Source organism: Allobosea sp. 2RAB26, assembly GCF_052115465.1.
In the GTDB taxonomy this organism is placed as follows: Bacteria; Pseudomonadota; Alphaproteobacteria; order Rhizobiales; family Beijerinckiaceae; genus Allobosea.
Map to the genome: position 1 here is coordinate 450,195 of NZ_JBFRGS010000002.1, position 55,741 is coordinate 505,935.

Annotated in this window: 51 protein-coding genes (2 of these 51 only partly in view); 28 read left to right on the top strand and 23 right to left on the bottom strand. The window is 66.4% G+C overall.

The window, feature by feature from the left end; translation table 11 throughout:
* The 3 genes from AB4118_RS05260 to AB4118_RS05270 all read right to left on the bottom strand — a co-directional run.
* Positions 1 to 4,039, bottom strand: the 5' portion of a protein-coding gene (locus AB4118_RS05260) for a translocation/assembly module TamB domain-containing protein (protein ID WP_441488737.1). 281 nt of this gene lie to the left of the window's left edge; the window shows 4,039 of its 4,320 coding nt (coding positions 1-4,039); the start codon lies at positions 4,037 to 4,039; the stop codon falls past the left edge of the window.
* Entirely contained in the window at positions 4,039 to 5,988 is a 1,950-nt protein-coding gene (locus AB4118_RS05265; protein WP_441488738.1) for an autotransporter assembly complex protein TamA, read from the bottom strand. The genes AB4118_RS05260 and AB4118_RS05265 overlap by 1 nt, the downstream gene beginning before the upstream one ends.
* A gap of 252 nt (positions 5,989 to 6,240) precedes the next feature.
* Positions 6,241 to 6,996, bottom strand: a complete 756-nt coding sequence (locus AB4118_RS05270; protein WP_441488739.1) for a fumarylacetoacetate hydrolase family protein — start codon at positions 6,994 to 6,996, stop codon at positions 6,241 to 6,243.
* 197 nt (positions 6,997 to 7,193) lie between these two features.
* Between AB4118_RS05270 and AB4118_RS05275 the strand changes: the two genes are divergently transcribed.
* Complete coding sequence (locus AB4118_RS05275; protein ID WP_441488740.1) at positions 7,194 to 7,547, top strand: VOC family protein; 354 nt, start codon at positions 7,194 to 7,196, stop codon at positions 7,545 to 7,547.
* A gap of 75 nt (positions 7,548 to 7,622) precedes the next feature.
* Positions 7,623 to 7,757, top strand: coding sequence for a hypothetical protein (locus tag AB4118_RS05280; protein ID WP_441478378.1), 135 nt, complete (start codon positions 7,623 to 7,625; stop codon positions 7,755 to 7,757).
* Between the two features lie 47 nt (positions 7,758 to 7,804).
* Here AB4118_RS05280 and AB4118_RS05285 read toward each other — a convergent pair whose 3' ends face one another.
* From AB4118_RS05285 to AB4118_RS05305, 5 genes are all read right to left on the bottom strand, one after another.
* Entirely contained in the window at positions 7,805 to 8,722 is a 918-nt protein-coding gene (locus tag AB4118_RS05285; RefSeq protein WP_441488741.1) for a dihydrodipicolinate synthase family protein, read from the bottom strand.
* Positions 8,723 to 8,767: 45 nt separating this feature from the next.
* Entirely contained in the window at positions 8,768 to 10,279 is a 1,512-nt protein-coding gene (locus AB4118_RS05290) for a tripartite tricarboxylate transporter permease (RefSeq protein ID WP_441488742.1), read from the bottom strand.
* Positions 10,280 to 10,309: 30 nt separating this feature from the next.
* Positions 10,310 to 10,798 (bottom strand): tripartite tricarboxylate transporter TctB family protein, encoded by a 489-nt coding sequence (locus AB4118_RS05295; RefSeq protein WP_441488743.1) that lies wholly within the window; start codon positions 10,796 to 10,798, stop codon positions 10,310 to 10,312.
* A gap of 137 nt (positions 10,799 to 10,935) precedes the next feature.
* Positions 10,936 to 11,931 carry a Bug family tripartite tricarboxylate transporter substrate binding protein gene (locus tag AB4118_RS05300; protein WP_441488744.1) on the bottom strand — a complete coding sequence of 332 codons (996 nt, stop codon included), beginning with the start codon at positions 11,929 to 11,931 and terminating at the stop codon, positions 10,936 to 10,938.
* A gap of 64 nt (positions 11,932 to 11,995) precedes the next feature.
* Complete coding sequence (locus tag AB4118_RS05305; RefSeq protein ID WP_441488745.1) at positions 11,996 to 13,024, bottom strand: 4-hydroxythreonine-4-phosphate dehydrogenase PdxA; 1,029 nt, start codon at positions 13,022 to 13,024, stop codon at positions 11,996 to 11,998.
* 181 nt (positions 13,025 to 13,205) lie between these two features.
* On the opposite strand from AB4118_RS05305, the gene AB4118_RS05310 reads away from it, so the two are divergent.
* The 3 genes from AB4118_RS05310 (at position 13,206) to AB4118_RS05320 (ending at position 15,927) form a co-directional block, all read left to right on the top strand.
* Positions 13,206 to 14,624: an SAF domain-containing protein gene (locus AB4118_RS05310; RefSeq protein WP_441488746.1), complete on the top strand. Its 1,419-nt coding sequence runs from the start codon at positions 13,206 to 13,208 to the stop codon at positions 14,622 to 14,624.
* Between the two features lie 45 nt (positions 14,625 to 14,669).
* On the top strand, positions 14,670 to 15,356 hold the full coding sequence (locus tag AB4118_RS05315) for a GntR family transcriptional regulator (protein ID WP_441488747.1): 687 nt from the start codon (positions 14,670 to 14,672) through the stop codon (positions 15,354 to 15,356).
* A 73-nt stretch (positions 15,357 to 15,429) separates the two neighbouring features.
* Positions 15,430 to 15,927 carry a DUF4142 domain-containing protein gene (locus tag AB4118_RS05320; protein ID WP_441488748.1) on the top strand — a complete coding sequence of 166 codons (498 nt, stop codon included), beginning with the start codon at positions 15,430 to 15,432 and terminating at the stop codon, positions 15,925 to 15,927.
* A 103-nt stretch (positions 15,928 to 16,030) separates the two neighbouring features.
* On the opposite strand, the gene AB4118_RS05325 is transcribed toward AB4118_RS05320, so the two are convergent.
* The gene (locus AB4118_RS05325; RefSeq protein WP_441488749.1) at positions 16,031 to 16,564 is read right to left on the bottom strand and encodes a putative immunity protein; all 534 of its coding nucleotides are present in this window, start codon (positions 16,562 to 16,564) and stop codon (positions 16,031 to 16,033) included.
* A 74-nt stretch (positions 16,565 to 16,638) separates the two neighbouring features.
* Complete coding sequence (locus AB4118_RS05330) at positions 16,639 to 17,058, bottom strand: GNAT family N-acetyltransferase (protein WP_441488750.1); 420 nt, start codon at positions 17,056 to 17,058, stop codon at positions 16,639 to 16,641.
* An 87-nt stretch (positions 17,059 to 17,145) separates the two neighbouring features.
* On the opposite strand from AB4118_RS05330, the gene AB4118_RS05335 reads away from it, so the two are divergent.
* The 9 genes from AB4118_RS05335 (at position 17,146) to AB4118_RS05375 (ending at position 26,154) form a co-directional block, all read left to right on the top strand.
* Positions 17,146 to 18,087, top strand: a complete 942-nt coding sequence (locus AB4118_RS05335) for a LysR family transcriptional regulator (RefSeq protein ID WP_441488751.1) — start codon at positions 17,146 to 17,148, stop codon at positions 18,085 to 18,087.
* A gap of 101 nt (positions 18,088 to 18,188) precedes the next feature.
* Entirely contained in the window at positions 18,189 to 18,413 is a 225-nt protein-coding gene (locus tag AB4118_RS05340) for a hypothetical protein (protein ID WP_441488752.1), read from the top strand.
* 57 nt (positions 18,414 to 18,470) lie between these two features.
* A complete protein-coding gene (locus tag AB4118_RS05345) occupies positions 18,471 to 19,607 on the top strand; it encodes an ABC transporter substrate-binding protein (RefSeq protein ID WP_441488753.1) in 1,137 nt (378 codons plus the stop codon).
* Between the two features lie 185 nt (positions 19,608 to 19,792).
* A complete protein-coding gene (locus AB4118_RS05350) occupies positions 19,793 to 20,671 on the top strand; it encodes a branched-chain amino acid ABC transporter permease (protein WP_441488754.1) in 879 nt (292 codons plus the stop codon).
* Complete coding sequence (locus tag AB4118_RS05355) at positions 20,668 to 21,726, top strand: branched-chain amino acid ABC transporter permease (RefSeq protein ID WP_441488755.1); 1,059 nt, start codon at positions 20,668 to 20,670, stop codon at positions 21,724 to 21,726. The genes AB4118_RS05350 and AB4118_RS05355 overlap by 4 nt, the downstream gene beginning before the upstream one ends.
* A complete protein-coding gene (locus AB4118_RS05360; protein WP_441488756.1) occupies positions 21,723 to 22,466 on the top strand; it encodes an ABC transporter ATP-binding protein in 744 nt (247 codons plus the stop codon). The genes AB4118_RS05355 and AB4118_RS05360 overlap by 4 nt, the downstream gene beginning before the upstream one ends.
* A 12-nt stretch (positions 22,467 to 22,478) precedes the next feature.
* Positions 22,479 to 23,216, top strand: coding sequence for an ABC transporter ATP-binding protein (locus AB4118_RS05365; protein ID WP_441488757.1), 738 nt, complete (start codon positions 22,479 to 22,481; stop codon positions 23,214 to 23,216).
* A complete protein-coding gene (locus AB4118_RS05370; protein ID WP_441488758.1) occupies positions 23,213 to 24,283 on the top strand; it encodes a Gfo/Idh/MocA family protein in 1,071 nt (356 codons plus the stop codon). Before AB4118_RS05365 ends, AB4118_RS05370 begins: the two co-directional genes overlap by 4 nt.
* A complete protein-coding gene (locus AB4118_RS05375) occupies positions 24,280 to 26,154 on the top strand; it encodes a bifunctional sugar phosphate isomerase/epimerase/4-hydroxyphenylpyruvate dioxygenase family protein (protein WP_441488759.1) in 1,875 nt (624 codons plus the stop codon). The genes AB4118_RS05370 and AB4118_RS05375 overlap by 4 nt, the downstream gene beginning before the upstream one ends.
* Before the next feature lie 107 nt (positions 26,155 to 26,261).
* Here AB4118_RS05375 and AB4118_RS05380 read toward each other — a convergent pair whose 3' ends face one another.
* Positions 26,262 to 27,260 (bottom strand): MBL fold metallo-hydrolase, encoded by a 999-nt coding sequence (locus tag AB4118_RS05380; RefSeq protein ID WP_441488760.1) that lies wholly within the window; start codon positions 27,258 to 27,260, stop codon positions 26,262 to 26,264.
* Positions 27,261 to 27,625: 365 nt separating this feature from the next.
* On the opposite strand from AB4118_RS05380, the gene AB4118_RS05385 reads away from it, so the two are divergent.
* Positions 27,626 to 28,588: a LysR family transcriptional regulator gene (locus AB4118_RS05385; RefSeq protein ID WP_441488761.1), complete on the top strand. Its 963-nt coding sequence runs from the start codon at positions 27,626 to 27,628 to the stop codon at positions 28,586 to 28,588.
* Positions 28,589 to 28,671: 83 nt separating this feature from the next.
* Positions 28,672 to 29,796, top strand: a complete 1,125-nt coding sequence (locus tag AB4118_RS05390) for a zinc-dependent alcohol dehydrogenase family protein (protein WP_441488762.1) — start codon at positions 28,672 to 28,674, stop codon at positions 29,794 to 29,796.
* A 395-nt stretch (positions 29,797 to 30,191) separates the two neighbouring features.
* On the opposite strand, the gene AB4118_RS05395 is transcribed toward AB4118_RS05390, so the two are convergent.
* The 6 genes from AB4118_RS05395 to AB4118_RS05420 all read right to left on the bottom strand — a co-directional run bounded on the left by AB4118_RS05395 (position 30,192) and on the right by AB4118_RS05420 (position 36,427).
* Complete coding sequence (locus AB4118_RS05395; protein WP_441488763.1) at positions 30,192 to 31,625, bottom strand: aldehyde dehydrogenase family protein; 1,434 nt, start codon at positions 31,623 to 31,625, stop codon at positions 30,192 to 30,194.
* Between the two features lie 17 nt (positions 31,626 to 31,642).
* On the bottom strand, positions 31,643 to 32,344 hold the full coding sequence (locus AB4118_RS05400; RefSeq protein WP_441488764.1) for an ABC transporter ATP-binding protein: 702 nt from the start codon (positions 32,342 to 32,344) through the stop codon (positions 31,643 to 31,645).
* A gap of 2 nt (positions 32,345 to 32,346) precedes the next feature.
* Positions 32,347 to 33,096 (bottom strand): ABC transporter ATP-binding protein, encoded by a 750-nt coding sequence (locus AB4118_RS05405; RefSeq protein WP_441488765.1) that lies wholly within the window; start codon positions 33,094 to 33,096, stop codon positions 32,347 to 32,349.
* Positions 33,093 to 34,034, bottom strand: coding sequence for a branched-chain amino acid ABC transporter permease (locus AB4118_RS05410; protein ID WP_441488766.1), 942 nt, complete (start codon positions 34,032 to 34,034; stop codon positions 33,093 to 33,095). The genes AB4118_RS05405 and AB4118_RS05410 overlap by 4 nt, the downstream gene beginning before the upstream one ends.
* A complete protein-coding gene (locus AB4118_RS05415; RefSeq protein WP_441488767.1) occupies positions 34,034 to 34,927 on the bottom strand; it encodes a branched-chain amino acid ABC transporter permease in 894 nt (297 codons plus the stop codon). The genes AB4118_RS05410 and AB4118_RS05415 overlap by 1 nt, the downstream gene beginning before the upstream one ends.
* A 198-nt stretch (positions 34,928 to 35,125) precedes the next feature.
* On the bottom strand, positions 35,126 to 36,427 hold the full coding sequence (locus AB4118_RS05420; RefSeq protein WP_441488768.1) for an ABC transporter substrate-binding protein: 1,302 nt from the start codon (positions 36,425 to 36,427) through the stop codon (positions 35,126 to 35,128).
* 248 nt (positions 36,428 to 36,675) lie between these two features.
* On the opposite strand from AB4118_RS05420, the gene AB4118_RS05425 reads away from it, so the two are divergent.
* Genes AB4118_RS05425 through AB4118_RS05435 form a run of 3 tightly spaced genes read left to right on the top strand, consistent with a single transcriptional unit; the run spans position 36,676 to position 39,844 of the window.
* Entirely contained in the window at positions 36,676 to 37,821 is a 1,146-nt protein-coding gene (locus AB4118_RS05425) for a CaiB/BaiF CoA transferase family protein (protein WP_441488769.1), read from the top strand.
* A gap of 15 nt (positions 37,822 to 37,836) precedes the next feature.
* Complete coding sequence (locus AB4118_RS05430) at positions 37,837 to 38,991, top strand: acyl-CoA dehydrogenase family protein (protein WP_441488770.1); 1,155 nt, start codon at positions 37,837 to 37,839, stop codon at positions 38,989 to 38,991.
* A gap of 1 nt (position 38,992) precedes the next feature.
* A complete protein-coding gene (locus AB4118_RS05435) occupies positions 38,993 to 39,844 on the top strand; it encodes an HTD2 family dehydratase (RefSeq protein ID WP_441488771.1) in 852 nt (283 codons plus the stop codon).
* Between the two features lie 105 nt (positions 39,845 to 39,949).
* Here the strand turns inward: AB4118_RS05435 and AB4118_RS05440 are convergent, their stop codons facing one another.
* Entirely contained in the window at positions 39,950 to 40,576 is a 627-nt protein-coding gene (locus tag AB4118_RS05440; protein ID WP_441488772.1) for a glutathione S-transferase family protein, read from the bottom strand.
* A 267-nt stretch (positions 40,577 to 40,843) separates the two neighbouring features.
* On the opposite strand from AB4118_RS05440, the gene AB4118_RS05445 reads away from it, so the two are divergent.
* The 4 genes from AB4118_RS05445 to AB4118_RS05460 all read left to right on the top strand — a co-directional run bounded on the left by AB4118_RS05445 (position 40,844) and on the right by AB4118_RS05460 (position 46,756).
* The gene (locus AB4118_RS05445; protein WP_441488773.1) at positions 40,844 to 42,796 is read left to right on the top strand and encodes a bifunctional 2',3'-cyclic-nucleotide 2'-phosphodiesterase/3'-nucleotidase; all 1,953 of its coding nucleotides are present in this window, start codon (positions 40,844 to 40,846) and stop codon (positions 42,794 to 42,796) included.
* A 236-nt stretch (positions 42,797 to 43,032) separates the two neighbouring features.
* Positions 43,033 to 44,028, top strand: coding sequence for an iron ABC transporter substrate-binding protein (locus AB4118_RS05450; RefSeq protein ID WP_441488845.1), 996 nt, complete (start codon positions 43,033 to 43,035; stop codon positions 44,026 to 44,028).
* 56 nt (positions 44,029 to 44,084) lie between these two features.
* Entirely contained in the window at positions 44,085 to 45,674 is a 1,590-nt protein-coding gene (locus tag AB4118_RS05455; protein ID WP_441488774.1) for an ABC transporter permease, read from the top strand.
* Positions 45,671 to 46,756, top strand: coding sequence for an ABC transporter ATP-binding protein (locus AB4118_RS05460; RefSeq protein WP_441488775.1), 1,086 nt, complete (start codon positions 45,671 to 45,673; stop codon positions 46,754 to 46,756). Before AB4118_RS05455 ends, AB4118_RS05460 begins: the two co-directional genes overlap by 4 nt.
* 76 nt (positions 46,757 to 46,832) lie before the next feature.
* On the opposite strand, the gene AB4118_RS05465 is transcribed toward AB4118_RS05460, so the two are convergent.
* Together AB4118_RS05465 and AB4118_RS05470 are read right to left on the bottom strand one after the other, a co-directional pair.
* Positions 46,833 to 48,509: an acyl-CoA dehydrogenase family protein gene (locus AB4118_RS05465; RefSeq protein WP_441488776.1), complete on the bottom strand. Its 1,677-nt coding sequence runs from the start codon at positions 48,507 to 48,509 to the stop codon at positions 46,833 to 46,835.
* Between the two features lie 79 nt (positions 48,510 to 48,588).
* Complete coding sequence (locus tag AB4118_RS05470; protein WP_441478411.1) at positions 48,589 to 49,473, bottom strand: DMT family transporter; 885 nt, start codon at positions 49,471 to 49,473, stop codon at positions 48,589 to 48,591.
* 204 nt (positions 49,474 to 49,677) lie between these two features.
* Between AB4118_RS05470 and AB4118_RS05475 the strand changes: the two genes are divergently transcribed.
* From AB4118_RS05475 to aac(6'), 3 genes are all read left to right on the top strand, one after another.
* Entirely contained in the window at positions 49,678 to 50,535 is an 858-nt protein-coding gene (locus tag AB4118_RS05475; RefSeq protein WP_441488777.1) for a YihY/virulence factor BrkB family protein, read from the top strand.
* 58 nt (positions 50,536 to 50,593) lie between these two features.
* Positions 50,594 to 51,106: a GNAT family N-acetyltransferase gene (locus AB4118_RS05480; RefSeq protein WP_441488778.1), complete on the top strand. Its 513-nt coding sequence runs from the start codon at positions 50,594 to 50,596 to the stop codon at positions 51,104 to 51,106.
* 62 nt (positions 51,107 to 51,168) lie between these two features.
* Positions 51,169 to 51,615, top strand: coding sequence for an aminoglycoside 6'-N-acetyltransferase (gene aac(6'), locus AB4118_RS05485; RefSeq protein ID WP_441488846.1), 447 nt, complete (start codon positions 51,169 to 51,171; stop codon positions 51,613 to 51,615).
* A gap of 57 nt (positions 51,616 to 51,672) precedes the next feature.
* Here the strand turns inward: aac(6') and AB4118_RS05490 are convergent, their stop codons facing one another.
* Complete coding sequence (locus AB4118_RS05490) at positions 51,673 to 52,602, bottom strand: acetamidase/formamidase family protein (protein WP_441488779.1); 930 nt, start codon at positions 52,600 to 52,602, stop codon at positions 51,673 to 51,675.
* Between the two features lie 237 nt (positions 52,603 to 52,839).
* Positions 52,840 to 54,114 carry a crotonyl-CoA carboxylase/reductase gene (gene ccrA / locus AB4118_RS05495; RefSeq protein WP_441488780.1) on the bottom strand — a complete coding sequence of 425 codons (1,275 nt, stop codon included), beginning with the start codon at positions 54,112 to 54,114 and terminating at the stop codon, positions 52,840 to 52,842.
* Between the two features lie 381 nt (positions 54,115 to 54,495).
* Here ccrA and AB4118_RS05500 point away from each other — a divergent pair, with 381 nt between their 5' ends.
* Together AB4118_RS05500 and AB4118_RS05505 are read left to right on the top strand one after the other, a co-directional pair.
* Complete coding sequence (locus AB4118_RS05500; RefSeq protein ID WP_441488781.1) at positions 54,496 to 54,804, top strand: hypothetical protein; 309 nt, start codon at positions 54,496 to 54,498, stop codon at positions 54,802 to 54,804.
* A 42-nt stretch (positions 54,805 to 54,846) separates the two neighbouring features.
* The gene (locus AB4118_RS05505) at positions 54,847 to 55,218 is read left to right on the top strand and encodes a DUF4180 domain-containing protein (RefSeq protein ID WP_441488782.1); all 372 of its coding nucleotides are present in this window, start codon (positions 54,847 to 54,849) and stop codon (positions 55,216 to 55,218) included.
* 12 nt (positions 55,219 to 55,230) lie between these two features.
* Here the strand turns inward: AB4118_RS05505 and ubiG are convergent, their stop codons facing one another.
* Positions 55,231 to 55,741, bottom strand: the 3' portion of a protein-coding gene (ubiG, locus tag AB4118_RS05510) for a bifunctional 2-polyprenyl-6-hydroxyphenol methylase/3-demethylubiquinol 3-O-methyltransferase UbiG (protein WP_441488783.1). 245 nt of this gene lie beyond the right edge of the window; only the last 511 of its 756 coding nucleotides appear in the window; the start codon falls outside the window, past its right edge; the stop codon is at positions 55,231 to 55,233.

Consider the following 55,741-nt stretch of genomic DNA (forward strand, 5'->3'; position numbering starts at 1 on the left):
CCGTCTGCGCCAGCTGCAGGGCCTGGAACGGCGAGAGCGAGCCGGAGGCACGGGCAAAGAGCAGACGCGACAGCACCTCGTCCTGCGGCAGCTCGGGCTGGGAGGTGAAGGCGAAGGCGGGCTGGTCCGCCGGCCCGGTGACGAGGATTCGCGCGGTCACGTCCGAGGCGCGGGTCTCGGCGACGAAATCGAGCTCCGGAATCACGCCACCCGTGAAGGTCAGGCGGCCGCGACTGAAATCGAGCCGCTGGCTCGCGACCGACAAGCGGCCGCGCCTGAGATCGAAGCCGCCATCGAGCACGGGGGCCGAAAGCGTGCCGCCGACGCGCAGCTCGCCGCCAAGCTCAGCGTCGATCCCGCGTCCACGGATGAAGACGCGGTTCGGCGCGGAGATGGTGACGGCGAGTGCGGCATCGAAGGCAGGTGCCGCTCGTCCGCCTTTGCCGGCGCTACGCGCCGCCTTGCGTTGCGCGGCAATCCGCACCGCCGCAGCGCCCTTCGCATTGACGTGACGAATTCCGTCGACGGGACGCAAGGAAGCCGGCAACCGATCCGGCACCGCGACGTCAAGCGAGATGATATCGACACGCCCATCGACGCGCGGGCGCTGCGCCAGGGGACCGCCGATCGCGAGATTGAGGTCGGCGACCGATGTCACGATGCCGTTCGAGACAAGCTGGGCACGGCGTCCCTCGATTTTGATCTCTCCCGGGAAACCGGCGGCGGGGTCGACGCGGACCTGGCCTGACGCCGACAACGTGCCGCCATTGGCCGCGCGGGCAACCGCGCGTTCAATCCGCAGATTGTCGCCATTGGCAGCAATGCGCGCCTCGATCCCGGTCAACCGCACGCCCTGGAGAGCGTCGGTGAAACTGCCATTGGCGAGGGTCGCAACGCCGTTCAGTTCGGGCGCTGCCGCCGTGCCACCGGCCCGCAGGTCGAGCGTCACTGTGCCGGTCAGCCGCTGCCCCTGCGCCGCGAGCAGCGCATTGGCGAGAGCAGCGTCGAGCTTGCCCTGAATGGTGAGAGCGAGCGCGCCGCTTGCGCTCAGGGGCGCCGTGCCGCGAACCGCGAGATTCGCGCCGCGGCCGGCCGTCAGCGTCGCTTCGACGCTGGTCTGCCGGCCGGCGAATTGACCGTTGCCGCTGATCTCGACCGGAGGCAGGCCGGCGCTCCGGGTTTCGGGCGTCACCAGCCGCGCGATCCGGATCTGCCAGGGACCGGCGAGATCATCCGGCTTGCCGGAAATCTGCGCCTCGGCGTTCAAGGTGCCGGACAGATCGAGCTTCGGGGCCACCAGCTTGACCGCCGAAAGCGGGATGTCCTTCGCATTCACGCGCAGATCGAGCGTCTCGCCCGCCCGGCCATCAAGGCTGAGCCGGCCGGCGTCGATGGCGAGCACCAGCTTCGAGATCTCGACACCGCCAGTGGGGAAACTCAGCGAAGCGGGGTTGGCCAGCGTGATGCGTTTGCCCTCGCGCCGGGCATCGAAGGAGGCGATGTCGAGCCGCAGCGGATCGCCGGGAACAAGCTGGCCAGCGCCATTGAGCGTGAAGCCCCGGGCATTGGCGCTGAGGGTGAAGGCGCTCGCATCCGGCCCGCCCTTCGAATCGAAGCGGATCGCGTTGATCGCCTCGCCAGAGATCACCGCGCGATCGATGGCGATCGCAGCGTCGATCGCCGGGCGGCCATGGAGATCCGTAGCACCGACGCTGGCATCGAGCTTGTCGAGCGAAACCCCGGCGGCATTGATGCGCGTGCCCTTGGCTTTCAGGTCCAGGTTCTGCCGCCCCTCGACAAGAGCGAGCGTGAGGTCCGCATCGAGCTGTCCGCCGAGCCTGGTGAGGGCCAGAGCCGAGAGATCGTCGAGATTGCGCGCGGCGAGCGTCAGCCGGCCGGCTGCGCGCCTGGCCTGGTCGAGCGTGACCGCGCCGGTCAGCTTCACCGAGCCGATGGCGAGATCGAGCTTCGACAGGTCCCAGGCATCGTCGGGCAGGCGTGCAAATTGCAGCGTGCCGGTCGCGGGCTTGCCCTCGATCTCACCCGCGAGCGTCGCCCGCGTCTCGAGCGCGCCCTGCAGGTCGCGGATCACGGCATCGATCGACAGCCGCGGGATCGGACGACCGAGCGCGCTCGCATTCGTCACCGCGATCCGTGCCGAGGCATCGAGCTTGTCCTGCGGTCCGGTAAGCTGTGCCGTGACCTCGCCCTTGCCGGAGAGGCGTGGATCGGCTCGCTTCAGGTCAGGCAGGGTGATGGCAGCCCGCAGATCCGAGCGTTCGCGGCCGATGCCGCCATCGGCCGTGAGGGCGACATGCTGCCCGGCGAGACGAAGACCACTGACATTCACGCCGCCGTCAGCGAGTGTGCCGACGCGCCCGGCCAGCGTCAGATTGCCGGCGAGCAGCCGGTCGAGCGCCGCCTCTCCGGTCCCGATCTGATCGCCACGGCCATCGAGGCTCGCGGAATAGATGTTCTGGCGCGGCACCGCATCGAGATCGGCGCCGAGCTGTGCCTTGCCTGAAAGCTTGCGGCCGGCAAGCCCGCTGAGGCGCGAGAGATCGGGCAGGACTGCGCGCGCCTGCCCCAGGATGCGGGCCTTGCCGAGCTGTCCCTTGTAGTCGAGTTCCACGCCGGACATCGCGAGCCGCAACGTCTCGAAATCGGCACTCCCCTCGCCCCGCCCTGTTCCGCGCAGCGTGAAGACGATGCGGTCGCCGACGACGCGGGCGAACCTGGGATCGGCCAGCGCCACGCCCGTCGCCTCGCCGTCCGAGACTAGCGCGATGCGCGTGTCGGCATTGCCGATCGATCCGTTCGGCGTCGCGGTGAACCGCGCCACGAGCTTGCCAAGACGACCGGTCGGCAGGCGCAGATCCTGCGCCTCAAGCGAGGCGACGACGCGCGGCCCGTTCACCGGGCCATTGACGGTGGCATCCAGGGCGAGCTTGCCGATCTCGGTGCCGGCGGCAACGGTGCGGCCATTGGCATTGGGCACGGCTGCGGCCGTGACGCGAATATCGAGATTCTTGTCGGCCCCGTAGCGGCCGACGACATCGAGGCGCGCCAGCGCCGAAACGAGCGCAATGTTGCGCAGGTCGACGGCACCGTCATCGACGAAGCCGACCGTGCCCTCGAGACGGGTCGAGCCGGCAAAGACCGGTGCGGCCGGCGCCGGCATCAGCCCTTCGATACGGGCATCGAGGGCCAGGGCCAGGTCACGGCCAGTACCGACGCGCGAGAGATTGGCCGAGCCCTGCGCCCCAATGGTCGGGCCGGCCGTGAAGGTCAGGGTCGAGCGGAAGGCGTCGAGCGGGCCATCGCCATTGAGGTCGAGCTTGACCGGCGGCTGGTCCGGGAGATTGGCGACACGCGCGATCAGGCCGCCCTGCGGCTCGTCGACCTTGGCGGCGATCTGCAGGCGCGTAGTCTGCGGCACGAAACCGAGCCTGAGCGTGAACTCGCCCGGCGCGTCGAGCCGGCGCGCCTCGAGACGCAGCGAAAGCCCTTCGGATGGAGCGCCAAGCGATGCTGCTCCGGTTGCGCCCAGGCGGGCCGGAACGCCGACGATCGGGGCGCCCAGCGACAACTCATTGAGCTGGAAGGCGGTGATGTTCACCTTGACCGGCAGCTCCGGCAGAAGCGGCTGGTCGCTGGTCGGCGCTGCCGCCGGGTCGGCAATCGGCTTGCGCAAGATCTCGAGCGTGCCGATCTCGAGCCGGTCGACCTCGAGCCTGCCGAGCAGCAGGGCCGTGCGGGTCCAGATCAGCCGTACGCGGTCGACCCTCAGCCAGGCGCCGTCGCGATCGGAGAGAACCACATCACGGATCGTCGCGTCGGAGGACAGCGCGCCATCGACCGCCCCAATCGAGACCTGGCTGTTCGGTGTCGACAGGGCGCGCGAGATCAGGTCGGCCAGAACCCCGCGATCATTCTGCGCGTTCTGAGCGAAACCGCCGAAGCGGGCCGAGACGACCAGCCCCACCACCAGCAGCAGGGCCAGAAGCGCCAGGCGCGAAAGGGTGAGCCGGTTGCCCATCAGAAGGCCTGCCCGATGCTGATATAGACCGCGACCGGCTTGTCGCCCTTGCGCGGATTCAGCGGCGCAGCGACGTCGAAGCGGATCGGGCCGATCGGCGTATAATAGCGCAACCCGAGACCAGCCGACATCCGCAGCGTCTGATTGAAGGCCGGGAAACTCTCTTCGAAGGCCGTGCCGACATCGAAGAACGGCACGATGCCGATGGTGTTGGTGATCTTGATCCGCGCCTCGACCGAGGCTTCGAACAGGCTGCGTCCGCCGATCAGCTGGTTGTAGGGGCCAAGGGGCGACAGCGTACGATAGGCGTAGCCGCGCACCGAACCGCCGCCGCCTGCGTAGAAGCGCCGCGTCGACGGGATCTCGTCGAGCGCCGCGCCGGCCACGGAGCCGAAGCCGATGCGCCCAGCCAGCACATAACGGGCCTCCTCATCGAGCGCGTAATAGCCGGAGATCGCGCCCTTGGTCTGGACGATGCCGACCGTCGATCCCATGAAGGTCGGATATGCCGCCACGGAGGCGGTGAGGCGGACACCGCGCGTCGGATCGAGCAGGCTGTCGGTCGTGTCGTATCGGACAGAAAGCGGGATTCCGACAAGGGTGTAGGTGATCTGACCAAGCACATCGCTGGTCTGGCCGCGCTCGACCTCCAGGCCGGCCTGGACCGAGAAGGTGTCGCTGAAACGCCGGCGAATGCTGCTGGTGACATTGGCGTAGCGGGCGGTATAGCCGCCATAGCGATTGGTGCCGACGCGCTCGCGCGTCGCGACGCCGTCGACCAGCAGGTCGTAGCGGGTTCCGTTCAGCGCCGGCTTCATGAAGCTGAACGCAAAGCGCCCGCCAAGGTCGGACTGCTCGAAATCGCCAAATCTCTGGATCGTGGTGCCGTTGATCCGCGGGGCGAGAAAGAGATCGCCCTCGAGCCTGAGCCGCTCGGCACCGCCGAGCAGGTTGCGGTGCTCCCAATAGGTCCTGACCGCCGGACCATCGATGGTGGAAAAGCGGCTGGAAAAGCCGATCAGCCGCTTCGGCCGCTCCGTGATGTCGACGAAGATCGGCAGGTTGCCATTGGCGTCGAGCCGGTCGGCCTCGCGGATACGGGCGGAGCCGATGGCAGGAATCGAGGTGATCGATTTGCGCGTGTCGGCCAGCGCCTTGGGCGAATAGGGGTCGCCCGGCTCCAGATAGATGAAGGAGCGAACGACATGCGGCGGGACATCGACCGTGCCCTCGATCCCGACATCGCCGAAACCGGCGACCGGCCCGGGCTCGACGACATAGGTCACATCCATGATCTTCGCCGCATGATCGACGACCGGGCGTAGCGCGACCACCCTGGCGAGCGGGCGCGACTGGTTGCGCAGGTGATCGACCAGGGATGACTGCGCCGAACGCAAGGCGGCCGAAGTCGCGGGGTCGCCCGATTTCAGGCGCGCGACCTTGTGGGGATCGGCAATGGCACCGCCCCCGCCCTTGCCCTGCTCGACGACCTCGACATTGCGCAGGCTGAAGAGCGGGCCGGTCACAACCCGCACGGTGACCGGCGCCGGGGCCCGGTTGCGATAGGCTTCAAGCGCGCGCACCAGCGCCGGGCCAGGCTCGTTGCCGAGGCGCAGACCGTTACCGTCGACCGCGATCGTCACATCCGCATTGAAATAGCCCTGCGACCAGAGGGCATCGATCAGCGGGTTGAGATCGGCGACCATGCGCCGGGCCAGGGTCTCGCCATCGGGCGGCGCATCCTGCCTGAGCCGGTAAAGCAGCGAGGCGTCGCGCAGCGTCTGCGTCAGGGCCTTGGCATCGGTGGCCCCGCTGACGTCGAACTCGAGTTGATAGGGCAGCGTCGCGTTGCTGACCGCAGGCGGCTTATCCGAGGAGCCGAACAAGCCGAATATGTCGAGCGAGGAGAGGTCGAAAGCCTCGGCGGGCACCGGCTGGATGGCAAGCATAGCGGCGAAAGCGTAACCGCCTCCGCCTGCAACCCCGCGCACCCTACGCCGCAAACCTCGCATCATTCCTCCAACGCAACACTATCAAGACCAATAGAATGAGATGATTTTGTGGTCATGCCTCGTCATGACCACAATTCTGCTCGTCAAAGCTGTCCCTGGCACGCCTGCAGCCCGCGATAATTGCCTCGGGCCGCGCGGCGAAAGCGGGCTGGATTGCAAGCTGCCTCGTCCTGCCCGCCGGTCCCGACGTCAGGCGAGCGCGAAGGAAATCGCAGCCAGCGGATCGAGCCTGACGATGACCGGCCCGAGATTGGGCGCCAGAACACCGCCGCAAAGGCTGCCGGTGGTGATGATCTGGCCGGCCACGAGGCCGCCAAGCGCACTCTCGGTCTCACGATTGGCCCAGGCCAGCACCGGGGTCAGCGGGTCGCCATTGGCGTGGTGGGCAGGCTTGTCATAGAGCACGTCACCGTCGAGCTCGACCGTGCACGTGAGATCGGCGACCTCGTCGAAGACCTCGAAGGGAACGTCCTGGCCGATCAGATAGCCGCCATGGCCCATCGCATCGGCCAACCAGAGCGGGAACGGCACATGGGTCCAGTCGGCGATACGGCTTTCGATGATCTCGATGCCGACGAAGGCGCTGTGGCAATGCTCCAGAAGTTCGGCCCGGCTATAGGGGTTGCCAGGACGGCGCGGCATGTCGCGCCCGAGTCGGATGGCGAGCTCGACCTCGAGCCTCAGCTCGGCTCCGGGCACCGAGCGATAGGTATCGCCAGGCTTCAGGAACGGCCCGGGCATCAGTCCGACGAGCCCGCGCCCATCCGTGATCGAGACCTTCCAGCCGAGATGCGCATAGCCCATGTCGCTGCTGACATCGGCCTGGACCGCCAGAGCCGCTTCGAGATCGGCCGGAACGGGAAGCGTCTCGATGTCGACAAGGCTGCGGCTGCGGCGCGCCCGGACGAAGGCTTCACGCAAGGAGGTTTCGGTCGTCGTCGGCATGCGTCTCGCCCCTGTCGGTCTGAGCCTGTGGATGTGCATGGTGCACAGGAGGCCCGGTGATTGCCAAGCTGCTACAGCAGCACGGCGCCCTTGAACAAGATGCGCCTCAGCAGCGCCCCTGATCCTTCACCTCCTGCCGGATCATGACCGGAGGCTGCTCCATCAGATCAGACGAACATGAATCGAAGGAGAACGTCATGAGCCCATCGTCCAATGACCGGCGCATCGACTATGTCGAGTTCGTCGTTTCCGATCTCGGCCGGGCGCGCGCCTTCTACGAGAAGGCCTTCGGCTGGACGATGACCGATTACGGGCCGGAATACTGCGCCTTCACTGACGGCCGTCTCGAAGGCGGGTTCACCACCCAGGGCACGCCGCAACCGGGCGGCCCGCTGGTCATCCTCTATGCCGATGATCTTCCCGCGTCACAGGCGCAGGTCGAAGCCGCAGGCGGGCGCATCGTCAAGCCGGCCTTCGATTTCCCCGGCGGGCGGCGTTTTCACTTCGCCGATCCGGACGGCTACGAGCTCGCGGTCTGGACGAAGGCATAGGCGCCTTCGTCCGAAATCCCGGGCAAGACGCTGCGTTTCATGCTAGGGTTGCTCCTGCAAATGTGGAGGCAACCCATGCGTGCCATCGAGCAGTTGCTGTCGGCCTATATCACCTGGCTGTCCCGGGCGTTCCAGGTGACACCGGAATTCATCACGAGAGACCGTCGCGGCAACCTGCCGCCGCCGTCCGGCGGCATCGGGTCCTATTGACCCGACGCTGATCCTCTCCCGGCGGGCGCCAGCCGCGGCGCGCCGCCTCATTTCCCCCAGCGCAGCGCCAGCGGGTCGAGTTCGCGCGCCAACTCGATCAGGCCCTCGCGGGTCTTCGGGTGCAGCGGGGTCAGCGGGTGGCGGACGGCTTCGCTCCTGATCACGCCGCCCTCCTTCATCACCGCCTTGGCCGAGCGCAGGCCGCATTGGCGGTTCTCGTAATTGATGATCGGCAGCACGTCGCGATAGAGCGCCGCCGCCGTCTTACGATCGCCCGAGGCATGCGCGGTCAGGATCGGCTTGATCAGGTCGGGGATCATGGCACTGGTCATCGTGCCGGTCGCGCCGGCATCGAGATCGGCCATCAGCGTGATCGCCTCCTCGCCATCGAACGGGCCGACGACCGCCTCGCCGCCCGCCTCGATCAGGGCGCGCAGCTTGTTCGCCGTGCCGGGAACCTCGATCTTGAAATAGCGGACGAGCGGGACCTCCTTCGCCAGCCGCACCATGAAGGGAACCGTCATGGTGACGCCGGAGAGCGGCGCGTCCTGCAGGATGACCGGAAGGCCGCAGGCATCGGTGACATGCTTGAAATGCTCGATCATGCCCTGCTCGTCAGCCTTGAGCAGCGCACCGTGATAGGGCGGCATCATCATCAGCATCTTCGCGCCGGCATCCGCCGCGGCCTTGGCGCGCTGCGCCGCGATCCGGGTCGAGAAATGCGAGGTCGTGACGATCACCGGCACGCGGCCGGCGACCTGCTCGATCGAGAGGCGCATGACCTGGTCGCGCTCCTCGTCGGTGAGCAGGAACTGCTCGGAGAAATTGGCCAGGATACAGATGCCGTCGACGCCCTGATCGACCATCAGGTCCATGACGCGCCTGTTGCCCTCGATGTCGAGGTCGCCATTGTCGTGGAAGATCGTCGGAGCGATCGGCAGAATGCCCTTATAGGGTTCGGTCATGGTCGGACTCTGTTTTCGCTGGGAGATGGAGGATCGAGGCAACGGTCAGGCCGGGCGCGTGGCGCGGCCGCCCCTGAGACGACGCAGGCCTGAGCCGAGCAGCGGCATGACCAGGAGCAGGACACCGATCGACATCAGGGTCGAGACCAGCGGGTTCGACCAGAAGATCGAGAGCGACCCTTGCGAGAAGATCATCGATTGCCGGAAGGCATCCTCGGCCTTGTCGCCGATGACCATGGCGAGCACCAGCGGCGCGATCGGATAATCGAGCTTCTTGAAGAGGTAGCCGACGATCCCGAAGATCAGCGCCAGCCAGATGTCGAATTCCTTGCTGGCAACGGTGAAGGCACCGATGAAGCAGATGATCACGATCAGCGGCCCGACGATCGAGAACGGGATGCGCAGGATCGAGGCGAAGAGCGGCACGGTCGCCAGCACGACGATGACCGCGACGACATTGCCGAGATACATCGAGGCGATCAGGCCCCAGACGAAATCCGGGCGCTCGACGAAGAGCATCGGGCCGGGATTGAGCCCCCAGATCATCAAGCCGCCCATCATCACGGCGGCCGTCGCCGAGCCGGGAATGCCAAGCGCCAGCATCGGCAGCATCGCGGCCGAACCGGCCGCGTGGTCGGCGGTCTCGGGCGCGATCACGCCCTCGGGCTCGCCCTTGCCGAACTTCTCGGGATTGCGCGAGGAGCGCTTGGCCATGGCATAGCTCATGAAGGAGGCCGCGGTCGGGCCTCCAGGCGTGATCCCCATCCAGATGCCGATGACGCTGGAGCGCAGCAGCGCCAGCCAGTAGCGCGGCAGCTTGGCTGCGGTCTTCAGAACGTCGGTCATCCTGACCTTGGCGTGGACACCGTCGAACTTCAGGCCCTCCTCCATGGTCAGCAGCAATTCGCCGATGCCGAACAGCCCGATGACGGCGATGAGAAAGCTGACGCCGGCGAGCAGCACGTCGAGATCATAGGTCAGCCGGACGCTGCCGGAGACCGAGTCCATACCAACCGAGGCGAGCGCAAAGCCGACACCCATCGAGACGATGGCCTTCAAGGGGGTGGCGCCACCAAGGCCGATGAAGCTCGCAAAGGTCATGAAATAGACCGCGAAATACTCGGGCGAGGAGAATTTCAGCGCGAATTTGGCAACCCAGCCGGAGAGCAGCGTGATCAGGATGACGCCCGCCATCGCGCCGAAGCCGGCGGAGAGGAACGCGAATGACAAGGCTTCGGTCGCCCTGCCCTGCTTGGCCATCGGGTGACCGTCGAATGTGGTTGCGACGGAGGATGGTTCGCCCGGGATGTTGAACAGGATCGAGGTGGTCGAGCCACCGAAAAGCGCGCCCCAGTAGAGCGAGGTCAGCAGGATGATCGCGGAGACCGGATCCATGGAGAAGGTCAGCGGCAGCATCAGCGACACGCCGTTGGGCGCGCCGAGGCCGGGCAGGACACCAACCAGGATGCCGAGCAGGACGCCCGCCATCATCAGCAGGATGTGGTGAGTGGTGAGCGCGACCGAGAAGCCGTGCATCAGGGAGGCGACATTATCCATGAGGCGGCACCGATCCGGAAAGGGAGATGATCACAGGCCGAGGAAAGACTCGAGCGGCCCCTTGAGCAGGCCGATCTGGAAGAACTTTTCGAGCGCGAGATAGAACAGCACGGCCGTCACGAAGGCGGTGCCGAGCGAGGCGAACCAGCTGTAGCGACCCTGGAAGCGCATGGTGAAGACGAGATAGAGGATGGTCGCGACATACATGCCGAGCGTGACGCTCAGCACGGCGAAGGCCAGCATCGGCAGGAAGAAGGCGGCAACGCGCTTGCCCTGCTCGCGATCGAGAAAGACGTCCTGCAGATTGCCGCATCCGGTAAAGCGCTTGCTCAGCGTCAGCACCAAGGTGCCGAGGCTCGCGGCGGCAACAAGCAGACCGGTATAGAAGGGGAAGGCGCCCGGCTGTGGCCCGGACGAATCCCAGCCGACGCCGAAGTCCAGTGCACCATAGACGATGCCGAGCCCGAAGATCATCGTGACCACGGCCATCGCGGATTCAGCCCAGAAGCGGGTGATCATCGCAGCCTCCTCCAGCGAACGGCTTCAGGCCGTCTCTTCACATTCAACGCGCCTGTCCCGGTCCTGTCGAAGGCGCCGGGTCAGGAAACGACCTGCCGCCGGCCGGCCCGTGGGCCGGCCGGCGGCAGGGAACCGTCTTACTTGACGACCCAGCCTTCGGCTTCGAAGGTCTTCTTGTTCGCGGCTTCGTCCTTGGCGACGAAATCGGCGAATTCCTTGCCCTTCATGAAGCGGCCGGTCTGCGAGGTGCGGGTGATGAATTCCTGCCACTCCGGCGTCTTGCTGACCTTTTCCATGATGTCGGCGTAGTAAGCGACCGCATCGGCGGGAACTTCGGCCGGCAGCCAGACGGTGCGCGGCATCTGGAATGTCTCGAGCGGGAGGCCAGCCTCCTTGCAGGTCGGGATATCGCCCCAGCCCTTGCCCTCGAAGACCGCCTCGCCCTTGGCGAGACGCACCGGGCTGAACACGCAGAGCGGCTTCACCTGGCCGGCCTTCCACTGGCCGATATTCTCGTTGGGGTTGTTGACGTTGGAGTCGATGTGACCACCGGCGAGCTGCACGGCGGCTGCGCTGCCGCCCTGGAACGGCACGTAGATCCACTTCACGCCAGCGGCTTCCTGGATCATCGAGGTCAGCGTCTGGTCGGTGTCCTTCGACTGGCTGCCGCCCATCTTGAGCGAGCCGGGCTTGGCCTTGACCGCATCGATATAGCTCTTGGCATCGGCATAGGGAGCCTGGCCGTTGACCCAGAGGATGAACTCGTCCAGCGCCAGCGCCGAGACCGGCGTCAGATCCGAGAGCTTGTAGCCGAGCTTGGCGACGTAAGGCAGCAGATAGGCGTTATTGGTGCCGAAGATGACGCGATGGGGGTCGCCCTTGCCGGCGCGGCCATGGATGTAGCCTTCAGCGCCGCTGCCGCCACCCTTGTTCACCACCACGATCGGCTGGTCGAAGAGCTTGTGCTTGGTGATGATCGACTGGATGACGCGGGCAAAATTGTCGGTGCCGCCGCCGGCGCCCGAGGTGACCACGAATTCCACCGGCTTGGTGGGCTGCCAGGCCTGCGCGGCGGTTGCACCGGCCAGGCTGAACGCGACCGCAATACCAACCGCAATGCTCGTCTTTTTCATTCGTTTCTCCCTTCGTGATTAGATGCCGGGCGGCTCATGAAACGGCTGCCCGGCCGCGGTGAACTCAAGCCGCCTTGCGTGCGGCCCTTCCTTCATTCGCCATCTTGATGGCGAGGCTGAGCGCCGCACGGGTCGCGCCGAGATTGGCGATGCCCTTGCCTGCGATCTCATAGGCGGTGCCGTGCGCCGGCGTGCAGATCGGGAACGGGAAGCCGCCGATCAGCGTGACGCCACGGTCGAAGCCGATCAACTTCATCGCGATCTGGCCCTGGTCGTGATACATCGTCAGCACGGCATCGAAATCACCGTTCCTGGCGCGCAGGAAGACGGTGTCGGAGGGGAAAGGCCCCTCGACGGTGAAGCCCCGGGCCTTGGCCTGCTTCACGGCAGGCTCGATCGTCTCGATCTCGTCACGGCCGAAATTGCCGCCATCGCCGGCATGCGGATTGATGCCGGCCACGGCAATGCGCGGCGGGTTGAAGCCGGCAGCGCGCAGATTGCCGTCGGCCAGCGTCAGCGCCTTGAGGATGCGCTCCTGGCTGATCGCAGCCGCGACCTCGGACAGCGGGATATGCGAGGTGACACGGGCGTTCCACAGCCCGTCGAGAATGTTGAACTCGCTGGCATCGCCCTCATAGCCGATGGCATCGCGCACGAAGCGGATCTCGTCGTCATAGCCGGGATAGGCGAAGCGCATCGCAGCCTTGTTGAAGGGCGTGAAGAACACGGCATCGGCCTTGCCTTCCCCAGCGAAGCGGAGCGCCCGACGGAAATTATCGGTCGCCGCCTGGCCGCCGGCGAGCGTCGCTTTGCCACGCTCGAGGGCGGCCGGATCGTGATTGGCGAGATCGATGAAGACCGGCTTCGCCGACTGGGCCGGAATCTCTTCGCCCTCGCGAATGACCAGCACGTCCGGATCGACCTTGGCGTCCGCAGCGCCGAGATCGAGCAGGCGCTTGTCGCCGAAGACGACATAGCGGGCAGACGAGCGCAGATCGGGCTCGAGCAGGATGCGCGCCAGCAATTCGGGGCTGATGCCGGACGGATCCCCCATCGCGACGGCTATCGTCGGCAGTGATCCGTTTGCGCGCATGTCCATCGCTCTCATTCTCCCACATGGCCGGATGTGATCAGGGCCAGACTTGGCCATCGACCTAGCATAGCCCTCTAAACGCTACAAGTATGCTGTATGCAGCATATCCATCTTGCTATAGGCTGAGCGCAAAGTGGCGGCCGGTTCAGAGTCGCGACGCGGCGCCCCGGAGGATCTGCCCATGAATTTTCATTCGCTCTACAACGGCATCAAGACCCCGATCGAGACCTGCCTGGTCGGCAGCGGCGGCTTCGGCCAGAGCTTCCTGGGCCAGGCAAGGCGGATCAGGCTGGTCAATGCGCGCATCGCTGTGGACATGACCGCGGAAGGCGCGGCCCGTGCCATGGCGGCCGCCGGCATTCCCGCCTCCGAAATCGTCGCCTGCGAAACACCGGCGGAAGCCAAGGCGGCCTGGGCGGCCGGTCGCCATATTGCCGCCGGGCGTCTGGAGACCGTCATCGACCTGCCCTTCCACCTGCTGATCGAGGCGACCGGCAGCCCGGAAGCCGCAACCCGCCACAGCCTGGCGGCGATCGAAGCCGGGCGCCATGTCGCGCTTGTCTCGAAGGAAGCTGACAGCGTCGTCGGCCCCGGTCTCGCCCGCATGGCGCAGGACAAGGGCGTCGTCGTCACGCCGGTGGACGGCGACCAGCCGAGCCTGCTGATCGCCCTCGTCACCTGGGCCGAGTTGCTCGGGCTGGAGATCATCGCCGCCGGCAAGTCGAGCGAATATGATTTCGTTCTCGATGCCGGGACCGGTGCGGTGACCTGCAACGGGGTGACGCATTCGCTCCCTGAGTTGCGCGAGCATTGGCTGCCCGGTTCGCGTTCGATCGTCGGCAATGCCGCCGAGCGTGCCCGCATCCTGGGCAGCGCCTTCCCGCTCAGGGCCGTTCCCGATCTCTGCGAAATGACGCTTGTCGCCAATGCGACCGGGCTTGGCCCCGATACGCCCGGCTTCCATGCCCCGCCGGCCCGCATTCCCGAAATCGCCGACCTCTTCGCCGAACGCCGCCAGGGTGGCCTGAGCGCGGGCACACGCCGAGTCGATGTCTTCCATCATCTCCGTCTGGCGGAGGAAGCGAGCTTCGCCGGCGGCGTCTTCATCGTCGTGCGCTGCGAGGACGATGCCACCTGGGACATGCTTGCCGGCAAGGGCCATGTGGTCAGCCGCACTGCCAAGACCGCGATGCTGTACCTGCCGCGACACCTGCTCGGCATCGAGGCCGCGACCAGCATTCTCGATGCGGCCGGGCTCGGCCGGTCCGGCTATGGCGAGGATTATCGTCCGCGCTGGGACCTGGTTGCCGTTGCGGAGCGGGACCTGCCGGCCGGTACCGTGCTCACCATGGGCGGCCATCACCACAGCATCGACAGCGTCGGCGCCGAAATGCGTCCGGCCGCGGCGCTCGCCGATGACCGCCCTGCCCCGTTCTACCTGGTTGCCAACCGCAAGCTGGTTCGCCCCGTGGCGGCCGGAGCCGCGATCAAACTCGGCGATGTCGAGATCGATCAGGGCTCGGTCCTGCTCCAGACCCGGCGCAGGCAGGACGAGATCTTCGCCGAAAGCCCGGTGGAGCGCGCAGCTGCGGCGCGTTGACAGGCTGACGACCCCATGCCGTAACGATGAAAACGAGGGACGGCGATGACAAACGAAGCCGACATCACCCGGGCCACGCCGGATATCTATCCGCGCATCACCCGGCGCACCTTGCATGACGAGGTCCTGGAGCGCCTGCGTGACATGATCATCGAAGGCCGGCTCGCCCCCGGCCAGCGGATCAACGAAGGGCAGGTCGGGGCCCAGCTCGGCGTCTCGCGCACCCCCTTGCGCGAGGCGATCAAGACGCTGGCAAGCGAGGGGCTGGTCGAGATCCTGCCCGCCAAGGGCGCGATCGTGCGCCGCTTCACCGACAAGGATCTCGCCCAGATCCTGCAGGTGCTGAAGACGCTCGAGCAACTCGGAGGCCGGATGGCCTGTCAGCTGGCCAGCGACGAGACGATCGAGGCGATCCACGCACTGCACAGGCAGATGCTGGAGCTATATGAGACCAAGAACCGGCTCGAATATTTCAAGCTCAACCAGGCGATCCACAGCGCCATCGTGGCCGCTTCCGGCAATGCCGTGCTGATGGAGATGCACGAGACCCTGCAGGCGCGGATCAAACGGCTGCGCTTCATCGGCAATGAGGGCCCGGTGAAATGGGCCGGGGCCGTGGCGGAGCATGAGGAGATGATCGTCGCGCTGAAGAAGCGCGACGCGGACGCACTGGCGGACGTCATCGGCCGGCACATGGACTCGACACGGCTGCGTGTCAGCGACGTCCTCTAACCCCGATATCCGGAACCTCGGCGCGGATTGCAGGTTATCCCTCATTGGGGGGCCGCACAGCTGCGAGGAATTGATGAGAGCAGTCCTGCTTGCCCTGGTGGCACTGGCGTTTTGCGTTTCCCGTGCTCCTGCACAGGAAGCGCTCCAGGCCGATGAATTCGTCAGACGAGCCGCAGTCTCGAACATGATGGCCGTCGAGCTCGGCACGCTCGCCTTGCAGAAGAGTTCCTCGCCCGAGATCAAGGCCTTTGCGCATCAGGCCGTGAACGACCGCACGATCGCAGGCACCGGCTTGCGCCAGATCGTGGCGAAGCGCTCTGGCATCGCCCTGCCGGAACGGCCCGACCAGGCCCATCAGGACATCCTGCGCGAGCTCGGCGACAAGCAGGGGCCTGAGTTCGACCGCGCCTATGTCGCCGCGCAGAAGCAAGCCCAGGACGAGGCGATGGCGCTGTTTTCCGGCTACGCCCAGGCTGGCACGGATACCGAACTGAAGGGTTTTGCCACCAAGACCTTGCCGCTCCTGCAAACCCAGGCCGAACTGACCCGAAAGCTGCCGGGCGCGGACTGAAGCGCGCTCCCCGGCACGGCGTCGTCTCGAGCGCCCCGGCCCGGGTTCCGGTCTCTGAAGACGGGGGTGCGACCCTTGCGCGAACTCGCAGAAGAGCCGGCCACTAGCCCCGAAGTCCGGTGTCGAGCTGACGGAGGAAATCTCCCATGCGGCTTCGACCGGTAGGCACGTTGGGCATGCGCCGCAAGACGTCGCGAACGGCCGGAGGCGCGTGTTTCAGAGCCCAGCGAAGCTGCTCATTGCCGACGGTCTCGTCATCTCCCGCTGCGATTTCGAGGGCCCGTGCCTGATGAGCCGCCGAGCCGAGGATGTGCCTGACCTGGTGCGGAGTGGCCTTGGGGTGCAGATACGCGGCCGCGGCCGCGAGACTGGCGGCCCGGGCGGCATCGGCAGCGGGAGGGTCCTGCGCCTCGCGAGCGGCGGCATGCGCCGCCCAGGCCTGCGAGCGCAACAAAGCGGTCCGCCTGCCTCCATGACCGAATGCCTCCGCACCCTCGATCGCGTCTCGCGGACGATGATCGGCAGGGTATCTCGCTTCGAAGAGCGACAGAGCCTGCCTGGCACAGCTTGCGGCATAGAGCGCGATCTCGCGCAGTTCGTCCTCGCCGAGTTTCATCGCGGTCTTGTCGTCGGCCATCGTCGTCCCCTTGGCGAGACACCGAAAACCCGATTGCGGTGCCAGAGCGATAGCGCGAGTGACAGGCGCCAAGCCTAGAGCACGCAGGCATACATGACGAAGACGCCGCCCGATCCGAACGGCCGTTCGTAAAGCGCGCGCGCCGGCTCGTTGTCCAGCTCGGTTCCGACCCAGACCTCCTCGCAACCGAGTTCGCGGCCCCAGGCGAACATGTCGTCAAGCATCCGCCGCGCCAGTCCCTGGCGCTGCAGCGCGGGGGCAACGGCGACCTCGTCGATATAGAGTTCCGTCTTCTTGTCGGGATGGCGATGGATCACGGCAGCGACCTGCGCCACCACCACGTCCTGGCGAAGCCCGACAAGCATGAGATGGCCCGGCGAGGCGAGATAGGCGCTGAGCCTTGCCGGATCGACCGGCTCGTCGAAAACATCCTCGTCGACGCGGTCGAACAGGGCCATATCCGCCGCGGTTACCCGCCTGATCTCGACTTCCACGATCTGCTCCCCTTTCGGCCCGCTTGACAGTCATCCGGCCCTCGCCTCCGCTTGTCGCAAAACAGGATGGGGAAGGATACGCTGGTCATGCTGACCTTGCGCCAGATCGAGGTGATCCGCGCCATCATGATCACCGGCACGATTGCCGGGGCGGCCAAGCTGCTCAGCGTCTCGGCGCCGGGCATCAGCCGCCTGATGAAGCATACCGAACGCACGCTGCGGTTGAAACTGTTCGAGCGCCGGCATGGGCGCTACATTCCGACCCCTGAGGCCAACGATATCTTCGAGCAGATCAACGGGGTCTACAAGAAGGTCGACGACCTGCATTACACGCTCGCCCGCATCGAGCGCGGCGGCGAGATCGAGCTCAAGCTCGGCTCCGTGCCGAGCATCTGCCATGTCATGGTGCCTCGTGCGATCGAGCGGCTGCGGCGCAAGCATCCGGACCTGCGCATCGACATCAACATCCTGAAGATCGAGGAGGCGCTCGACTATCTGCTGCTCGGCAAGGGCGAGATCGCGGCGATGAGCTACAAGCTCGACCATCCCGGTATCGATTTCGTCCCCCTGGCGGTGGGCGAACTGCTCTGCATCGTCCCCGACAGCCATGAGCTTGCCGGCCGCGCCTGCCTGTCGGCGCGCGAGATCGTGCAGCACGAACTGATCGGCATCGATCCCAACGATCCCTATGGCCGGGTCATGAGCGAGATCTTCAGCCGGCAGGGCCTGGCCTATGACATGCGGATCAAGGCCCGCTTCGGCACCACCGTCTGCTCGCTCGTGCGGGCCGGGCTCGGCATCGCCATCATCGACCAGTTCACCGTCGCGCATGGCTCGATGCAGGGCATCACCGCGATCCCGATCGAGGAGCCGACCCGCTTCCAGACCTATGTTGCGATCAAGAACGACAAGGCGCCTTCGCTCTATGCCGAAACCTTCGTCACCCTGCTGCGCGAGGAGATGAACGCGGTGGTCTCATCCCGCCTGCGCGCCTCAGTCAAGGCAGTGGAAAAGATAACATCAGGTTAGGTAATGCGATTGAATTGGTTATCGCGTTACTAGCCTAAATCGGTTTATGTGACGTATGGCAACGCCTGCGACCATGACGGGCGAGCCAAGAGGGATCGGACATGCCGGCAATCGCCGTCGCCAACAGGACCACGCGTGTGCTGCTCGGCTCGCCGATCGCGCATTCTGTGTCACTGGCGATGCACGCGGTGGCCGCACGGGCCGCCCGTTTCGAAGCGCGGTGCCACCTGATCGAGATCATCGGCGCAGAGCCTTCGGATAACGCGAAGGCCGAGGCCTTCGACAGGGTCATGGCGGCGCGCGCGACGATCGATCGCGCTGCCTGAGCGACGCCCCGGCGAGACCGGGCGGAGACAAGAAACCGGACAACTGGAGGAAACATCATGACATTCAAATGGATCATCGCCGCGGCCCTCGGCGCAGGGCTCGCAACCCCGGCGCTGGCGCAGGACAAGGTCAAGCTCGTCGACGTCGTCGAGCTCTCGGGTGCGGGCGCGACCGCCGGCACCAACTGGAAGAACGGCATCGATCTCGCCGTCGCCGACATCAATGCCAAGGGCGGCATCCTCGGCAAGCAGATCGAGATCGTCCATTACGACACGCAGACCAACCCGGGGAACACCCGCGCCGCGGTGCAGCGCGCCATCGACGAGGGCACCTATGCCGTGCTCGGCCCGGTCTTCTCCGGCCCGATCGGCGCCTCGATGCAGATTTCCCAGCGTGCAGAGATCGCCCAGTTCGTCGGCGGCGAGGCTGCCGGCCTGACCAAGCAGGGCAACCAGTACCTGTTCCGCACCTCGCTCAGCCAGGCTGCGGCGATGCCGAAGATCGCGAACTACCTGAAGAACACGGTCAAGGCGGGTTCGGTCGCCGTCGTCTGGGTCAATAACGACTTCGGCAAGGGCGGGCGCGACGCCATCCTACCCGAGCTCGAGAAGGCCGGCATCAAGGTGGCGGCCGATGTCGCGACCGAACAGGGCCAGGCCGATTTCGCCGCCGACGCCATCAAGATCAAGAACTCGAATGCCGACGCGATCTTCGTCTATCTCAACGAGGAAGAGAGCGCCCGCTTCCTGCGCGCCGCCAAGCAGCAGGGCATCAGCAAGCCGATGGTCGGCGAGACGACGCTGCTCGGCGCCAAGGTCATCGAGCTCGCGGGCGACGCTGCCAACGGCGTCAAGGGCCATGTCGGCCTCTCGATCGACGCGCCGATCCCGGCCTTCCAGGAATTCGGCAAGAAGTACCAGGCCAAGTACAACTATGCCTCCGACCATAACGGCCTGAAGGGCTACATGGCCGTCTACATGATCAAGTGGGCGACCGAGAAGCAGAACAAGTTCGACAAGAAGGGCCTCGCCGATACGCTGCGCGGCGCGACGATCAAGCCTTCGGACGAGCCGGGAATCCTGATGGAAACCACCATTGAGAGCAATGGCGACCTCGACCGCGAGAGCTTCCTCGCTGAGGTGATCAACGGCAAGCAGGTGATCAACGCGACCCTGCCCAAGATCAAGCCGTAAGACCAGGCCTTACGACGAAAACACCTCGCCACGTCATCCCGGGCGACCGAACGGACGCCCGGGATCCAGAAGCGGACGCAACGCGCCGGAACTGGCTTGCGGCTCCATGCGGCCTGCGGCCGCCAGCGCCAGGGGGACGACGGCAGGTCGCAACACAGGCAGCGCCAACAGGACGAGGACGCGCCATGGCTGAATTCATCGCCTATCTCATCGCCGGCATCGCCACAGGCGCGATCTACGCGCTGGCCGCGATCGGCTTCACGCTGGTCTGGCAGACCTCGCAGACGATCAATTTCGCCCAGGGGGAGTTCGTCATGCTGCCGGCGGTGCTGGTCCTGCTCGCCATCAAGCTGTTCGGCGCGCCGATCTGGCTGGGCGCACTGATCGGCATCGCCGCCTTCATCCTGATCTTCGGCGTCGGGTTCAAGGTCGCGGTGGTCGATCCGATGATCCGGCACGGCGTGCTGCCGCTTGCCATCGCCACGATGGCGCTCTCGATCATCATGAAGGAAGGCGCCAAGGACGGCTTCTCGGCGGAGGCTCAGAACTTCCCCTCCTTCGTGCCGACCCAGACGATCTCGGTCTTCGGCGCCTCGATCTCGCTGCAGCATGTCGCCATCATCGTCGTCGCCTTCGCCGTGATCGGCCTGCTGCAATGGTTCGTCGGCGGCACGCGGCTTGGCCGACAGATGCAGGCCACGGCCCAGAACCCGACCGTCGCGCGCATTCTCGGCATCCCGGTCGAGCGCATGGTGCTGCTGACCTTCGTGATCAACGCCGCGCTTGCCGTCGTCGCCTCGGTGCTGATCTCACCGATCTATCTGGCAAAATTCTCGAACGGCGAGGTCATCGGCCTGTTCGCCTTCATCGCCGCCATCGTCGGAGGCTTCAACCAGGTGCGCGGCGCGCTGGTCGGCGGACTCGTGGTCGGCATCGTCGACAGCATGGCGGCGGCCTATATCTCATCCTCCTATCGCCTGGCCGTGCCGCTCGTTCTTCTCGTCGTCATCATCCTGCTCAAGCCGGAAGGCCTGATGGGCCGCAAAGAGGAGCGCCGCGTATGACCGCGCCCGCGACCGAGGCAAGCCTGCCGCAGCAGCGCGGCCGCCTTTCAAGAGTGCCGTCCCTTGCCGCCTTCGCCGACGGCACCCTGATCACGCTGATGCTCGGCGCCGTCATCCTCTGGTTCGCCCCGGCCGGCATGGGCCGCTATGGTACCTATGTGCTCTCGCTCTGGCTGGTGATGAGCATTGCCGTGATGGGCCTCAACCTGACGCTCGGCTATGCCGGCCTGAAGTCTTTGGCACAGGCCGCCTTCATGGGGCTCGGCGCCTATGCGACGGCGCTGCTGACCACCAAGGTCGGGCTGAACTGGTACGCCTCCTTTGCGACCTCGGGCCTGCTGACCTTCGCGGTCGGGCTAGTGCTCGGTTTCCCGGCGCTGCGGGTCAAGGCGCATTACCTCGCCTTCGTCACGCTCGCCTTCTCCACGCTGATCTGGCTGATCCTGCGCAACGAGCAATGGCTGACCGGCGGCGTCTTCGGGCTCTCGAACATCCCGCGCCCCAGCTTTTTCGGGCTCAAGCTCGACGGCGCGCTCGCCTTCCACCGTTTCGTCGTCATCGTCACCCTGATCCTGGCGATCGCGCTATGGTGGATGATCCGCTCGCCCTGGGGCCGCGCCTTCACGGCGCTGCGCGAGAACCCGATCCGGGCCGCCAGCCTCGGCATCGACACGCGCATGTACACGCTGCTCGCCTTCGCCATCGGCTCGGCCTATGCCGGCTTTGCCGGCGCGCTCTACGCTCCGCTGGTCGAATTCATCGACCCCTCGCCCTTCTCGCTGTCGCAGAGCTTCTTCTTGCTGCTGATGGTGGTCGCGGGCGGCGCCGGCTACCTGCTCGGCCCGTTCATCGGCGCGCTGCTCGGCGTGGTGCTGCCGGAATGGCTGCGCGTCGTCGGGTCGCTCTACCTGATCATCTTCGCGACCATCGTCATGCTGCTGCTGATCGCCTGCCCGCAGGGCGTGAGCGGCCTGCTCGAACGCGGCTGGGCGAAGCTCACCGGCAAGGGCAAGATCGGCAAGAGCGTGGCCGCCAACACCGGAGGCCGCTCATGAGCCCGGTCCTCGAAGTCTCGAACATCCACAAGGCCTTCGGCGGCATCAAGGCGGTGAACGGTGTCTCCTTCTCCGTCAAGGAGGGCGAGATCCTCGGCATCATCGGGCCGAATGGCTGCGGCAAGTCGACCCTGTTCAACTGCATCCTGGGCCAGCTCGACCCGACCGAGGGCACGGTGAAACTCGACGGCAAGGAGGTCACCGGCATGCGCCCCTCCGACCTCAACCGCCTCGGCGTCAGCCGCACATTCCAACTGCTCCAGGTCTTCCCCGAGCTCTCGGTGCGCGAGAACCTGATCCTCGCCGGCCAGGAACATGAGGGCACGATGCTCACGCGCTTCTTCGGGCGGCGCGATGCCGGGCTGACGGAGAAGGCCGACCGGATGATCGGTTTCTTCAAACTCGGCCATCTCGTCGACGCCAAGGCGGGCGGGCTCTCCTATGGCCAGCAGAAGCTGCTCGATGCCGCGATGGCCTTCATGGCGGGGCCCCGCCTCGTGCTGCTCGATGAGCCGGCGGGCGGCGTCAACCTGACCATGCTCGGCGACCTCAAGGAGCGCCTGCGCGCCATCAATGCCGAGCAGGGCGCGACCTTCGTGGTGATCGAGCACAACATGGACTTCGTCATGTCGCTCTGCACCCGCGTGCTCGTGCTGGCGGAAGGCAAGGTCCTGGCCGAGGGAACGCCTGCCGAAGTCAGGGCCAATCCACAGGTCATCGAAGCCTATCTCGGCCATTGAGGAGCGACTGGAATGGACGCCCATATCCTCGAACTCGACGGCGTGGTCGGCGGCTATGGCGCCATGACCATCCTGAACGGCACGAGCTTCAAGGTCCGGCGCGCCGCCATCACCACGGTGATCGGCCCCAACGGCGCCGGCAAGTCGACCGTCTTCAAGGCGATCTTCGGCCTGCTCAAGGTCCGCGAGGGCCATATCCGGCTGGACGGCACCGAAATCACCCACTGGAACCAGCGCAAGCTCCTGGAGGCCGGCATCTGCTATGTGCCGCAGGGGCGCAACATCTTCCCCGAGCTCTCCGTGCGCCATAATATCGAGCTCGGCGCAGTCGCGGCGGGCTCGCGCATCACCGATATGCCGAAGCGGCTGGAAGCCGCGCTCGATCGCTTTCCGGCGCTGCGCCGCAAGGCCGACCAGCAGGCGTCCACCCTCTCGGGCGGCGAGCAGAAACAGCTCGAGATCGTGCGCGGATTGCTGCTCGACCCCAAGCTCGTGCTGATCGACGAGCCCTCGATCGGGCTGTCGCCGATGATGGTGCAGGAGACTTTCGGCATTCTGCAGAATCTGCGCACGGGCGGCGTCACCATCCTGATGGTCGAGCAGAATGCCCGCTCGGCGCTGGAGATCTCCGATGAGGGGCTTGTGCTGGAGCTGGGCCAGACCAGGATGCAGGGACCGGCTGCCGATATCCTCGCCGATCCGCGCGTCGGCCAGCTCTTCCTCGGCGGCGCAATGACGGAGGCCGCATGAGCAAACCTCTCCAGATCGCGCTCGTCGGCGCCGGCCTGATCGGCCGCGCCCATCTCCTGCGCATCGAGGCCTCGCCGGATTGCGCACTGGCCGCCATCTGCGACCCGACCGAGGCGGCAAAGGCCATCGCGGCCGAGCGGAATCTGCGCTGGTTCCCGTCGCAGCAGGAGATGCTGGCAGCGATGAAGCCGGACGGCGCCATCATCGCGACGCCCAATGCGCTGCATGTCCCGGGCGCGATCGACTGCCTCGAGGCCGGCGTGCCGGTGCTGGTCGAGAAGCCGCTCGCCGAGAGCGTCGCTGCGGCGCAACAGCTCGTCGATGCCCAGGCGCGCACGGGCGTCGCCGTGCTTGCCGGCCATCACCGCCGCCACAACCCGATCGTCAAGGCGGCGCGAAGGATCGTCGGCGAAGGCGGCATCGGCCGGCTGGTCGCCGTCAATGCGCTGTTCCTGATCAAGAAGCCGGACGACTATTTCGACGTCGCCTGGCGGCGCGAACCGGGCGGCGGGCCGGTGCTGATCAACCTGATCCACGATATCGACAATCTCCGCTTCATCTGCGGCGAGATCGACAGCGTGCAGGCCATCACCTCCAACGCGACACGCGGCTTTGCCGTCGAGGACAGCGCCGCCCTGATCTTCCGCTTCAGCAATGGTGCACTCGGGACCGCGACCGTCTCGGACGTAACGCCCTCGCCCTGGAGCTGGGAGCTCAGTTCGGGCGAGAACAAGGCCTATCCGCAGCGCGAGGGCCATTGTTACCTGATCGCCGGCAGCGAAGGCTCGCTGGCCTTGCCGAAGCTCGATTTCTGGCACTACCGGGACAAGGCCGGCTGGTGGGAGCCGCTCCAGCACGAGAGCCGTGGCGTCGAGCCTGTCGAACCGCTGGCCGAACAACTCAGGCACTTCTGCGCCGTCATCCGCGGCAGCGAAGCGCCGCTGACCGGCGCAGCCGATGCCGCCCGCACGCTGGCGGTCGTCGAGGCCGTTGCAGAGGCAGCCCGAACCGGGGCAACCGTCAAGCCCGCTCCGCTGCGGGTCTTGTCCGGGACAGGTGCAGCATGAAACCGACCTCGATCGCCACCGTCTCGCTCAGCGGCGATCTTGCCGAGAAGCTGCAAGCCATCGCCGGCGCCGGGTTCGATGCGGTTGAGGTCTTCGAGAATGACTTCCTGACCTTCGACGGCAGCCCGCGCGATGTCGGCCGGATGATCGCCGATCTCGGCCTGGGCATCGCCGCCTTCCAGCCCTTCCGCGATTTCGAGGGCATGCCGGAGCCGCAGCGCGCCCGCGCCTTCGCCCGGGCCGAGCGCAAATTCGCGATCATGAACGAGCTCGGCGCCGAGCTGATGCTGATCTGCTCCAATGTCTCGCCGCAGGCCGAGGCCGGCATCGACCGTGCAGCGGCCGATCTGCGAGAGCTCGGAGCCCTGGCGGAGAAACATGGCGTCAAGGTCGGGTTCGAGGCGCTGGCCTGGGGCCGGCATATCAACGACTACCGCGACGCCTGGGAGATCGTGCGCCGGGCCGACCATCCGCGCATCGGCCTGATCCTCGACTCGTTCCACACGCTTGCGCGGCGCTCGCCCCTGGGGCCGATCACGACGATCCCCGGAGACCGCATCTTCCTCGTCCAGCTCGCCGATGCGCCCGCGCTGGACATGGATGTGCTGAGCTGGAGCCGGCATTTCCGCTGCTTCCCCGGACAGGGCGATCTGCCGGTGGCGAATTTCGTCAGGGCCGTCGAGGCGACGGGCTATTCCGGGCCGCTCTCACTCGAGGTCTTCAACGACCAGTTTCGCGCCGGCTCGGCCCGGCGGCTCGCGACCGACGGCGTGCGCTCGCTGATCCAGCTCGCCGACCAGGTCGCGCCGGAGCTGCCACCGCGCGCGCCCTGCCTTGCCGTCGAGTTCATCGAGTTCGCGCTCGACGAGGAGACGGCCCACAGCCTGGCGGAACTCTTCACCGCGCTCGGCTTCCGGCAGACCGGGCACCATGTCAGCAAAGCGGTAACGCGCTGGAGCCAGGGCGGCATCAATCTCGTGCTCAACACCGAGAAGGACGGCTTTGCCCAGTCGCATGCGATCATGCACGGGCCCGGCGTCTGTGCGATCGGCCTGCGGGTGGCGGATGTGGCGCAGGCCATGGCGCGGGCGAAGCAGCTCAAAATCGCAGCCTTCGAGCAGCCGATCGCGCCGGGCGAGATGCATATTCCGGCGATCCGTGGAGTCGGCGGCGCGCTGATCTACTTCACCGAGCCCAAGGGCGAGCTCGGCCATGTCTGGGAGAAGGAGTTCATCGCAACGGCAGATGAGCGCGCGCCCTCACCTGCCCTCCTGGACAGCGTCGACCATATCTCGCAGTCGATGGACTACGAGGAGATGCTGTCCTGGCTGCTGTTCTATACCTCGCTCTTCGAACTGGAGCGCATCCAGCAAACCGATGTCGCGGATCCCGCCGGACTGGTCGCGAGCCGGCCGATCATCAGCAGAGACGGTGCCGTCCGCTTCGTGCTCAACGGTTCGCAGGCGACACGGACGCTCTCCTCGCGCTTCGTCTCCGAGCATTTCGGCTCTGGCGTGCAACATATCGCCTTCAGCGCACCCGACATCTTTGCCGCCGTCACGGCGATGCGCGCGGCAGGGCTGTCCTTCCTCGACATCCCCGCGAACTATTACGACGACCTGGAGGCCCGGCACGGACTGGAGCCCGACGTCATCGACCGGCTGCGCGAGCACCACATCCTCTACGACCGCGACGGCGAGGCCGAGTTCCTGCAGGTCTACAGTCACGTCTTCGCCCAGCGCTTCTTCTTCGAGATCGTCGAGCGTCGCGGCGGCTATTCCGGTTTTGGCGCGGTCAATGCACCGATGCGCCTTGCCGCCCAGGCCCGCGAGGCACGCCCGGTGACGGTGCCCCGCCCCCTGCGAGACTGAAAGGCCCGGCAAGGGAAGGCCGGAGCCTGCGCGAAGGCCGAAGCATTCGTGCAGACCCCGGCCCCGGTGAGGCGCCGCAGGGGGAGGAGCACCGCAGCGCAGCTCACTCACCCACGCAGCATGTCCATAGGTGCGGCAAAATAACAGTAGCCATCGCCCGCCTTGGCCAGATTACCGAAACCCGGCCAGGCAAAGTGATAGGACATTACGGGTGTCTTGTTGGCCGCCAGCATGCCGAGCAGCTTCACGCGCGACTGTGCGGCCTGTTTGGGGTCGCTGTCATAGGCGAATTCCATCAGCGGCTTCTCGAGCAGCAGCACCGCGTGGTGGGTCAGATCGCCAAGGAATGCGAAGGTCTTTCCGCCCGAGGACACCATGAAGATGTGATGGCCGGCGGTGTGGCCCGGCGCCGCGATCGCCTGGATGCCCGGCAGGAATTCCTGACCATCCCGGAAGAAGACGATGCGGTCGCGCACCGGCAGAAGATTGGCGCGCGCGTGTTCGACGAAGGCCTTGAGAGGCGAGCCGAGCTTGCTTTCATCCGTCCAGAAATCGAAATCGATCTGGCTGATATAGATCTGCGCATTGGGGAAATTGGCCTTGCCGTCCGCCGTGCAGATGCCGCCGATATGGTCGATATGGGCATGGCTGCAGACGATGGCGTCGATATCCCCGGGCTTGATGCCGGCCTCCTGCAGGCTCTTCTGCAGGCGCCCGGTCGTCGGGCCGAAGGCCTTCGAAAAGCCCATGCCGGTGTCGAACATCACCAGCCGATCGCCAAAATTCACCACCGGAACGTTCTGCTCGAGGACGACATTGTCCTTCGGCAGGAAGTTCGTCTCCAGCATCCTGTAGACCTCGTCCTTGGCGACGCCGACGAAATTCGTGCCGGGGTCCCCGAGCGGCAGCGGCCCGTCGGAGATGACCGTCACCTCGGAAGGGCCGAGCATGAAGCGGTAGAAATAGGGCGCCTGATTGTTGGAGAGCGGCGCCTTGGCGAAGGACGTGGCGCCGATCGGCATGGTCGCCCCCGCCGCAAGCGCGACAGCGCCGCTGAGGAAGCCGCGACGGCTGGCACGGCTCGGCAAGATCAGATCCCTGGACATGGCATTCCTCCTGAACGTGACCATCCGGCGTCTTGCGCCGGTTGCTGCTGCTGGGCGTTCCGGATGAGGCGCTCCTTGAAGAGGGCCTCCCGTCCTCACGCCACCTGCGAGGATGCACGTGCCGTTGCGTGACGGCCAATAAGCCTTCGCTCTGGCGCGCATAACCGAAAGCTTGGGCGCCCCCGGCAAGAGTGCTTCAGAGAGGGTGCGACAAGACGCTGATTTCACGGCGTTTCGCTGCGCCCCGCGGCGCGTTGCCGTTCAGCCGTTGCATGGCCGTGCCGGGGGTCTCTGGCCTTCGCACGCCGCGGACGCTACCACCATGCGGCGATCATTCATGGGCCGCCGGGAGAGATGAAGCCGCGATGGATCTGCGCCAGCTCCGCTATTTCACCGCGATCGTCGAGCAGGGCTCGTTCTCGAAGGCTGCGACCAAGCTGCGCGTCGCCCAGCCGGCACTCAGCCAGCATCTGCGCCATATGGAGGATGAGCTCGGCGTGCCGCTCCTGCATCGCGGCACGCGCGGCGTCATCCCGACCGAAGCAGGCGAGCGCCTGCTCGCGCGGGCTCGCTCCATCCTCGCCGAATTCGCCGAGCTGCGCGACTCCGTGCGCGGCGTATCGGCCGCGCCCGGCGGCGAGGTCCGCATCGGCCTGCCAGGCACCGTCAGCGAACAGTTCAGCGTGCCGCTGATCGAGGCGGCGCGGGACCGCTACCCCGCCGTGCGCATCCGCATCGCCGAGGCGATGAGCGGCTTCGTACTCGACTGGCTGCGCCGCGGCGAGGTCGACCTCGCGGTGATTTACTCAACCTCCGACCCCAAGGGCCTCGGCATCCACCATGTCCTGACGGAGGAGCTCTGCCTGTTCGGAGCGCCTTCGCTGAATGCCGTCGCGGCGCCGGCCGGGGGCACCGTCAGCCTGACCGAGGCGGCCAAACTCGATCTGATCCTGCCGGGCCAGGGGCACGGGTTGCGCGACCAGATCGACGAGGCCGCGCTTGGCGTCCACGCCGCCATCAACCCGGCGATCGAGATCGAATCCTATTCGCAGATCAAGCGGCTGGCGGAGCGTGGGCTGGGCTACGGCATCCTGCCCCGCATGGCCGTCAGCCCGCAGGCCAGGGCCGGCATCTTCCAGACCTGGAGGATCGACAGGCCGGCGCTGCACCGCAAGGTCTATCTCGCCTACTCGACCGAGCGCCCGATGCCGGCTGCGGCGCGCGCCATCGGCCAGCTGTCCTGGGAGATCCTGCGCGGGCTGGTGGCCGACGAAACCTGGACGGCGACGCTCGGTGAGGACGGCGATCGCCCGGCCTTATACGGCTGATCGCGATTTCCTCTTTGACAGGGGTCGCATCGCGCCCGACCTTCACACCGGCCATAGAACTCAGCCTGCCCGAGGAAACGCCCGTGAAGATCCGCGCCGCCGTCCTGAATGCCAGCCCCGTCGCCGCGCCCTATGCGCGCTCCAGGCCGCTTGCGATCGAAGAGGTCGAGCTCGCTCCGCCCGGTCCGGGCGAGGTCCTGGTCCGCGTGCGGGCCGCCGGACTCTGCCATTCCGACCTCTCGGTGATCGACGGCAACCGGCCCCGCCCGGTGCCGATGGTGCTCGGCCATGAGGCGGCCGGCGAGGTCGTCGAGCCCGGCCCCGGCGTGAACGACCTCAAGAAGGGCGACCGCGTCATCATGGTCTTCGTCCCCTCCTGCGGCCATTGCGCGCCGTGCAGCGAGGGTCGCCCTGCCCTGTGCGAGCCCGGCAACGCGGCCAATGGCGCAGGCGAGCTGCTCGGCGGCGGGCGCAGGCTCTCGGCCCATGGCCGGGCGGTGAACCACCATGTCGGCGTCTCGGCCTTTGCCGAGCATGCGGTGATCTCGCGCTACTCGCTGGTGAAGATCGAGGCCGATATCCCGCACGAGATCGCGGCGCTGTTCGGTTGCGCGGTGCTGACCGGGGTTGGCGCCGCGGTGAACACGGCAAAGGTCCGCGCCGGCGAGAGCGTCGCCGTCGTCGGCCTTGGCGGCGTCGGGCTGAGCGCGCTGCTCGGCGCTGTCGCCTGCGGCGCCGCCCGCGTGATCGCGGTCGATCTCTCCGAGGACAAGCTCCGGATCGCCCGCGAGTTGGGCGCTACCGACACCTTCAATGCCGGCGATACCGGCGTCGTCGAGGCGATCCGCGCGGCGACCAAGGGCGGCGTCGACCACGGGCTGGAGATGGCCGGCTCGGTCAAGGCGCTCGACCTCGCCTACCAGATCACCCGGCGCGGCGGCACGACGACCACGGCCGGCCTTGCCAACCCGGCGCACACGCTCGCGCTCGCTCCGGTCAAGCTGGTCGGCGAGGAGCGGACCCTGAAGGGCTCCTATGTCGGGAGCTGCATCCCCGGCCGCGACATCCCGCGCTTCATCGACCTCTACCTGCGCGGCAAGCTGCCGGTCGACAAGCTGCTGACCAGCACGAGCGGGCTCGACGAGATCAACGAGGGTTTTGACGCGCTGGCCGAAGGCCGCACGATCCGCCATGTGATCCTGATGTAGGCATCCGCCTCGAGGCTCATGCCTTGGGGGGCGTCGGCGCGCGCCGCGCCAGCGCAGCCGCAAGCGTGGCCGCGAGCATCAAGGCGGCAGCGACCACTGCCAGCGCCGCGAACCCGGCATGATCGTAGAGCGGCCCGAATGCGGCCGTGCCGACCGACGCGGGATTCAGCGCGACGTGCCCCCTCTCCCCTTGCGGGAGAGGGTTGGGGTGAGGGGTCGCGCGACGTTGGAAGGTTTGAGGCTTGCGGGGCGATAACCGGCAAGGGCACCGCGCCCCCCTCATCCGACCCTTCGGGCCACCTTCTCCCGCAAGGGGAGAAGGTGGGGCGCGATTCCCTCCCGATAACTATCGGAGAGGGTTTTCGGCGAGGTTCCCGCGCTTCACCGTGAAAGAGTCAGCCGTGCTTGTGGACGATCGTCTTGGTCACCGCGAACTCTTCCAGCGCCATGAAGCCCTTCTCGCGGCCATGGCCGCTCTTGCCGGTGCCGCCGAAGGGCAGCTCGATGCCGCCTCCGGCGCCATAACCATTGATGAAGACCTGCCCGGCGCGGACGCTCTTGGCGACACGCTGCTGGCGCCCGCCATTGCCGGTCCAGATGCCGGCCACGAGTCCATAGGCGGTCGAATTGGCAAGCCGGATGGCGTCGCTCTCGTCCTCGAACGGGAACGCCGAGAGCACCGGCCCGAAGACCTCCTCCTGCTCCAGGCGGTTGCCCCGCGGCACCGGACCGAACAGGGTCGGCGTGACGTAGAAGCCGCCATTCGGCACGCCCTGCGCGATCTGCCCCTCGGCGAGGACCGGGATGCCCTGCTCGCGGGCCTGGTCAATGAAGTTCTGCACCCGGCCCTGCTGCCTGGCGTTGATCACCGGCCCGCAATCGAGATCCATTTCCGGCGTGCCGGCCCGCAGCATGGAGAACTGCCTGGCGACGGCGCCGACGAACGCGTCATAGACGTTTTTCTGGACCAGCACGCGGCTGCCGGCGGAGCAGGTCTGCCCGGTGTTCTGCACGATGGCCTTGCAGACGATCGGAACCGCCGCGTCGAAATCGGCATCGTCGAAGACGATCTGCGGGGACTTGCCGCCGAGTTCCAGCGTGCAGCCGATCAGGTTCTCGGCGCAGGCCTTCTGCACCATCTTGCCGACCTCGGGCGAGCCGGTGAACGACATGAAGCCGATGCCGGGATGGGCCGAGAGTGCGGCGCCCGCCTCATGGCCGCGCCCGGTGACGATATTGATCGCGCCATCGGGAAAGCCGACCTCGGAAGCGAGAACGGCCAGTCTGAGCGCCGTCTGGCAGGCCTCCTCCGCGGGCTTGAGCACCACCGCATTGCCCATGGCGAGCGACGCCGTCAGCGAACGGCCGAACATCTGCGCCGGATAGTTCCAGGGCAGGATATGGCCGGTGACGCCGTGCGGCTCGTGCACGACGCTGACGCTGTACCCGTTCATGAAGGGGATGACATGGCCATGCACCTTGTCCGCCGCGCCGCCATAGAATTCGAAATAGCGCGCCGTCGCCTCGATATCGGCCCTGGCCTGCGCCATCGGCTTGCCGGTATCCTGCGCCTCGATCCTGGCCAGTTCGTCGAAATGGTCCTGCACCTTGAGCGCGAGCTTCGCAATCAGCCGGCCCCGCTCTGCCGCCGTCAGCTTGCCCCAGGCACCCTCATAGGCGGCTTGCGCAGCCTTCACCGCATCGTCGATATCCTCGGCCGTGCCGCAGGCGATGCGGGTGAATTCCTCGCCGGTCGCGGGCGCAAGCACCGCCATGGTTTCGCCTGTCCGGCCGTCGACATGGCGGCCATTGATGAAATGCTGCGTCATAGGGTGTCCTTCCGAAGTCAATGCAGGCCTGCGGCTTCCAGCGAACTCGCCGCCAGACCGCCGGCAATCTCGGTCACCTCGCCGCGCTCGATCGCATAGCTGCGCTCGGCGAAGGTCCGGAGCAGGCTGGGATTGGATTCGGTGATGAGCAAGGCGATGTCGGGATGGCTGTCGCGCAGGGCGCGCAAGGCAGCGGCATAACGATTGGCGAGCACGGGGGCGAGCCCCTGGAACGGCTCATCCAGCAGAATGATGCGCGTGCCGACCATCAGTGCGCGCGCCAGCGCAGCCATCTTGCCCTGCCCGCCGGAGAGGCCGGCGGCCGGCCGGTGGCGCAGATCGGCGAGTTCCGGCAGCACCTGGTAGACGCCTTCCAGGCGCCTGGCGATCTCGGCCTCGCGCACCTTCATCACCTCGGCCGGCAGGCGGATATTCTCCTCGATGGTGAAGGTCGAGAACAGGCGGCGGTCTTCCGGGGCGTAGCCGATGCCAAGGCGCGGGCGCTCATGCGGCTTGACCTGCAGCAACGGCCTGCCGTCGAAGAAGATCTCCCCGGCAGTCACCTTCATGAAGCCCATGATGGCACGCAGCAGGCTGGTCTTGCCCGCGCCATTGCGGCCGATCAGCGCCACCGTCGCGCCCTCGGCGAGGGACAGATCGACCTTGCGCAGCACCTGCACGCCCTCGATCTCGGCAGTCAGGCCCTTGATCTCCAGCATGATCAGACTCCCACGCCGATGACGGTCTCGCGGACCTCGGGATGGTTCAGGATCTCGTCGGGCGTGCCCTCATGGGCAATGCGCCCACCGGCCCAGACGGCGACGCGGCTGGCGTAGCGCGCGACCACATCCATGTCGTGCTCGACGAAGATGGCGGTGGTGGCGCGGGCATCGAGCGCACGGGTGAGCGTATCCATCACCTGGAATTTCTCGTGGCTGGAAACGCCGCTGGTCGGCTCGTCCATGAAGATCAGCTTCGGTTCGAGCGCGAGCGCGACCGCGATGTCGATGAGCTTGCGCATGCCCTCCGGCAGCTCGCGCACGATGCGGCGGCCGGCCTCCTTCAACCCGACGATGTCGAGCAGCGCCCACATCTCCTCGGTCTTCGGATGACGGTCGAGCCTGAGGAAGGGCGACCATGTCCCCTCCCGGGCGCTGAGCGCCAGCAAGAGGTTCTCGATCACCGTGTTCTCGAGGAAGAGCTGCGGGATCTGGAAGGAACGACCGACGCCGAGCCGGGTGATGGCGCGCGGCGAGAGCGCCGTGATGTCGCTTCCCGCGAAGAACACCCACCCCGCCTGCGGCTTGAGATAGCCGGTGCAGAGATTGATGAAGGTGGTCTTGCCGGCGCCGTTGGGTCCGATGATCGCGATGCGCTCATTGGCGTGGACCTTGAGGCTCGCGCCATTCGCGGCCTGCACGCCGCCGAAGCGCAGCTCGAGGTCCCGGGCTTCGAGGATGAGTGCGCTCATTGGCCCGTCCCCGCCGGCTTGCGGCCGGTCATCAGGCCATAGAGCCCGTTCGGCGCGAAGAAGATAATGACGAGAAGCATCACGCCGAGCACCGCATGCCAGGTCTCGGGCGCATAGACCGCCGCATAGCCCCGGATGATCTGGAACATCAACGCCCCGAGGAAGGGGCCGACGACGCCGCCCACCCCGCCCAGGATGGCGATGAAGACGAACTCGCCCGAACGGACCCAATAGGCCAGTTCCGGCGTGACATGGCCGGAGACGAGCGCGATGACCGCCCCGCCGAGCCCGGCCAGCAGGCCCGACAGCACATAGGCGCCGAAGAGCACCTTGCGGCTGGAGACGCCGAGATATTCGAGCCGCGTCTCGTTCGACTTGATCGCCTCCAGGGCCTTGCCGCCGGGCGAAAGGAGATAGCGCGCGACGCCGAGCGCTGCGAGAACCGCCAGGCCCAGCGTGATGTAGAAGATCCAGAGCTCGAACTCGCCGCGCTCGAGGCTGATGCCGGCGAGCGTGGGGCGCGGGACGCGCTTGCCATCGGCACCGCCCGTGATCGAGAACAGCTTCTCCAGCAGCGAGAAGAACACCATCGAGATGGCAAGGTTCAGCATGCCGAAGAAGATCGCCCGGTAGCGCACGACGAAGAGCCCGACCAGGGCCGCAAGCAGCCCGGAGGCCGCGGTTGCGACCGGCACGAGGATCAGCACCTCATGGCCGAAGCGGGCCGCCGCCATGAAGGCGACGACATAGGCGCTGAAGGCGAAATAGAGCCCATGGCCGAAGGAGACCTGCCCGGCCCGCAGCAGCACGAGGATGCCGAGCGCCGCCAACCCCTCGCACAGCGCGACGGTCAGGATGACCGTCGACCAGGGCGAGAGCAGCGGGAAGATGATGAGCGCAGCGAGCAGGCCCGCGCCGATGATGAGCTGGCGGGCCATCACACCTTCCTCGTCTGTACGGTGGTGAACAGGCCCTCGGGCTTGATCAGCAGCACCGCGACCATGATCAGATAGGGGATCAGCACGTCGAATTCGGGCGCGAAATAGACGGCGACCGAGCGGCCGAGCCCGATCAGCAGGGCCGCGACCGCCGCGCCCTCGATGCGGCCGAGCCCGGCGGTGGCCGCGACCGCGAAGGAAAGCACGATCATGCCCGAGCCGATGCCGGGGGTGAGCGAGGTCGTGGCCGAGGAGAGCGCGCCGCCAAGCGCGGCAAGCGAGGCCCCGATGATGAAGGTGATCAGGTAGACCCGCGTCGCGTCGATCCCCATCGCGGTTGCCGCTTCGCGATCCTGCGTCACGGCCACGATGGCACGGCCGAAGGCGGTGCGGCGCAGGAAGAGGCGCAAGCCCACCAGCACGAGAAGCGCCACGACCGGGATCAGGATGAGCTGGTACTGGGTGTAGAAGATGCCGAAGACCTCGATGGTGCCGAGCCAGTTCATCGGCGCATTGGCGAAATAGGGCTGCACCCCGAAGACGACCTTCTGCGCATCCTCGAGGATCATGAAGACGGCGAAGGTGACGAGCAGCTGCAGCACCTCCTCCTTGCCGTAGATCCGCCGCAGCAGCAGTGTCTCGACCAGCCCGCCGACGACGACGCCGACCAGCACGGCTGCGACGATGAAGAAGGGAAAGGCCAGCCAGGCCGGCAAGCCCATGCCTGTCATCGCCAGCACGCCGGCGGCCGCGACATAGGCGCCGATCGCATAGAAGCTGCCATGCGCCACGTTGAGCACGCCGAGCACGCCAAAGATCAGCGACAGCCCGACCGCGACCAGGAAGATCAGCGAGCCATAGGCGAGGCCGTCGAGCGCCGCGAGAAAAAGCATTTCAGGAGGCATGAACCGGCTTTTCGTCCTTGCGCCACAGGGTTGAAGCGTCATCCCGGCTGCGGCGAAGCGCCAAGGCCGGCATCCATCGCGGGGTCAGTGATCGACGATGGTTCCGGCCCGCCCGGAGTGACGGCAGCAGTCTGGAGGGGGTGAACGGGCTGATCCGGCTCGAACCGGGACAGCCCGCCATTCGCCTCACTTCGCGTAATCGAAGGTCTCGATCGACGTGTCGGTCACCAGCTCCGGCTTGACCTTGGCGAACCATTCCAGCGACTTCTCGCCGAGCGGCGTCGTCACCAGTTTGCCGGGATAGAGCGCCATCTTGTCGTAGACGGCGAAGGGATAGTCCGGCACGCGCTTGGTGGTGCCGAGCAACTGGTCCTCGAGCCCCTGATGGTCCGAACGGATCGAGATCGTCCCGGTCAGGCTCTTGAACTCGAGCCCTTCGAAGGCCGCGATCACCTGCTCCTTGCTCGGCCATTTTCCGCCCGCGGCCTGGCCTGCCTTCTCATAGGCCTTGGCGAGCCCGATCACGGCCTGCGCCATGTGGAAGGTCGGATAGATCGGGTAGACACCGGTCTTGTCCTTGTACTTCTTCACGAAGGACAGCATCTCCGGCGAGTTCTTGTGCTTGGGGTGCAGCCAGTAATGGTCGCCGCGCCCGCCGATGATCACGCCCTCGGGCAGGACATTGCCGAGGCGCTCCAGCGAGCTCTCCGCGAGCGGCAGCACGAAGGTCGACTGCTTGAGCAGGCCGCGCGCCGCCGCCTGCTGGACGAAGGTGTCGAGATCGCCGCCCCAGGAGGTCGAGAGCACGACATCGGGCCGCAGGGCGGAGAGGCGCGTGATCTCGGTCGAGAAGTCGGGAGCCCCGAATTTCGGGAAGAGTTCGGCAACGACCTTCACATCGGGCTTCAGCGCCTTCAGCCCGGCCTGGAACAGGGCCCAGGATTCGCGCCCCCAGGCATAGTCCTGGTTGACGACCGCGATCGTCTTGAAGTCCGGCTTGGCCTTCATCAGGTAGAGCAGGGTCGACATCATCTCGGCGCCGGCATGAGCCTGGGTGCGCACCGAGTATTTCCACTTGCCCTCCTCGAAGATGGTCTGCGTGCCGCAATCCCACATTACGTTGACGACCTTGAGGTCCTCCGCGACGGGGGCGAGCGCGTTGCAGCTGCCGCTCGAAATCGCGCCGAACATCACCTGCGCGCCCTGTTCCTGCACGACGCGGCGGTATTCCGAGAGCAGCTGGTTCGTGCCGGCGCCCTCGTCGACATAGACCGGCTTCACCGGCACGCCGAGAACGCCGCCCTTGGCGTTGAGCTCCTCGATCAAGAGATCGGCCGCGTTCTTGCCCGGCACACCGAAGACGGAGGCCGGGCCGGAGAGGAAGGTCGCGATGCCGACCACGAGCTCCTTCGGCTTGTCCTGCGCCAGCGCCGGCGCGCCCAGCATCGCAGCAGCGGCAAGCGCCGCCGCCCATTTCATCCTCACCATGGTGCATCTCCCTCATTGCACTGGGGCGCGCTCTTGCGGCGGCGCGTCTCCCGGGGCCGAAAGGGGCGCATAGGCGAAAGAGGCCGACAAGAAGAATAAAGCGATGAAGGCCATAGCGATTTTCTATAGTCCGTCCGCCGGACGCGCTCGGTTCGCCGCGCTATGGATGCCATCGCAAAACTCTATTTGACTTGCGTGGCTCGAAAGGTCCGTTTCGCCCGCAGGACAAGACCAACTGGCTTAACGTGATGACGAATGCTCTCGAAGGAATCTTGGTCGTGGCGCTGGAACAGGCCGTCGCCGTGCCAGTGGCGACCTGCCGGCTGGCCGATGCGGGGGCGCGCGTCATCAAGCTCGAACGGGCGGAGGGCGATTTCTCGCGCGGCTATGACGACTACGCCAATGGCCTGTCCTCCTATTTCGTCTGGATCAACCGCGGCAAGGAATCCTGCCGCGTCGACCTGAAGCAGCCCGACGACCTCGCCATGGTCGAGGCGATGCTGGCCAAGGCCGATGTCTTCATCCAGAACCTCGCTCCGGGCGCGACCGGCCGCCTCGGCATCGGCAGCGCCGAGCTGCGCAAGCGCCATCCGCGCCTGATCACCTGCGATGTCTCGGGCTATGCGCCCGGCACGCCGCATTACACGCGCAAGGCCTATGACCTGCTGATCCAGGCGGAGGCCGGCTTGTCCTCGATCACCGGCAACGAAAGCTCCGGACCAACGCGGATCGGCGTCTCCATCGCCGATATCGCCACCGGGAACGCCGCCTATGCCGCGATTCTCGAGGCTCTGCTCCGGCGTGCCCGCACCGGCGAAGGCTCGCAGATCGCGCTCTCGCTGTTCGACACCATCGCCGACCTGATGAACGTGCCCTATCTGACCCGGCGCTATGGCGGCATCGAGCCGCCACGCCTCGGCCTCGCCCATCCCTCGATCGCGCCCTATGGCGTCTTCGAGCTCGCCGATGGCAACGTGCTTCTGGCGGTGCAGAGCGAGCGCGAATGGCAGGTCCTGGCGCGCGAGGTGCTTCAGGACGAGGCCCTGGCCAACGACCCGCGCTTCGCCAGCAATGTGCTCCGCGTCAGGGAACGGGCCGCGCTCGATGCCGCGATCCAGGCGATCCTGATCGCACGGCCCTTTGCGGCCGTCACCGCCGCGCTCGATCAGGCCGCAATCGCCTATGGCACGGTCTCGAGCGTCGGCGACCTGATCACCCACCCGGCCGCGACGACGCTGACGGTCGAGACGCCGGCGGGTCCGATCGAGGTCCTGGCCCCTCCCGCCATCGTCGACGGCCAGCGCGCGCAGATGCGGCGCGTGCCGGAGCTCGGCGAGCATGAAGCCGCTCTGCGCGCCGAATTCGCCGTGACGGCCGCCGCCCAATCCGCCTGAGACAAGCAGCACGCCATGCAAGACCTCGATCACACCGAGATCCGCGACGCCGTCGCAAAACTCTGTGCCGATTTCCCCGGCGAATACTGGCGCAAGCTCGATCGCGAGATGGCCTATCCCGCCGAGTTCGTCACCGCGCTGACCGAAAGCGGGTTCCTCTCGGCCCTGATCCCGGAGGAGTATGGCGGGGCCGGCCTGCCACTCTCGGCCGCGACCGTGATCATGGAGGAGATCCAGCGGCAGGGCTGCAATGGCGGCGCCTGCCACGCCCAGATGTACATCATGGGCACGCTGCTCCGGCATGGTTCTGCCGAGCAGAAGCGCAACTATCTCCCCAGGATCGCGTCCGGCGCCCTTCGGTTGCAGGCTTTCGGCGTCACCGAGCCGACGAGCGGCACCGACACCACCTCGCTGCGCACTTTCGCCCGGCGCGAGGGCGACCACTATGTCGTCAACGGGCAGAAGATCTGGACGAGCCGGGCAGCGCAGTCCGACCTGATGCTGCTTCTGGCCCGCACGACGCCGCGCGAGCAGGTCGCCAAGCGCACCGAGGGGCTCTCGGTCTTCATCCTCGACATGCGCGAAGCGCTGAAAGCCGGCCTCACCATCCGGCCGATCCGGACGATGATGAACCATGCCACGACCGAGGTGTTCTTCGACAATGTCCGCGTGCCTGCCGAAAACCTGATCGGCGAGGAGGGCAAGGGCTTTCGCTACATCCTGTCCGGCATGAATGCCGAGCGCATCCTGATCGCCGCCGAATGCGTCGGCGATGCGAAATGGTTCATCGAGAAAGCCTCGAACTATGCCAGGGAGCGGCAGGTCTTCGGCCGCCCGATCGGCCAGAACCAGGGTGTCCAGTTCCCGATCGCGAAGGCCTACGCCAACATGCGCGCCGCCGAGCTGATGGTGCGCGAGGCGGTGCGGCTCTACGAGCAGGGCAAGGATTGCGGGGCCGAAGCCAATATGGCGAAGATGCTGGCGGCCGACGCCTCGTTCGAGGCGGCCAATGCCTGCGTGCAGACGCATGGCGGCTTCGGCTTTGCCGAGGAGTATGACATCGAGCGCAAGTTCAGGGAGACACGGCTCTACCAGGTCGCGCCGATCTCGACGAACCTGATCCTGTCCTATCTCGCCGAACATGTGTTGGGCATGCCGAGGTCCTACTGAGATGAGCATCGATCTTGACGCCCTCAAGCGCTGGACCGGCAGGACTGAAGCAGCCGCCGACCTCGTCACACCGCGTCTGGTGCGGAGCTTCGAGGCGACCTTCGCGCCGCACCTGGCGCCCTATGCCGAGGGTGAGGCGCCGCTTGCCCTGCACTGGTGCCTGGCCCAGCCGATCGCCCCGATGGGCGCGATCGGCACTGACGGCCATGCCGCCAAGGGCGAATTCCTGCCGCCCGTGCCGCTACCGCGCCGGATGTGGGCTGGCGGAACGATCGAGACCCTTGCGCCGCTGCAGACGGGCGACGAGGTCACGCGCCGCTCGGTGATCGGCGACATCTCCTACAAGCAGGGTCGCACGGGGCCGCTCTGCTTCGTCGCCGTCGACCACGAGCTTATTACGCCACGCGGCGTCGCGCTTCGCGAGCGCCACAACATCGTCTACCGCGAAGCCGCCAAGCCGGGCGCGCCCGCCTCCCCTGCGCCCGCACCGGAGGACCCGCGACCGGCCGATCTGGTCTGGCAGGTCGCGAGCTCACCGGTCTTCCTGTTCCGCTACTCCGCCATCACCTTCAACAGCCATCGCATCCATTACGACTATCCCTATGTGACGGGTGAGGAAGGCTATGACGGCCTCGTCGTACATGGGCCGATCCAGGCGACGCTGCTGCTCAACATCATCGCGACGCTGTCGGGCGGCGAACCGATCAGGCTGGATTACCGCGGCGTCGCGCCACTGATCGCAGGCGACGATTTCCTGGTGAAGGCCAAGCGCCTGCCCGATGGCGGCATCGCGGCATGGACGGAAGGGTCCGATGGCCGGGTACGCATGGAAGGCGTCAGCCGCGCTGCGTAGGGCATCGGCCTGAAAAGTGGATACCGGTTTTCGGAAAAGCCGATGCAACGACAAAGCGCTGCAGCATCAGACTGGACACGATAACCGGTATGATGCTGCAGCCGCTCAGGCCGGAGGAACGAAGGGCTGCGCGATCGCCTGAAAGACCGGCAGCGCTTCCAACCTTGCGGCCTCGTCGGCAAGTGTCGGGTAGTCGCTGGGCGAGGCCATACCAGGATGGGCCTCCATCAGGAAGCGCCAGGCCACCGCAAGCGCGATATCGGCGTGCCCGACACGCCCGGCGAACGCACCGCCTGCACTGTGCTGGCTGCGCTCCGCCTCCAGGATGGTCAGCGTCGCGAGGATCTGGGCGCGGCAGCGCTCGGCCCAGACCTGCGACATCTCCCGATGCAGCTTCATCTCGTAGAACAGGCTGACGGCCTTCTCGGCGAAGCCCATCGCCAGCCCGGCCGTGCGCACCGCCCGGTGCCGGGCCGGTTCCGTGACCGGGAACAGACGGCGTTCGGCGGCGACGAGACCGTCGAGATAGTCGAGCATCCCGTGGCTTTCGACCAGCACGAGACCGTCATCCAGCACGAGCGTCGGCACGCGCGTCAGCGGGTTGTAGGGCCGGATCTTCTCGGCATCGCCGAAGACCGACCATGGCCGATGCTCGAAGGGCAGTTCGTACAGCCTCAATGCGATGCCGACGCGCCGCACGAAGGGGGAATCATACTGGCCGATCAGGATCATGCGGGGCGCCTCCTGTCGAAGCCTGCCATCGGCCGACGCGTCCAGGCAAGCAAGGCGGGAGAGCTGCAAGCAGCCACTCATCTTTGGCGTGCCATACGACCGGCACGATGCTCGCCCAAGCTGCGTTTGGACGAAATCATCCAAACGCAGGAAACGCGGTCGACTCTAATAGTTTAGAGCATGCTTTATGCGAATAACCGTTGCCAGTTTTTCGCAGCATGCTCTAGCCTCGCGACATTCAGAACAGATATCCAGAGGCTGGGTCCGATGTTACGCGCAACCCAATTTAGCCGCCGTGAAACCCTCAAGGCCGGAGCAGCCATGGCCGCCGCAGCGACGCTGCCTTCCGGCCTCGCTGCGCAGAGCCCCGTGAAGCTCAAGCTGCGCGTGCTGGAGACCACCGATCTCCATGTCAATGTCGTGCCCTACGACTATTTTCGTGACGCCGCCGACGACACGGTCGGCCTCGCCAAGACGGCGAGCCTGATCAAGCTGGCGCAGGCGGAAGCCAGGAACAGCATCCTGTTCGACAATGGCGACTTCCTGCAGGGCTCTTCGCTCGGGGACTTCATCGCCTACAAGAAGGGGCTGAAGCCCGGCGAGACGCACCCGATGCTCGCTGCCATGAACGCCCTGCCCTATGCCTGCGGTACGCTCGGCAATCACGAGTTCAATTATGGCCTCCCGTTCCTTGAGAACGGCCTCGCTAAGGCGGAATTCCCGCTGGTCTGCGCCAATGTCACGCGCCCCGAAGGCACACCGCTGATCGACCCCTGGATCATGCTCGACCAGAGCTTCGAGGACGAGGCCGGCCAGAGGCAGCTGCTCAAGATCGGCGTGATCGGCTTCGTGCCGCCGCAGATCATGCAATGGGACAAGGGCAATCTCGACGGCAAGCTGGTGGCAACCGACATCGTCGATGCCGCCCGCAAGCACCTGCCCGACCTGCTCAGGGCCGGACCCGACCTGGTCGTCGCGCTCTGTCATTCCGGCATCGCAGGCGGCGTTCGCAAGGGCATGGAGGAGAATGCGGCACTGCATCTCGCCAGGCTCGACGGCATCGACGTGATCCTGACCGGCCACCAGCATCTGGTTTTCCCGGGCGGCAAGGCCTTTGATGGCATCGAGGGCGTCGACAACAAGCTGGGCTCTCTGCACGGCAAGCCGGCCTGCCAGCCCGGCTTCTGGGGGTCGCATCTCGGACTGATCGATCTCGAACTGGAAAAGCGCGACGGGCGCTGGAAGGTTGCCGCCTTCAAGGTCGAACCGCGCCCGATCTTCGAGCGCACGCCGGACCGCAAGATCGTGTCGAAGGCCGCCACCGAACAATCGGTGCTCGCAACCGTGAAGGCCGATCACGAGGCGACGCTGATCTATATGCGCGAGCCGGTCGGCTCCACCGCGAGCCCGATCAACAGCTATTTCGCGCTGGTTGCCGACGATCCCTCGGTCCAGATCGTGGCCGAGGCGCAGACGGCCTATGTGGAAGGCCTGATGGCGCAGACGCAGTGGAAGGGGCTGCCCGTGCTCTCTGCGGCCGCGCCCTTCAAGTCCGGCGGCCGCGCGGGGCCGAGCTTCTACACCGATATCCCGGCCGGCCCGATCGCGATCAAGAACGTCGCCGATATCTACCTGTACCCGAACTCCGTGCAGGTGGTGAAGATCACCGGCGCCGAGGTGCGCGAGTGGCTGGAGCGCTCGGCCGGCATCTTCCACCGCATCGACCCGGCCAAGACCGAGGAGCAGCCGCTGATCGACCCCGGCTTCCCCCCCTTCAATTTCGATGTGATCGACGGCGTGACCTACCGGATCGATGTGACCCAGCCCTCGCGCTATGACGGCAATGGCGCGCTTGTCGCGCGCGACGCTCGCCGCATCGTTGACCTCGCCTATGCTGGCAAGCCGATCGACGACCAGGCCGAGTTCATCATCGCGACCAATAATTACCGTGCCTCGGGCGGCGGGAACTTTCCCGGCACCAGGACGACCGTGGTGCTGGAGGCGCCCGATCTCAACCGCGACGTGATCGTACGCTACATCATCGAGAAGAAAACGATCGAACCCAAGGCCGATGGTAACTGGTCGCTGGTAGCACTTCCGGCCGGCGTGAACGTCACCTTCCTGACTTCGCCAGCCGCAGCCGGAAAACTGCCAGCTGATTTGAAGGCGCAACCGGCTGGCGATGGTGGTGACGGATTCGTGAAGTACCGTCTTCTGTAAGACAACCTTACGACATCACGCACAGCAAACAGTCGTTAATACAGAGAGTAAGCTGTCGGCAAATTATCTTACCTTCCCAAACCTCAGTTTAGATGAATTCTAATAACTGTCATCTTCGTTGACAGCGATATTTTTGATGCCAATACGTATTCGCGCGACATCAACTGTCGCGCCGATAGATTTCAACCCAGAGACACGCCATGGCTTTCTCCTTCCGACATCTGGCGTCCGCCCTGATGCTGGGCATCCTCTCGTCCGGGGTTTCGAGCTTTGCGCTCGCCCAGGCGGCGCCGGCCCCCAGCCCCGAGGGAATCGTCGTCTACAACGCCCAGCATGAGAGCCTGACGCGAGCCTGGTCGGACGCCTTCACCAAGGAAACCGGGATCAAGGTGACGCTCCGCAAGGGCAGCGATACCGAGCTCGGCAACCAGATCGTCCAGGAAGGCGCGGCCTCCCCGGCCGATGTCTTCATCACCGAAAACTCGCCCGCGATGGTGCTGGTCGACAATGCCGGCCTGTTCGCCCCGCTCTCGCCCGCCACGCTGGACCTCGTCCCCGACGCGCTGCGTCCGGCCAATGGAAAATGGCTCGGCGTTGCGGCCCGCTCGACCGTCTTCGCCTATGACAAGACGAAGCTGAGCGAGGACAAGCTGCCGAAGTCGATCATGGATCTGGCCTCACCGGCCTGGAAGGATCGCTGGGGCGCCTCGCCGTCCGGCGCCGATTTCCAGGCAATCGTGGGTGCGATGCTCGTCCTCAAGGGCGAGGCGGAGACCGCGACCTGGCTCAAGGCGATGAAGGCGGGCTCCAAGCCCTATCGCGGCAACAGCGTCGCGATGAAGGCGGTGAATACGGGCGAAGTCGAAGGCGCCGTGATCTACCACTATTACTTCTTCGGCGATCAGGCGAAGACCGCCGAGAACAGCGGCAATGTCGCGCTGCATTATTTCCGGCACCAGGATCCAGGCGCCTTCGTCAGCGTCTCCGGCGCCGGTGTGCTGGCCTCGAGCAAGCACAAGCCGGAGGCCGAGGCCTTCGTGAAATGGGTCGCCGGCAAGGGTGGCCAGGACATCCTGAGGACCGGGGATTCCTTCGAGTATGCCGTCGCCAAGGGCGCGGAATCCAACCCCAAGCTCGTGCCCCTGCCGCAACTCGAAGCGCCGAAGGTCGAACCGTCCAAGCTTGACAGCAAGGCGGTCACCGAACTCATGACCAAGGCCGGGCTGCTCTGACAGCCCCTCTGCCGGGCAGCGAGCCGCCATCGCTGCCCGTGCAAATCGAGAATCTTATGAGCACGGTATCCGAGCCCGCTGTCAGCACGTCGCTGCAGAGACACCCAGCCCTGCGGCCGCTGCACGGGCGCCTGAACGAGGCCGTGACGGTTGCAGCCGCGCTTGTCGCCCTGCTCTGCCTGGCACCGCTCGCGTTCCTGATCGCGATCACCATCCAGACCGGCGCGGACACGGTCGTCGCGCTGGTTTTCCGCGCGCGCGTCGGCGAACTCCTGCTGAACACGCTGCTGCTCGAGCTCTGCGTCGTCCCGGCCGCGGCTGCGCTCGGCATCCTGCTCGCCTGGCTCACCGAGAGGACGACGATCCCCGGGGCACGCGCCTGGTCATGGCTTGCCGTCGCGCCCCTGGCGGTACCGGCCTTCGTCCAAGGCTATGCCTGGGCGAGCTTTGCCCCCCACCTCCATGGCCTGCCCGGCGCGACCCTGATCTCCGTACTGGCCTATACGCCCTTCATCTATTTGCCCGTGGTAGCGCAGCTCCGCCGGCTCGACCCGGCGCTGGAAGAGATTGCGACCTCCCTCGGACGCTCGCCCCGCCAGGTCTTCACCCAGGTCGTGCTGCCGCAGCTGCGCCTCCCGGTTTCCGGCGGAGCACTTCTGATCGGCCTGCACCTGCTGGCCGAATACGGGCTGTTCGCGATGATCCGCTTCGACACCTTCGCAACGGCGATCATCGACCAGTTCCAGTCGAGCTATAACGGTCCGGCAGCCAACATGCTGGCCGGCGTGCTGGTACTGTGCTGTCTCGGCCTGCTGGTGCTCGACCGAGCATTGCGCGGCCGTGAACGTCAGGCCCGCGTCGGCAGTGGGGCGCCGCGTACGGCTCCCCGGCTGAAGCCCGGCCGAATCTGGACGCTGCCGTGCCTCGGCCTGCTTCTCACCTATGCACTGCTCTCGCTCGGCGTCCCCAGCCTGACGCTCGGACGCTGGCTCGTTCTCGGCGGAGCGGACGCCTGGCGGATCTCCGATCTCGCCGGTGCCTTCGGCACGACCGTCTTCTATGCCGTGGCCGGCGCCGCCCTCACGAGTGCTGCCGCCATCCCGATCGCCTGGCTGTGCGTGCGGCGGCCAGGGCTCTGGCAACGGCGGCTCGAAGCCTGCCATGTCTATGTCGGCTCGCTGCCGGGCATCGTCGTCGCGCTCGCGCTGGTCACGATCACGGTCCGCGTGGCGCTGCCCTTGTACCAGAGCTGGTTCATGCTGCTCGTCGCCTATGCGCTGATCTTCCTGCCGCGCGCGCTGATCGGTCTGCGCGGCAGCCTCGCGCAGGTGCCGGTAGAGCTCGAATGGGCGGCTTCGGCGCTCGGGCGGCCGCCCTTGCTGGCGGTGTTGCAGGTCACGCTGCGCCTGGCCGCGCCGGGGCTTGGCGCGGCAATGGCGCTGGTCGGACTTGGCATCACCACGGAGCTGACCGCCACGCTCCTGCTCTCGCCCAATGGGACGCGGACGCTGGCGACGGAGTTCTGGTCGCTGACCGGCGAGATCGACTATGTCGCGGCGACGCCCTATGCGGTCCTGATGATCATCCTCTCCATCCCGATGGCCGTGATGCTGCACCGGCAGTCGCGAAAGGCGAACGGCCTGTGAGCGTCCTGACCGTTTCCGGCCTGAGCAAGCAGTACGGCGCGACGCTTGCCCTCGACGATATCAGCTTCTCGGTCGCGCCCGGCATACGGGCCGCGATCGTCGGCCCCTCGGGATCGGGCAAGACGACCCTGCTGCGCATCATCGCGGGCTTCGAGACGGCCGCCGCGGGCACCGTGACCATCGGCAACGAGATCATCGTCGATGGCGGGCTTGGCGTCCCCGCGCATCTGCGCGGGATCGGCGTCGTGACGCAGGACGGCTCCCTGTTCCCGCATCTCAGCATCGCCGAGAATATCGGCTTTGGGCTGACGCGGAACCAGACCGACCGGGATGCCCGGATTGCAGAGCTGATGGACATTGTCGAACTGCCGCGCAGCATGGCTGAGAGGCGGCCCCACCAGTTGTCCGGCGGCCAGCAGCAGCGGGTCGCCCTCGCCCGTGCGCTCGCCCGGCGGCCGCGGCTGATGCTTCTGGACGAGCCCTTCTCCGCCCTCGATACCGGGCTGCGCGAGACCATGCGCCGCAAGGTGGCCGACGTGCTGCGAGAATTCGCGGTGACCGCGATCCTCGTCACGCATGACCAGGGTGAAGCGCTCGGCTTCGCCGACCAGCTCGTCGTGCTGAAGGAGGGCCGACTGGTCCAGGCGGGGCCGCCGCGGCTGCTCTACATGCAACCACGCAACCCCGCGATCGCTCGTTTCCTCGGCGACGCGATCCTGCTGCAGGCGGAGCTGGCCGATGGCGCGGCGCGCTGCGCACTCGGGCAGATTGCGATCACCGACCGAACCCGGCGCGGCCCGGCAACGATCCTGCTGCGCCCCGAACAGCTTCGCCTGCGGCCATCGGCCGCCTCAGAGCTCGCTGGCGGCACCGGAGGGCGGATCGTCGAGGTCGAGTTCGGCGGCGCCAGCAGCCTCGTCACGATCGCGCTCGATGCGGACACGGACACCCTGCTGCAGTTGCGCTCATCCGACCTGTCCCCGCCGGAGCCGGGAACGCATGTGGCGATCGAGGTCTCCGGCGCGGCCTACCCGTTCGATGGCGCGACCGCCCTGGAGTCTGCCGGGAAGGCGAAGCGCTAACGCATCGACCCGAAGAGTGGATTGCGGTTTTCGGAAAAGCCGATGCAAACACAGCCGGCTTCCTCCGGCGGGTCCGTCAGCCCTCGACCAGCCGCCGTGCGATCACCTGCGCCTGAATCTCCGCCGCACCCTCAAAAATGTTCAGGATGCGGGCGTCACAGAGGACGCGGCTGATCGGGTATTCCAGCGCAAAACCATTGCCGCCATGGATCTGCAGCGCGTTATCGGCGGCGGCCCAGGCAACCCGGGCGCCGAGCAGCTTGGCCATGCCGGCCTCGAGATCGCAGCGGCGCTCGGCATCCTTCTCGCGAGCGGCGAAATAGGTGAGCTGGCGGGCGATCAGGATTTCAGCCGCCATCATCGCGAGCTTGTCGGCGACGCGCGGGAAGGCGATCAGCGGCTTGCCGAACTGGATGCGCTCCTGCGCATAGCGCAGCCCCAGATCGAAAGCCGATTGCGCCACGCCGATGGCGCGCGCCGCCGTCTGGATGCGGGCCGCCTCGAAGGTCTGCATGAGCTGCTTGAAGCCCTGGCCTTCGACGCCACCGAGCAGGTTCCCGGCCCTGACCTCGAAACCGTCGAAAGCGAGCTCGTATTCCTTCATCCCGCGATAGCCGAGCACCTCGATCTCGCCGCCGTTCAGTCCGGCAACCGGGAACGGGTCTTCGTCCGTGCCGCGCGGCTTTTCGGCAATCAGCATGGAGAGGCCGCGATAACCAGGCGCGTCCGGATCGGTGCGGACAAGCAGCGTCATGATATCGGCGCGAACGGGATGGGTGATCCAGGTCTTGTTGCCATGGACCTTGAAGACATCGCCATCCCGCACCGCCTTGGTGCGCAGCGAAGCGAGGTCCGAGCCGGTATTGGGCTCGGTGAAAACGGCCGTCGGCAAGGTCTCGCCCGCGGCGATCTTCGGCAGCCAATGCGCCTTCTGCTCCGGCGTGCCGCCACAGAGGATGAGCTCGGCCGCGATCTCGGAGCGGGTGCCGAGCGAGCCGACGCCGATATAACCGCGCGAAAGCTCCTCCGAGACGACGCACATCGAGACCTTGCTGAGGCCCATGCCGCCGAATTCCTCGGGAATGGTCAGGCCGAAGACGCCGAGCTCGGCCATTTTCTCGACGACCGGCATCGGGATGTAGTGGTTCTCCAGATGCCATTCATGCGCATGCGGCGTCACCTCCGCCTCGCAGAAGCGGCGCATCTCGGAGCGGATCGCTTCCAGGGTCTCGTCGAGGCCGGGATCGCCGACACTGGCGAGCCCCTGCGACTGGCTGAACAAGGCGACGAGGCGCGCGCGGTTTTCCGGCGTGTTGCCCTCGGAGATCAGGGTTTCCGCCGCTTCGCCACGCGCGGCGGCGATCGCCTTCTGGCCAAGGCCGAGCGCCGGGAGCCTGACGATCTCGCCCTGGCTCATCGGGATGCCGCCAAAGATCTGGGCTGCATATTCACCGGCGCCGACGCGCAGCGCGTAATCCTCGGTGGCGCCGTAGCGGTCCTCCACCTGCAGGCGCTCGCCATAGGCCTTCAGCTCTCGCAACGCCATGACATAGGTCGCGAGCCAGGACAGGCCATGCGCCGCGTGCTGCTCGGCTTCGAGCCTCGAAGACGAGATCTTGCCGTCGACCAGCACCTTCTGGCGTACCGCAGCGATCGCCTGGTCGAGCAGCGTCTCGAAGCCTGGCAGCGCGGCACCGATCAGCTCGACGGCGGAGCCAGGGGCCTCGGAGTGGCGGGCGACGTTGGCGCTCATGATCTCTCTCCCTTTGTTGCGACGCAGCATAGGAGAGAATCTGGCGAATCCGAAATCCGCCTTTCGGCTGGGGGCCAGACTATTTTCGACTGGCCAGCACGACGCCGAGCACCGCCACAGCCATGCCGACGAGCTGGAGCGGCGTCAGCGTCTCCCCGAAGAGCAACCAGGCCTCGACCGCGACGGCCGGCGGCACGAGATAGAGGAAGGTCGCGGTGCGCGAGACTTCGCCACGCCGGATCAGCCAGAGATAGAGCCCGATTCCACCGAGCGAGAGCGCCAGGACCGACCAGGCCAGCACCAGGGCCATGGTCAGGTTCCACTCGATCCGCATCGGTTCGAGCGCATAGGCGACGGGCAGCGTGACGAGGAAGGCCGCGGTGTACTGCCAGGCGGTCACGGTCCGCAGATCGCCGGTGACGATGCGCTTCTTCTGATAGAAGGAGCCGAAGGTCACGGCGAACATCGCGACGATATTGACGCCGACCGGCAGCAGGATGCCGGCGAGCGCCTGCGGATCGACGCCGACCAGCTTCGGCTCGAGCACCAGGGCGATGCCGAGGAAACCGCAGAGAATCCCGGCCCAGCGCACCGGCGAGATGCGTTCGCCGACCAGAAGGGGGGAAAACAGCGCAGTCAGCACGGGCTGAAGGCCGGCAATCAGGCCGGAAACTCCGGCCGGCAGGCCATGGCGCACCGCCCACCAGACGCCGCCGAGATAAACGGCATGCAGCAGGATACCGGTGACGATGCAGTCGATGATCGCGCGGCGGCCCTTCGGCCAGGGGGCACCGACGGCGAGCGCCAGGCCGATGAGCAGCAGGCCGGCACAGGCATAGCGCACGGCCAGGAAGGTCAGCGGGTCGGCATAGCGCGCGGAATAGCCTGCAACGATCCAGCCGCTCGACCAGAGAAGCGTGAAGACGAGCGGGATGACGCGCAGGAACAGGGGCGATTCGAGCATGGGCACCGGCTTTCGCTGATCGCCCTGATAATCCCGGCGCAAGCGCTTGTCGCCGTCCGACGACGCCGGGACGGCATGTCCGGGCGAGGGAACGAATGCGTCATGCCGGGCCAGCGAGGGGCCGCGGGTGAATCGGGCACAGAGCCTGGATGACGGCGGGGCGGGTTGAGGTCACAATCAGTGCCCGCTCGCCCGAGTCTCCGCATGTCGCTGCTGTCCGTCCCCTCCCTCGCCTTCGAGCGTTTCCTCGCCCATGATTCCTGGGCGATCGCGAGCCATATCGCGCTCTCCGTGCTGATGTCGCTCTTCCCCTTCCTGATCCTGGTGACCGCGCTCGGCGGCGTCTTCGGCACGCAGAATGCGGCCGATGAGGCAACCGCGCTGCTGCTCGAAGCCTGGCCCAAGGAGATCGCCATCCCGATCGCACGCGAGGTGCGCTCGGTGCTGACGGCGGTCCGCAGCGACGCGCTGACCTTTGGCGCGCTGCTGGCGCTGTATTTCTCGTCGTCCGGCGTCGAGGCGCTGCGCATCGGCCTCAACCGTGCCTACGAGGCCTATGAATGGCGGGCCTGGTGGCACACACGGCTGGAATCGATCCTCTACGTGATCGGCGGCGCCGTGTTCATGCTCTCCTTCGCGTTTCTCGTGGTGCTCGGGCCGCTGGTCCTGCGCTGGCTGATCGGCTTCGCGCCCTGGCTGGCGCCGCTCTCCATCCTGCTCAGCTTCCTGCGCGTCGCTGGCGCGACCATGCTGATCGTGCTGGCGCTGATCGTCGCGCACAGCACGCTGCCGGCCCGCGCCCCGCATATCCGGACGCTCTGGCCCGGCATTCTCGTCACCCTCGCCTTCTGGCTCGTCGGCGGCCTCGGCTTCGGCTGGTATCTCGACGGCTTTGCAGGTGCCTATGTCACGACCTATGCCGGCCTTGCGACGGCGATGATCGCCCTCGTTTTCCTCTACTGGCTCGCCGCGATCTTCCTCTATGGCGCAGAGCTGAACGCCGCCTTCGCGATCGCCAGGGCTCCAAAGGCCGATCCCGGCGAGGCGATCGCGGGGCTGTAGGGTGGTCTCCGGCGCTGCTGCGTTGACGCGCAGCGGCGCGGCTGCTTTCTGTCCGCCCATGATCGAAACGCCACGCCTGCTCCTGCGCCCTCACGCGCTGGAGGATTTCGAACCCTGGTACGCGATGTTCTCGGACCGGGACCTGTTCCGGTTCATTGCCGTGCCGCACTTGTCGCGGGAAGATGGCTGGAACAGGATGCTGCGCTATGCCGGCCACTGGTCGCTGCTCGGCTACGGCATGTTCGCCGTCTTCGACAAGGCAAGCGGCGAACTGGTCGGCGATGTCGGCCTCGCTGATTTCCACCGCGGCCTGGGCGAGCGCTTCGACGGTTTCCCGGAAGCCTCCTGGATCATGGCGCGGTCGACTCACGGACGGGGTCTGGCAGCAGAGGCGGTCGCCGCCAGCCATGACTGGCTTGCCCGCACGCACGCCCCCGCCCGCACCGTCTGCATCATCACCCCCGAAAACGTCGCCTCGCTGCGCCTGGCGGACAAGTTCGGATACCGGCCCTTCGGAAGCACCACCTATAAGGGCGGTCCCTACACCATGCTGGAACGCCTGGCGTCGTGACCGGCGAGCGCGACCGCATTGTTGCCGATCCAACTGGCAAGAGGGACGCGGCTGGTCCGATACTGATCGAAACCTGCACGGATGAGACGCAGGAGGACTGGATCAGGCTGCGCTTGGCCCTCTGGCCGGATTCGACCGCGCAGGAGCATCGCGACGAGGCCGTGGGCATTCTCGCAAGTGCGAACGATACCGCGTTCATCGCGCGGGACGATGTTGGCCTGGCCATCGGCCTTGCCGAGGCCGCCCTGCGGCACGACTACGTCAATGGCTGCGAAACCTCGCCCGTCGGCTTCCTCGAAGGGATCTATGTGGCGCCCGGCTGGCGGCTCCACGGCGTCGCCCGGGCGCTTTGCGCAGCCGTCGAGACCTGGGCAAAGGGCCATGGCTGCATGGAACTCGCCTCGGACACCGACCTGTCCAATGCCGTCTCGCAGCAGACGCATGAGGCGCGCGGTTTCGAGGAAACCGAGCGGGTGGTGTATTATCGCAAGCCGCTACAGGCCGGCTGAGCTCTTGCCCAAGCGTTATTGCCCTGGACTGCCAGCCGGGCGACGCCTCGCCAGGGATTACTTGCCGAGCAGCGACATCGCTCTGGTGATGTCGTTCTTCTCCAGCCGGCAGGCCACGCAATAAGCGGGGTTGAAGATGTTGGCGACGTCGTAACGGACCAACTGGCCGAGCAGATGACTCGCCTCGACGGTATCGACACCGAGGTCGTCGACGATCCAGCGGAGCATCTCGGTCGTCGCGAACTGGAGCGGCTGGTCGAGCGGGCGGCCGCTGGCCAGGGTCATGATCTCGGTCGCGGTCTCGCAACGCGGCCACCGGCCCGGCGCATTCTTGCGCAGATGCAGGGTGAACGCGATCTCGAAACTGGTCTCGATGCCGGTGCCGACGATCTCGCCATCACCCTGGCAGGCATGGCCATCCCCCAGGAAGAACAGCCCGCCCGCTTCGGACACCGGGAAAGCGATGCTCGCGCCCGGCCCGAAGCGGCGATAGTCCATATTGCCGCCATAGGAGCCGCTCGTCGCAGTCGAGATCGCCTGGCCGCCGGCCGGAGCCACGCCGAAACAACCGATCATCGGTGCCAGCGGAAAGCTCCAGCCCGAGATGCGCTCCGAGGCGCCGATCAGCCGGACTGTGCACTTCTCGGCGTCGATGGCCCATTCGAAGCGCTCGCTCTTCGGCAGCTCGGCCACCGTGCGCGGATCGACCACCTGTTGCGAGAGTGGCGAATAGGTCCAGCCGGTCTTGCGGTTCGGCGTCATCCTGTCGATCGTCACGATCAGCGCATCGCCCGGCTCTGCTCCCGCGACGGCGAACGGACCGGACATCGGGTTGCCGCGCGGGGCCCGCTGCACGCCCTCATGGTCGATGCCGGCGGCATCGAGCGTCGTCGTCACGATCGTGTCGCCGCTGGCGACCGTGAGGACCGGGGGCAGCGTGGCCATGACATTGGAATAGGAATGCGGGACGAAACGATGAAGCGCCATGAATCTCACCTGCCAGTCTTGCGGGCGCTTCAGGGAGCAAGGATCAGCCGTCGCGAAGCGTCCTGGCTCGAATCCGTTGCGGATGCGAGCCTTGCCTCACCGTAGTCGAAACATTTGTTGGCGCGCTAGCCGGCCGGGGACATGTGCGCGACGCATCATCCCGGCCTGGGCGGGGCGCTTCCCTCGGATCAGGCCGGTGCGGCGGTCCTGACAGAGCCTTTGCCGGCCGCGCGCGGCTCAGCCGCCAAGCGCCTCCGCGACATCGTCAAAATTCCGCAGGCCGGTGCGCGGGGCATAGACCAGCACGGCCATGTTGCCGGGAGCGTGCTCGTTCTTCCACATCTTGTGGTGGGCGAGCGGGATTTTCTCCCAGGGAAAGACCTCGGACATGCAGGGGTCGACGCGCCGGTCGAGCACGAACTGGTTGGCGGCGCTCGCCTGCTTGAGATGGGCGAAATGCGAGCCCTGCACGCGCTTCTGCCGCATCCAGACATAACGGGCGTCGAAGGTGATGTTGAAGCCCGAGGTGCCGGCGCAGAAGACGATCATCCCGCCGCGCTTGGCGACGAGGCAGGAGACCGGGAAGGTCGCCTCGCCGGGATGTTCGAAGACGATATCGACATCCTTCTTGCCGGTGATGTCCCAGATCGCCTTGCCGAACTTGCGCGCCTCCTTGGTCCATTCGGTATATTCGGGCGAATTGACCTTGGGCATCTGGCCCCAGCAATTGAACTCCTTGCGATTGATCACGCCTTTGGCGCCGAGGCCGAGCACGTAGTCGCGCTTGCTCTCGTCCGAAATCACACCGATCGCGTTGGCGCCCGAAGCCGCGCACAGCTGCACACCGAAGACGCCGAGCCCGCCCGACGCCCCCCAGATGAGCACGTTGTCGCCCGGCTTGATCGTATGCGGGGCGTGCCCGAAGAGCATGCGGTAGGCGGTCGCCAGGGTCAGCGTGTAGCAAGCCGACTCTTCCCAGGAGAGGTGCTTCGGCTTCTGCATCAGCTGGCGCGACTGCACCCGGCAGAACTGGGCGAAGGAGCCGTCCGGTGTCTCATAGCCCCAGATGCGCTGGGAGGACGAGAACATCGGGTCGCCGCCATTGCACTCCTCGTCGTCGCCATCGTCTTGGTTGCAATGGACGATGACTTCGTCGCCGACCTTCCAGCGCTTCACCTTGGAACCAACGGCCCAGACGATGCCGGACGCATCGGAGCCGGCGATATGAAGCGATGCCTTGTGGACGTCGAAGGGCGAGATCGGCTGGCCGAGACCGGCCCAGATGCCGTTATAGTTGACGCCACCCGCCATCACGAGCAGCAGAACCTCCTCCTCGCCGATCGCCCAGGTCGGCACGACCTCGACCTTGAAGCTCTCCTGCGGCGGGCCATGGCGCTCGTGCCGGATGGTCCAGGCATACATGGTGGCGGGGACATGACCGAGCGGCGGCAGCTCGTTCAGTTCGTAGAGATCCTTCAACGGGCGGTGCGGAACAGGCTGCGGCTTGGACATGGCTCTCTCCCCTTGGTCTTCCTCGCCGCCTTGCGCCGCGAAAGGGCGGCCGACGGAGTTGAGGTGATCATGCGGCTCGATGCTGCGCTGCGCTATCCTCCTAAGGAATTATGTCGCACTGCAAAAAACAAGTCCGAATCCCGGCTTATGTTCCGATGGAACGCGAAGATCGTGCCTGAGAAGATTGCGCATCTCCGCCCAGGGCTCGTCGGGCGGCGACCGATACGCTGCAGCCGAAGATCAGCTCCCCCTGCCTCATGTCCTTCGCTGTGAATTTTGAAACGATCTGCAGACGTTTTTTAACCTCACCAGCACGAGCCTGCATGACCAGCGGCCCAGCCGTGCTAATTTCAGCCCGCAAATACTTTGGAGCGATCGACCATGCGTCCATTGCTGCTACTGCTCGGCCTTCCTGACCTTCCACTGCCGGAATTCCTGGTCTTCCTTGGCTTCGCTGCCGGCTGCGCGCTGCTGCTGGGCTGGATTGCCGACGGCATCCTTGGGGAGCACGGCTTCGGCATCATTCCCAATGCCATCGTCCTCGTCGGCGGCGCCATTGTCGGCGCGATCCTGTGGCGAAGGCTCGGCTATGTGATCATTGCGAACCGGCAAATGGCCACCGCCATTGCCGCCACCACAGCCGGGATTCTGGCGCTCGTGGCGGGCGGGGTCGCCAAGCGGGTGATCTGAGGTCGCTTGCTTTCCTGCCGCATGGTCAAGACAATCGCCGGAATGGACAGTTCCCTCGAGATTCGCGGCAGGCGCGTGCTGCTATGCGCCGAAGACGGCCCGTTGCTCGCCAGCGAGCGCGACATCGGCGATTTCCTGGGTTCGGCCTGGGCCGAAGATGCAGATTTGGTCGTGATCCCGGTCGCGCGCCTGAGCGACGATTTCTTCAAGCTCAGCACGCGTCTCGCCGGCGAAGTCGCCCAGAAATTCGTCAATTACCGGATGCAGCTCGCGATCATCGGCGACCTCTCGCGCTGGAGCGCCGAGAGCAAGGCGCTACGCGATTTCGTTCGCGAGGCAAACCAGGGCCAGGCCCTGTGGTTCCTGGACGACCTGAACGCCCTGGAAGAGCGACTGGCCCCAGCCGAGCGCTGACGGGACCGGCCGCTAGACCGGGCGCGCCGCCGCCAGCATGTAGTTCACATCCATGTCGCGCGACGCCGACCAGCGATCCGTGAAGGGGTTGTAGGCCACCCCGGTGCTCTCGCCGAGCTCCAGCCCGTTGCGCGCGATCGCGGCCTCGAGTTCCGCCGGCGTGACGAATTTCTCCCAGTCATGCGTGCCGCGGGGCAGCCAGCGCAGGACATATTCGGCACCGACGATCGCCAGCGCATAGGATTTCAGCGTGCGGTTGAGCGTCGCCATCACCAAGAGGCCGCCGGGCTTCACCGCCGCGCAGCAGGCGCCGACGAAGGCCTCGACATCCGCGACATGCTCGACCACCTCCATGGCGAGCACGATGTCGAAGCGCCGCCCCTCGGCGACGAGGCTCTCGATCGTCGTCTCGCGATAGTCGATCGCAAGCCCGCTGCGTTCGGCATGAGCTCGGGCGACCGCGATATTGGTCGGAGCCGGATCGAGCCCCGTGACCTCGGCGCCGAGCCGCGCCAGGGGCTCC

What these genes read in the sequence shown, in the direction of transcription:
- AB4118_RS05265 (WP_441488738.1), bottom strand. Translation starts at nt 5,988, where the DNA reads ATGCTTGCCATCCAGCCGGTGCCCGCCGAGGCTTTCGACCTCTCCTCG.
- AB4118_RS05270 (WP_441488739.1), bottom strand. Translation starts at nt 6,996, where the DNA reads ATGCCGACGACGACCGAAACCTCCTTGCGTGAAGCCTTCGTCCGGGCG.
- AB4118_RS05275 (WP_441488740.1), top strand. Translation starts at nt 7,194, where the DNA reads ATGAGCCCATCGTCCAATGACCGGCGCATCGACTATGTCGAGTTCGTC.
- AB4118_RS05280 (WP_441478378.1), top strand. Translation starts at nt 7,623, where the DNA reads ATGCGTGCCATCGAGCAGTTGCTGTCGGCCTATATCACCTGGCTGTCC.
- AB4118_RS05285 (WP_441488741.1), bottom strand. Translation starts at nt 8,722, where the DNA reads ATGACCGAACCCTATAAGGGCATTCTGCCGATCGCTCCGACGATCTTC.
- AB4118_RS05290 (WP_441488742.1), bottom strand. Translation starts at nt 10,279, where the DNA reads ATGGATAATGTCGCCTCCCTGATGCACGGCTTCTCGGTCGCGCTCACC.
- AB4118_RS05295 (WP_441488743.1), bottom strand. Translation starts at nt 10,798, where the DNA reads ATGATCACCCGCTTCTGGGCTGAATCCGCGATGGCCGTGGTCACGATG.
- AB4118_RS05300 (WP_441488744.1), bottom strand. Translation starts at nt 11,931, where the DNA reads ATGAAAAAGACGAGCATTGCGGTTGGTATTGCGGTCGCGTTCAGCCTG.
- AB4118_RS05305 (WP_441488745.1), bottom strand. Translation starts at nt 13,024, where the DNA reads ATGCGCGCAAACGGATCACTGCCGACGATAGCCGTCGCGATGGGGGAT.
- AB4118_RS05310 (WP_441488746.1), top strand. Translation starts at nt 13,206, where the DNA reads ATGAATTTTCATTCGCTCTACAACGGCATCAAGACCCCGATCGAGACC.
- AB4118_RS05315 (WP_441488747.1), top strand. Translation starts at nt 14,670, where the DNA reads ATGACAAACGAAGCCGACATCACCCGGGCCACGCCGGATATCTATCCG.
- AB4118_RS05320 (WP_441488748.1), top strand. Translation starts at nt 15,430, where the DNA reads ATGAGAGCAGTCCTGCTTGCCCTGGTGGCACTGGCGTTTTGCGTTTCC.
- AB4118_RS05325 (WP_441488749.1), bottom strand. Translation starts at nt 16,564, where the DNA reads ATGGCCGACGACAAGACCGCGATGAAACTCGGCGAGGACGAACTGCGC.
- AB4118_RS05335 (WP_441488751.1), top strand. Translation starts at nt 17,146, where the DNA reads ATGCTGACCTTGCGCCAGATCGAGGTGATCCGCGCCATCATGATCACC.
- AB4118_RS05340 (WP_441488752.1), top strand. Translation starts at nt 18,189, where the DNA reads ATGCCGGCAATCGCCGTCGCCAACAGGACCACGCGTGTGCTGCTCGGC.
- AB4118_RS05345 (WP_441488753.1), top strand. Translation starts at nt 18,471, where the DNA reads ATGACATTCAAATGGATCATCGCCGCGGCCCTCGGCGCAGGGCTCGCA.
- AB4118_RS05350 (WP_441488754.1), top strand. Translation starts at nt 19,793, where the DNA reads ATGGCTGAATTCATCGCCTATCTCATCGCCGGCATCGCCACAGGCGCG.
- AB4118_RS05355 (WP_441488755.1), top strand. Translation starts at nt 20,668, where the DNA reads ATGACCGCGCCCGCGACCGAGGCAAGCCTGCCGCAGCAGCGCGGCCGC.
- AB4118_RS05360 (WP_441488756.1), top strand. Translation starts at nt 21,723, where the DNA reads ATGAGCCCGGTCCTCGAAGTCTCGAACATCCACAAGGCCTTCGGCGGC.
- AB4118_RS05365 (WP_441488757.1), top strand. Translation starts at nt 22,479, where the DNA reads ATGGACGCCCATATCCTCGAACTCGACGGCGTGGTCGGCGGCTATGGC.
- AB4118_RS05370 (WP_441488758.1), top strand. Translation starts at nt 23,213, where the DNA reads ATGAGCAAACCTCTCCAGATCGCGCTCGTCGGCGCCGGCCTGATCGGC.
- AB4118_RS05375 (WP_441488759.1), top strand. Translation starts at nt 24,280, where the DNA reads ATGAAACCGACCTCGATCGCCACCGTCTCGCTCAGCGGCGATCTTGCC.
- AB4118_RS05380 (WP_441488760.1), bottom strand. Translation starts at nt 27,260, where the DNA reads ATGTCCAGGGATCTGATCTTGCCGAGCCGTGCCAGCCGTCGCGGCTTC.
- AB4118_RS05385 (WP_441488761.1), top strand. Translation starts at nt 27,626, where the DNA reads ATGGATCTGCGCCAGCTCCGCTATTTCACCGCGATCGTCGAGCAGGGC.
- AB4118_RS05395 (WP_441488763.1), bottom strand. Translation starts at nt 31,625, where the DNA reads ATGACGCAGCATTTCATCAATGGCCGCCATGTCGACGGCCGGACAGGC.
- AB4118_RS05400 (WP_441488764.1), bottom strand. Translation starts at nt 32,344, where the DNA reads ATGCTGGAGATCAAGGGCCTGACTGCCGAGATCGAGGGCGTGCAGGTG.
- AB4118_RS05405 (WP_441488765.1), bottom strand. Translation starts at nt 33,096, where the DNA reads ATGAGCGCACTCATCCTCGAAGCCCGGGACCTCGAGCTGCGCTTCGGC.
- AB4118_RS05410 (WP_441488766.1), bottom strand. Translation starts at nt 34,034, where the DNA reads ATGGCCCGCCAGCTCATCATCGGCGCGGGCCTGCTCGCTGCGCTCATC.
- AB4118_RS05415 (WP_441488767.1), bottom strand. Translation starts at nt 34,927, where the DNA reads ATGCTTTTTCTCGCGGCGCTCGACGGCCTCGCCTATGGCTCGCTGATC.
- AB4118_RS05420 (WP_441488768.1), bottom strand. Translation starts at nt 36,427, where the DNA reads ATGGTGAGGATGAAATGGGCGGCGGCGCTTGCCGCTGCTGCGATGCTG.
- AB4118_RS05425 (WP_441488769.1), top strand. Translation starts at nt 36,676, where the DNA reads ATGACGAATGCTCTCGAAGGAATCTTGGTCGTGGCGCTGGAACAGGCC.
- AB4118_RS05430 (WP_441488770.1), top strand. Translation starts at nt 37,837, where the DNA reads ATGCAAGACCTCGATCACACCGAGATCCGCGACGCCGTCGCAAAACTC.
- AB4118_RS05435 (WP_441488771.1), top strand. Translation starts at nt 38,993, where the DNA reads ATGAGCATCGATCTTGACGCCCTCAAGCGCTGGACCGGCAGGACTGAA.
- AB4118_RS05440 (WP_441488772.1), bottom strand. Translation starts at nt 40,576, where the DNA reads ATGATCCTGATCGGCCAGTATGATTCCCCCTTCGTGCGGCGCGTCGGC.
- AB4118_RS05445 (WP_441488773.1), top strand. Translation starts at nt 40,844, where the DNA reads ATGTTACGCGCAACCCAATTTAGCCGCCGTGAAACCCTCAAGGCCGGA.
- AB4118_RS05450 (WP_441488845.1), top strand. Translation starts at nt 43,033, where the DNA reads ATGCTGGGCATCCTCTCGTCCGGGGTTTCGAGCTTTGCGCTCGCCCAG.
- AB4118_RS05455 (WP_441488774.1), top strand. Translation starts at nt 44,085, where the DNA reads ATGAGCACGGTATCCGAGCCCGCTGTCAGCACGTCGCTGCAGAGACAC.
- AB4118_RS05465 (WP_441488776.1), bottom strand. Translation starts at nt 48,509, where the DNA reads ATGAGCGCCAACGTCGCCCGCCACTCCGAGGCCCCTGGCTCCGCCGTC.
- AB4118_RS05470 (WP_441478411.1), bottom strand. Translation starts at nt 49,473, where the DNA reads ATGCTCGAATCGCCCCTGTTCCTGCGCGTCATCCCGCTCGTCTTCACG.
- AB4118_RS05475 (WP_441488777.1), top strand. Translation starts at nt 49,678, where the DNA reads ATGTCGCTGCTGTCCGTCCCCTCCCTCGCCTTCGAGCGTTTCCTCGCC.
- AB4118_RS05480 (WP_441488778.1), top strand. Translation starts at nt 50,594, where the DNA reads ATGATCGAAACGCCACGCCTGCTCCTGCGCCCTCACGCGCTGGAGGAT.
- AB4118_RS05490 (WP_441488779.1), bottom strand. Translation starts at nt 52,602, where the DNA reads ATGGCGCTTCATCGTTTCGTCCCGCATTCCTATTCCAATGTCATGGCC.
- ccrA (WP_441488780.1), bottom strand. Translation starts at nt 54,114, where the DNA reads ATGTCCAAGCCGCAGCCTGTTCCGCACCGCCCGTTGAAGGATCTCTAC.
- AB4118_RS05500 (WP_441488781.1), top strand. Translation starts at nt 54,496, where the DNA reads ATGCGTCCATTGCTGCTACTGCTCGGCCTTCCTGACCTTCCACTGCCG.
- AB4118_RS05505 (WP_441488782.1), top strand. Translation starts at nt 54,847, where the DNA reads ATGGACAGTTCCCTCGAGATTCGCGGCAGGCGCGTGCTGCTATGCGCC.